Raw genomic sequence first — 54820 nt, forward strand, 5'->3', positions numbered from 1 at the left:
CATCGTCGACCATCTGCTGGCCGAAGGCTTCCCGTCAGACCGCATTAATATTGGTTACGCTGCCTATAGCCGTAACGGCCGCAATGCAGAGCTGGAATCTCTGTCTCCGCTCAAGGGTACCTATAACCCGGGCACCGGCACCACCGTGGGTACCTTCGAGTCGGGTACCACCGAATGGTATGACACCATTTATAACTACCTGGATCTGGAAAACCAGAAAGGCCGTAACGGTTTCAACGTCTATACCGACCAGGTGGCCAATGCGGATTACCTCTACAATCCGGAAAGCAAACTGTTCATGTCTCTGGACACCCCGCGTACGGTGAAAGCCAAGGGCGAATACGCAGCCAGCCTCGGTCTGGGCGCGCTGTTCACCTGGACTATCGACCAGGACAACGGCGTGCTGGTGAACGCCGCGCGTGAAGGTCTGGGCTATGAAATGGCCTCTGAAGTTATCGATATGGAGCCGTTCTATTTCGAAGGCATCAACGTCGAACCGACGGATGAAGCGGATGAAACGGATGAAAATGAGGAAGACGACGTTCAGCCTGAACCGGCGGTCAACCACGCGCCGAAAGCAGCCATCGAACTGATGGTGGTTGGCGGCTCCCGCGTGCGTCTTTCCGGCGAAAAATCCTCGGATGAAGATAGCGACGACCTGTCCTTCAGTTGGGGAGTGCCTGCGGCGATCGCCGTGGCGGATAAAACCGCCGCCGTCATCGAGTTCGACGTCCCGAAAGTGAGCGAAGATACCGAGTTCACCTTTACTCTGTTCGTGCGCGATACCTGGGGTGAGCCGTCAACGCAGCAGCGCTTTGTGCTCTCCGTCGTCGCCGCGACCCAGAGCGATGACAGCGAAGACGAGTCGGAAGACAAGAACGATGATGAGCCGGCGGACGACCAGGATAACAGCGATGATCAACCTCAACCGGCGGATGATGATGTAGTGCCGTCAGACGAAACCACGCCTTATCCGCTGTGGAATGCCAGCACCGTGTATGGCAGCAACTGGGGTACCTTTGAAACCGTCAGCTGGAAAGGCCATAACTACCAGGTGAAATGGTGGTCTCAGGGTGACCAGCCGGACCTGAACTGCGGTCAGTTCGCGGTATGGAGCGATCTTGGCGCGTACTAAGCGTTAATCGTCACTGACGAGTGATAGCCAGCCCCGGAGCCATCCGGGGCTTTTTATTGGCGCTCTTTTCGGTTTTCCCGGTGGCGCTAGCGGGCTACTGCAAGTCGATAGCCCGGGATGCGCCGGGATAAATACATCGGCGCGGCTTCTTCCCGGGTCGCGCTGCGCTAACCCGGGCTACGGGTTCACCGCCGTCTGCGGGCCAGTAGCCCGGACAGGCGCGACGCGCCGCCTCCGGGAAGACCAGCGGAACTAGCTTTCGCTGACCGTCTCCGGGCGCTGAAAGCGGCGCAGCTCGCGTAGCAGCCCGACCAGCGCCACGCCCACAATCACCAGCGCCCAGCCGCTGGCGCTCGCCGAAGCGGCCGGCGTCAGAATCGCGCCCAGCCCCCCCAACAGCGCCGCGCCTATCGCATCGCCGGTCACGTTCTGCGCGGTCCACAGCCCGTTGATGCGCCCGAGCATATTCTCCGGGGTTTGCGTCTGGATCAGCGTATATTGCAGCAGCGAGCTTATTGCGCTCAGCCAGCCAAACAGCGCCAGGCACAGCGCGCCCAGCTCCCACACCGGCATCAGGCTGAACAGCGCAATCGCCACAAACGAGCCGACGGTGGTCGCCAGCATCAGCACGCCGGGCTTCGCCGTCTGCGCCAGCTGTCCGCTGGTCAACGCGCCGAACGCCGCTCCCAAAGGGATCGCCGCGTACAGCAGGCCAATCTGCGACGCCGACATCTGCCAGCTTCCGGCCAGCGCCGGATAGAGCACGCGCACCGCGCTGGCCATCGTCAGCAGTCCGCCAAGCAGCGCAATGCCGCCGATAAGCGGGCTGTTAAACAGAAACTTCAATCCCGCGTTCAGCGATTTTAGCGGGTGTTCGCGCGGCTGCGGCGGCGGTGCCAGCCGCGGCAGACGCAGCAGAGTCAGCGTCGTTATAAAAGTACCTGCCGCCGCCAGCCCGTAGTTCCAGGCCACGCCGCCGGTTGCCAGCAGCAGACCGCCGATCATCGGTGAAATGACCGATCCCAGCCGCACCGTCAACATAGTGATCGCCCCGGCCTGCATCAGATTTTCCCTACCAACCAGCGCTGGGGTCGCCGCCAGCAGCGCGGTCACGCCGATTGAGGCAAACAGGCCGTCCCAGATGCCCAGCAGATAGATAGCGATGAGCGACGGTTCCGGCAGCATGGCGTTGAGGCACAGGCCGACGAAGCCGATGCCGCAGGTGCCGCGCGCCAGCAGGATCAGACGCTTACGCTCATAGCGGTCGGCAAGCACGCCGCCGATCATCAGACCGACAAACATCGAACCGCCGGTTAAGGTGACCGACAGCCCCACTTGCCAGGTCGAATGGGTCATCATCTGGATCTGTACCGGGATCGCCACGCCCAGCAGGCCAAGCGACAGAATTGAGATAAAGCGGGCGATAAAGACGGCGCGAAAGGCCGGGTGGGTTTTCAGCAAGCTGAGATTCAGCAGCCAGGATTGTCGGTTCATGACAGCGCCTTGTTATTATTTTCCATACCATTTTTATGGGTGCACATGCTAACATAACTGGATAGAATCGATAACGATAATTACTATCATTATCATGTCAGGGATGTAAGCCATGTCGTCTTCAACGACCGCGGCGCGCGCCTTTGCCGTGCCGGGTCTTTTAATCGTGTTAATCATTGCGGTTGCGCTCAGCCTGCTGATCGGCGCCAAACCCCTACCGTTTAGCGTCGTCATCGATGCTTTCGCCGGCACCTGCCAGAGCGCCGATTGCACCATCGTCCTTGATGCCCGACTGCCGCGAACCCTTGCCGGGCTGCTGGCCGGCGCCGCGCTGGGCCTGGCCGGAGCGCTGATGCAAACGCTGACCCGTAACCCGCTGGCGGATCCGGGGATCCTCGGCGTCAACGCCGGCGCCAGCTTCGCTATCGTGCTGGGTGCGGCGCTGTTTGGTATCTCCTCGCCGCAGGAGCAGCTGCTGATGGCCTTTTGCGGCGCGTTCGGCGCCTCGCTGCTGGTCGCCTTTACCGGCAGCCAGGGCGGCGGCCAGCTGAGCCCGGTTCGCCTGACCCTCGCGGGGGTCGCCCTGGCGGCGGTGCTGGAAGGCCTTTCCAGCGGTATCGCCCTGCTCAACCCCGACGTCTACGATCAGCTGCGCTTCTGGCAGGCGGGTTCGCTGGACGTGCGCACCCTGCAAACCCTTAAAATTGTCCTGATCCCGGTACTCATTGCCGGCCTGGTGACGCTATTGCTGAGCAGGGCCTTAAACAGCCTGAGCCTCGGTAACGATACGGCCACCGCGCTCGGCAGCCGGGTGGCACGTACCCAGCTTATCGGCCTGCTGGCGATTACCGTCCTGTGCGGCAGCGCCACAGCGGTGGTCGGGCCCATCGCCTTTATTGGCCTGATGATGCCGCATATGGCCCGCTGGCTGGTGGGCGCGGATCATCGCTGGTCGCTGCCGGTCACCCTGCTGGCCACCCCTGCCCTGCTGCTGTTTGCCGACGTGCTGGGCCGTCTGCTGGTCCCCGGTGAGCTGCGGGTTTCGGTAGTCAGCGCCTTTATCGGCGCGCCGGTGCTGATCTGGCTGGTCCGCCGCCAGCCGCGCGGAGGTGGAATGTGATGGCCCCGTCCCGCCGCCTGATTTTTAGCTGCCTGCTGCTGCTGATCGCCAGCGCCCTGGTCTCCCTGTGGGGGCTCGGCACCGGCCTGGTACCGTTAAGCGTTGAACAAGTTATCTCCGCGCTGCTCGGCGATGCGCCGCGCAATATCACCCTGGTGGTGACCGAGTGGCGCCTGCCCCGCGTGCTGATGGCGCTGCTGATCGGCGCCGCCCTCGGCGTCAGCGGCGCGATTTTCCAGTCGCTCACCCGCAACCCCTTGGGTAGTCCGGACGTGATGGGTTTTAACACCGGGGCGTGGAGCGGCGTGCTGGTCGCCATGGTCATGTTCGGCCAGAACCTGGCGGCCATCGCCGCGGCAGCCATGGCTGGCGGGATCCTCACCGCGCTGGTGGTCTGGATACTGGCGTGGCGCAACGGGATTGAAACCTTTCGCCTGATTATTATCGGCATCGGCGTCCGCGCCATGCTGGTAGCATTCAATACCTGGCTACTGCTGCGCGCTTCGCTGGAAACCGCCCTCTCCGCCGGGCTGTGGTATGCCGGCTCGCTTAACGGACTGACCTGGGGAAAAACCTGGCCCTCCGCGCCGCTGATTTTCTTGATGCTGGTTTGCGGGGCGCTGCTGGCGCGGCGCATGCGGCTGCTGGAGATGGGTGACGATACCGCCTGTGCGCTGGGCGTGCGGGTTGAGCGTTCGCGCCTGCTGATGATGCTGGTCGGGGTGGTACTGACCGCCGCCGCCACCGCGCTCGCCGGGCCGATTTCATTTATCGCCCTGGTGGCCCCGCATATCGCGCGCCGCCTCAGCGGTACCGCGCGCTGGGGGCTGACTCAGGCGGCGCTGTGCGGCGCCCTGCTGCTGGCCATCTCCGACTACGCCGCGCAGCGTCTGTTTATGCCCTATCAGTTACCGGTGGGCGTGGTGACCGTCAGCATTGGCGGCATCTACCTCATCGCGTTGTTAATTCAGGAGTCCCGCAAAAAATGACCGCTGTTACCTCCCGTTTGCGCGGCGATCGGCTGACCCTGGCGTACGGCAAAAAGACCATCGCCGAATCGCTGAACGTCACCATTCCCGATGGCCACTTTACCGCGATTATCGGTCCCAACGGCTGCGGTAAGTCGACCCTGCTGCGCACCCTGAGCCGCCTGATGACGCCTACCAGCGGCCATGTCTGGCTCGACGGCGAACAGATCCAGCATTACGCCAGTAAAGAGGTGGCAAAGCGCATCGGCCTGCTGGCGCAGAACGCCACCACGCCGGGGGATATAACGGTTCAGGAGCTGGTCGCCCGCGGCCGCTATCCGCACCAGCCGCTGTTTACCCGCTGGCGCAAAGAGGATGAAGAGGCGGTCACCAGGGCGATGAAGGCCACCGGCATTACCGACCTCGCGCAACAAAGCGTCGATACGCTCTCCGGCGGCCAGCGCCAGCGGGCGTGGATCGCCATGGTGCTGGCCCAGGAAACGGCGATTATGCTGCTGGATGAGCCCACCACCTGGCTGGATATCAGCCATCAAATCGATCTGCTGGAGCTGCTGAGCGAGCTGAATCGAGAAAAGGGCTATACGCTGGCGGCGGTGCTGCACGACCTGAATCAGGCCTGCCGCTACGCCACCCACTTGATTGCCCTGCGCGACGGTAAAATCGTCGCCGAGGGCGCGCCGAAGGAGATTGTCAACGCGGCGCTGATCGAGAAGATTTACGGCCTGCGCTGTACGATTATTGACGATCCGGTGGCGCATACACCGCTGGTAGTGCCGCTGGGTCGCAAGTAGAAATTCCCGGCTCGCGCTGCGCTTAGCCGGGCTACCCAATCTGGCACAAACGGTAGCCCGGGTAAGGCGTCAGCCGCAACCCGGGAGTTCATCGATCCCTAACCGAGTATCTCCCTGACCACCGGACCGATCGCTTCAAAAGCCTGCGGAGAGATAATATCCACGTGGGCGCAATCCTGGCTAAACACCTCCAGCTCGCCGATCCACGGCCCCCACACCACCTGCGGGTCCATCCCGGGTTGCCGGGTTTTCTCCGCCACGAACAGCGTCGCCTTACCGTCAAACTTCGCGCTGTGCGCGGTAGTCAGCAGGCGCACCGCATCGGCATAGTTGCCTTCAATCACGCTGAACAGCTCGCCGGAAGCCTGCCCCTGCTGGGCGGCCAGAAACGCCTCACGTTCGCGGGCAATTTCCGCCAGCACCTCAGGATCCAGACCGTTCGCCTCTTTCTCCGCCCAGTTCTGCGTCTCGGGCGGCCAGGTATCCAGCAGCCCGAGGAAGGCCACCGCTTCGCCGCGCTGGCGTAAACGGGCGGCAATTCCCTGCGCCAGGGTACCGCCGAGCGAATAGCCAAACAGATAGTACGGGCCGCGCGGCTGCTGCGAAAGCAGGGTTTGCAGATGATGTTCGCATACCGCATCCAGATCCGCCGCCGTCGCCATCGGCCCCTGCGGTCGCGGCGACTGAATGCCGACGATCGACCAGCGCGGGCTTAAATAACGCGCCAGCACGCTGAACTGCCAGGCAAAACCGGAAGCCGGATGGAAGCAAAACAGCGTCGGGCCGTCGCTCTCGCGCAGCGGCAGGATCGCGTCGAAGCCCAGCCGTTGCGCCTGCTCATCGCTCAGATCCGATGCCAGTAGCGCGCTCAGCTTGCCGACGGAAGAAGCGACCATTATCTGGCCAGGCGTCACCTGGCGTTCCAGTTCGCGGCTCAGCAGCGCCGCCAGGCGCATCGCCAGCAGCGAATGGCCGCCAAGGGCGAAGAAATCGGCGTCGATGTCGTTCACCTCACAGCCGAGCAGCTGGCTGAACGCTGCGGCAACGGCAGTTTCCACGCCCGGCTCCGGCGGACGTCCGCTGCGCTCACTGCTCAACGTGGGTAACGGCAGCGCTTTACGATCCAGCTTGCCGTTGGCGCTTAGCGGCAGCGCCGGCAGCTGAATCAGCACCACCGGCACCATATGCGGCGGTAGCTGTTCGCCAAGCTGCGCTTTGAGCGCGGCGGTGTCCAGCGGCAGACCGGAAGCAGAAACCAGATAGCCCACCAGCTGACGGGCATCGCCGCCGGTCGCCGCCGCCTGGTTGAAGACGCAGGCGTGAGCCACCGCCTGCGCAACGTCCGGCAGCGCAGATAGCGCGCGGTCAATTTCGCCCAGCTCAATTCGCTGGCCGCGTATTTTTAGCTGGTCGTCGCTGCGTCCGAGATACTCGACCGCGCCGTTATCCAGCCAGCGGGCAACATCGCCGGTGCGGTACATCCGCTCGCCCGGCGCGTAGGGGTCGGCAATAAAGCGGCTGGCGGTCAAATCGGGACGCCCCAGATAGCCCTGCGCCAGCTGAATGCCGGTCAGGTAGAGATCCCCCGCCACGCCCGGCGGTACCGGGCGCATGGCGGCATCAAGGATGCGCAAGCCGGTATTCCACACCGGCCAGCCAATCGGTACGCTGGCGCCGGTGACTGCCGCCAGTTCGGGCCCGCAGGCCGGATACCAGCTGACGTCCACAGCGGCTTCCGTCGGGCCGTACAGGTTATGCAGCGGCGCGCCGGTGAGTTGCTCCCATTCACGGCATAGCGCCGTCGGCAGCGCCTCTCCGCTACAGAATACCCGGCGCAGGGTTTGACAACAATCGACGTTTTCCGCCTCCAGCGAGGCAACGAACGCCGCGAGCATCGACGGCACAAAGTGGGTCGTTGTCACGCCGTAGCGGGCAAAAAACTGCTGCATCGCCAGCGGGTCGCGGTGGGCTTCCGGCTCGGCCATCACCAGCTGCGCGCCGGCGATAAACGGCCACCAGAACTCCCATACCGAGACATCAAAGCTGCACGGCGTTTTCTGCGCCACCACATCCTCAGCACAGAGCGGATAGTGGTCCTGCATCCACAGCAGGCGGTTGACGATGGCGGTCTGCCCGACCATCACCCCTTTCGGCCGCCCGGTGGAGCCGGAGGTAAAGATGATATACGCGGTATGCTCCGGCTGCGAGAGCACCAGCGGCGCGGACTCGCCCGCCGCCAGCGGCTGCTGGTAGCAGAGGCTTTCCAGGCCGGGAATATCGCTAAAGCGCGCCAGCTGATCCTCAGAGGTGATCAGCAGCGACGGACGGGCGTCTTCCAGCATCATCCGCAAGCGGTCGTCGGGATAGCCGGTATCCAGAGGCAGCCACGCGGCTCCGGCCTCAACAATGCCGTGCAGCGCCAGCGTCAGGAATACAGATCGCGGCAGCGCGACCGCCACGCTATCGCCCGGTTTGACGCCCCGTGCGCGCAGACGCTCGGCCAGCGCTACCACCTGCTGGCGCATCTCACGGTAGCTAAACTGCCAGCAGCCATCCGCCAGCGCCGGGGCATCCGGGGTTTTTGCCGCCTGCGCCGCCACCAGCGCGCTCAGGGTGGTGAGCGGCAGGTCGACAGCGGTCGCGTTCACCTGCGCCAGGCGTTGGTTTTCCGCCGCCGACAGCATATTCGCCTCGCCGCAGGGCAGAGTGGGATTATCGGCAAACTGAGTCAGCAAAGAAGATAGACGGGCGATATGCCCGCGCAGCGTCTGCTCATCATATCGCTGCTTGTTCGCCAGCACCTCCAGCGATAGACCGCCGGTTTCATCCGGGAAGAGCGCCAGCTCCAGGTCATTGACCGGGCCGGTGGCCAGGGTGTGGGTAATCGCCTGTACGCCGTCGATATCCAGCTGATAGTCGAAGACTTTAATATTGAGTACCGGGCCAAACAGCGGTTCATCGCCCGCCGCCCTGCCGCTGTCGCGGACAATCTGTTCGGCATCATAGCGCTGGTGGCGGCGCATTTTCTTGAGCTGTCCGGCAAGACGCATGGCCAGCTCCGCCAGCGTTTCCCGGGCGTCAATATTGACCGCCAGCGGCAGAACGTTGAGCACCGGGCCGGTAGCGGTTAATGCCGCAGAGCCCATGCGGCGCATGAAAATAAAGCCCGCGGCGTAATCCATTCGGCTGCACAGCCGTCCCAGCCACAGGGCGGTCAGCGCCAGCGCCAGATCCGCGCGCTGGCACTGCGGCGCGCCTGCCGCCAGCCGGCTAAATACGCCGGCGTCGACCTCCAGCTTCATGCGCCAGATATCGGTGCTGGTCGCCCTTCCCGCCAGCGGCGCGTCGGAAAGGGAGGCCGGAGCCGGCAGCGCCTGACGCTGCGCCTGCCAGAACTGTTTATCACGCTGCCAGGCGTCGCTGCCGTAGTAGCGCTGGTACTCTTCCACCACCTCGGCAAACGGCGTGAACGGCGAAGCTGGTGTCTCTTCGCCGCGCTGCCATGCGCGATAAATCGCGGCGATCTGGCGGGTAATGGCCGGGAAACTGAAGCCATCGACCAGCAAATGATGATAACGCTGATACCAGTACCAGCACTTATCCCCCACCCGCAGCAGTTGATGGCAGACCAGCGGATTACCGCCGTCCACGCGCAGGTTTTGCCCGAGGTCGGCCTGCATCAGCGCCAGCGCGGCAGCGTGCGGGTCGTGCGACGTGCGCAGATCCCGATAGTCCGGCTCGGCAAAATGACGATTTTCATCGACCCACTGCCAGGCTTCGCCGTTATCTTCACAAAAACGCATGCTGAGGGTGTCAGCCTGAGAGAGCCCGGTGACAATCGCCCGCCCGAGCAAGGTCGGGTCGATATCGCCGCGCAGCTCAACATAGTGGGCCACGCTCCAGGCGCCGGGCAGCGTCGAGAGGCGCTCCGCCATCCAGATCCCCGGCTGAGCCGCAACCAGCGGTAAACGTGTGGTCATTGTGGGCTCCTCAGGATGCATAGTGCGCGGGGGTAAGCGTTGACCAGTTCTCCGCCAGCCAGGCGTTGCACGCCTCTAACGACTGCGGCGGGCACTCTACCGTCCAGCCTTCCGGCAGGGCGCAGTGGTGCGGCCACAGGCTGAACTGCTGCTGGTCATTGCGCAGAATGTAATACTGCCCTTGCGGATTGTCGAAGGGGTTACTGAATTGCATATCAAATTCCTCGTAAATCGCGCTTTGCTACTCTTCACGGCCTAATGGCTGCCACAGCTGGATGAGCCCGGCCGTCAGCCCGCCGCGCCAGCAAAGCGCATCATGTCCGCCGTCAACCTGACGCCAGAAAATCGTCTGCTGTTCCAGATGCGTCAGCAGCGCCTGGTTCGCGCGAAAAATGATCGGCTCGCGAACGCCGGCCTCCAGCCAGATGCGCAGCCCCTGCGGCTGTATTTCGCCGCGGCTGAGCCGCTCAATCAGCAGGCCCGTCTGCGCGCCGCCGCGATGCGGCCACCAGTAGGAGCCAGACTGGCTGAGCACGCAGCCAAAGCGCCGGGGCCAGTAGAGCGCGGCGAACATCGCGGCCAGGCCGCCAAAGCTCTGGCCTGCCACCACGGTTCGGTCGGCGCTATCGCTGAAAGGTGCTATCCGGTGAACCATCGGCAGCAGCTCTTCCTGAACCGCCAGCCAGAACGTTTCATTGCAGGGAAGCTCTTCGGCGCGATGCTGGTTATCGATAACGTCAATCAGCAGATAAACCGCCTGCGGTAACCGCTTCTCGCGGGTTAATCCTGCTAGCGGCGCCCATACCGGCATGCTTTCTGCCCAGAACTGACCATCAAGCAAAATCGCCAGCGGGCGCGCTTGCGGCTGCGCATCGCCGGTGGCGTAAATCCATATCCGCCGACGGTTGCCGAGTCGCTGGCTCTGCCATTCAATGCAGACCGGCGGCTGATAAGGTTCATCACGCAGCGCCCAGCCGGGCTGTTCGGGGGCGTCCGGCAGCTCCAGCGCAGAGACCGCGTGGCCGCGCCCGCCCTTCCAGCTTTGCGGATTAAGCGGGTCGGCAATCGCCCGCGGCAGCAGCTTGCGCCAGCCTTCGCGCAGCAACGCGCGGTCCGGGCTGTCGCCGTTAAAAAGCTGAGGGGAAAAGTCGTCGTCCCGCGCGGAAGGAATAAAGCAGTAGCTGCCGCGCCAGGCGGCAGAGAGAGTGGTTTGCCAGCACCAGGCATCGGTACCGGGAATGCGCTGCAGCGTTTGCGGTACGGCGTTTTTATGATGGTCAGTCACGCCGGTAATATAAATCCATACCCGCCGGGTTGGCGAAGAGGCTTCGTTGCCCGCCGGATCGCGCCACCAAAAGGTCACCCGATACGCGTCGTCCACGACCTCAATTTGCGGACCGGAGATATGGCGCCACCAGTCGTCGCATCCTGTCTTATGCATTCCTTTCAACCCTATGTTTATCGTGACATTTATCAACAAACGCATTAATAAACGCAATATTTATTGATAATATTATTGATAACTATTTTCATTTGCAATAGCGTATTAGCGCGCTGTGGGAAGCGCGTCTTTTAAAAAATAAACATGTCAGAGAGAGCTTATGCAGCGCCGGGACTTTCGGGGAAACAATTTAGCCCGAAAGCCGGGTTCTGGTCAGCGACGGAGTGCCTGTGCTCTCTACCGGCAACATTGATACCGCCTCCCCTCCCGACGGGAAGGGGCCTTTGGGGAAGGCGGCGACAAAAAGCAGGATTTACAATGAATAACAGGATCAAATCCCTGGCCTTGCTGGTCAATCTGGGAATCTACGGGGCTGCTTTTCCGCTAAGCGCGGCGGAAACGGTCTCCGATAGCAAAACCGCAACCGCTGATGAAACCATGGTTGTCACCGCCGCCGAGCAGAACCTGCAGGCGCCTGGCGTATCAACCATCACCGCAGATGAAATTCGTAAACGTCCGCCTGCGCGCGACGTATCTGAAATTATCCGTACCATGCCGGGCGTAAACCTGACCGGCAACTCCACCAGCGGCCAGCGCGGCAACAATCGCCAGATTGATATTCGCGGCATGGGCCCGGAAAACACCCTGATCCTGATTGACGGCAAGCCCGTGACCAGCCGCAACTCCGTACGTCTGGGCTGGCGCGGCGAGCGCGATACCCGCGGCGATACCTCATGGGTACCGCCGGAGCTGATCGAACGTATTGAAGTCATTCGCGGCCCGGCGGCCGCGCGCTACGGCAACGGCGCGGCGGGCGGCGTGGTCAATATCATCACCAAGAAGAGCGACGGCGAATGGCACGGTTCATGGAATACCTACATGAACGCCCCGGAGCATAAAGACGAAGGTTCGACTAAACGCACCAACTTTAGCCTCAGCGGCCCGCTGGGGGGCGATTTCAGCTTCCGCCTGCTGGGCAACCTCGACAAAACCCAGGCCGATGCCTGGGATATCAACGACGGACATCAATCCGAGCGTACCGGCGCCTATGCCAATACCATGCCTGCCGGGCGTGAAGGGGTGAAAAATAAGAATATTAACGGCGTCGTGCGCTGGGATTTCGCGCCGATGCAGTCGCTGGAGTTTGAATCCGGTTACAGCCGTCAGGGCAACCTCTACGCGGGCGATACGCAGAACACCAATACTAACGATCTGGTGAAAGAGAACTACGGGAAAGAGACGAACCGCCTCTATCGCCAGACTTATTCCGTCACCTGGAACGGCGGCTGGGATAACGGCGTGACCACCAGCAACTGGGCCCAGTACGAACGTACCCGTAACTCGCGTAAAGGCGAAGGTCTGGCGGGCGGCACGGAAGGTATCTTCAACAGCAACCAGTTCAGCGATATCGACCTCGCCGACGTGATGCTGCACAGCGAAGTCAACATCCCTCTGGATCTGGTGTTTAACCAGAACCTGACGCTGGGCTCCGAGTGGAATCAGCAGCGGATGAAGGATTTGGCGTCAAATACCCAGACCTTTATGGGCGGCGATATCGACGGCTATGACAGCACCGGCCGTAGCCCATACTCGAAGGCCGAGATCTTCTCCCTGTTTGCCGAAGACAACGTGGAGCTGACCGACACCACCATGCTGACGCCGGCGCTGCGTTTCGATCATCACACGATCGTCGGCAACAACTGGAGCCCGTCGCTTAACTTGTCTCAGGGTCTGTGGGATGACTTCACGTTAAAAATGGGCATCGCCCGCGCCTATAAAGCGCCGAGCCTGTACCAAACCAACCCGAACTATATTCTCTATAGTAAAGGCCAGGGCTGCTATGCCAGCGGCAACGGTACCGGTTGCTACATGATGGGTAACGATGACCTGAAAGCCGAAACCAGCATCAACAAAGAGATTGGCCTTGAGTTTAAACGCGACGGCTGGCTGGCGGGTGTGACATGGTTCCGTAACGACTACCGCGATAAAATCGAAGCGGGCTACGCGCCGATTTCACAGACGACGAACGGTAAAGTGAAAACCGATATCTATCAGTGGGAAAACGTGCCTAAAGCGGTGGTTGAAGGTCTCGAAGGCACCCTGAACGTGCCGGTCAGCGAAACGGTGAACTGGACCAATAACATCACTTATATGCTGCAAAGTAAAAACAAGAAAACCGGCGATCGTCTGTCGATTATTCCGGAATATACCCTGAACTCCACTCTGAGCTGGCAGATTCAGGAGGATATTTCGGTGCAGTCGACCTTCACCTGGTACGGCAAGCAGCAGCCGAAGAAATATAACTACAAAGGTGAGCCGGCGGTGGGTTCTGAAACGGATGAAGTCAGCCCTTACAGCATCGTTGGCCTGAGCGCCACCTGGGATGTGACGAAAAACGTCAGCCTGACCGGCGGCGTGGATAACGTTTTCGACAAGCGCCACTGGCGCGCGGGTAATGCGCAAACCACCGGTAGCCTGACGGATGTTTCTTATATGGCTGGCGCTGGCGCCAATACCTATAACGAATCAGGCCGCACCTGGTATCTGGGCGTCAATACCCACTTCTGATTGTCCGGCCGTTCCCCCCGCCCTCTTCCCATAGAGGGCGGAGGGGAGAATCTGTTAACATCCCCCTATGCAAACCCAACGTTCTATCATTCAACTTGCCGATCGCTCGCTGCAGCGGGTCGATTTCGACCCATTGACCTTTCGGCCTGAAGATCTCCTCTGGCTGCCGCACCATGCCCGGCTAACCGGCTGCGCCCGCAAGCGGCAGAGCGAACATCTTGCCGGGCGTATCGCTGCGGTTTATGCGCTGCGGGAAGTCGGTGAGACAGAAGTCCCTGCCATTGGCGACCAACGCCAGCCCCTATGGCCGCACCCGTGGTACGGCAGCATAAGCCACTGTGAACGCAGCGCGCTGGCAGTCGTCTCTGTCCGGCCGATCGGCGTTGATATTGAGCGCATCTTGACTCCTGATCTGGCGGCTGAGCTGGAAAGCTGCATCATCAACAGCGCGGAAAAAAGTCTGCTGGACGCCAGCGGCCTGGGCCCCGAGCTGGCGCTCACGCTGGCATTTTCGGCGAAAGAGAGCGCGTTTAAGGCCAGCCATCCCGACGTACAGGCGGGCGTCGGTTTTAGCGATTTTACGCTGGCGTATATAAAGGAGGGAAATCTGCTTCTTCGGCTCTCCGCCGGGGAGTATCGGCTGCAATGGATTAAGGCCGGTGACTACGTCATTACGCTCTGCGCGGCGTAAAAGCAAAACCCGCGCGGCAGCCGCACGGGTTATCGGTTTAAGCCGGCGTAAAGTCAGCGCATTTTCTGCGCCAGCCCGGCGACGGAAGCGGCATCGAAACCGTGGTGTTTACGCAGCCAGCCGCGATCTGCCGCCGCCGCATACTCACCATCCGGGATCCCCAGGCGTTTGAGCGGAATTGCCGCCCCGGCCTCAGCCAGCACTTCCGCCACCAGGCTACCCAACCCGCCGTTGACGTTATGCTCCTCCACCGTTATCACCGCCTTGCACGGTTTCAGCGCAGCCAGCAGCGCGGCGGTATCGCAAGGGCGAATGGACGGCACGCTCACCACTTTAGCCTGAATCCCCGCGTCGGCCAGCATCTGCGCGGCATCGACGATCTCATGCACCGTCGATCCGGTAGCGACCAGAGCGATATCCTCGCCTTCCCGCAGCGTAACGACCGCTCCCGGCACGAAGCGATAGCTTTCATCATGCAGTTCCGGCAGCGCCTTGCCGTCAAGACGAATATAGACCGGCCCCTGATAGCCGATGGCGTAATCGATAATCTGCCGGCATTCACGCGGCGAAGACGGGGCGAAAATCTGGATATTGCCGAAGCCGCGCATCACCGCCAGGTCATCAATCGCATGATGGGTGCTGGCCAGCGGGCCGTAGCTGGCGCCGGCGTTAAGGCCAAATAGCTTAACGTTGGTGTTGTTATAGCAAACGTCGACTTTAATCTGCTCATTGGCGCGGGAAATCAGGAACGGCGCGGCGTTACAGGTGACCGCCACTTTCCCCCCCAGGGCCAGGCCCGCCGCCGTCCCGACCATGCTCTGCTCGGCGATGCCCACGTTCACCAGACGCCCGGGGAACTGTTTAATAAACGGCGCGATTTTGGCCGTTGACGTGGAGTCAGCCACCACCGGCACCAGATCGACACCGCTGTCGACTGCATCAATAAAGGCCTGAACCATCACGCTCGCCAGGTGTTCTGCATTACTCATCTTTCAGTTCCTCCAGTGCCAGTGTAATTTCTTCGCCTTTCGGTACCCGGTGGTGCCACTCCGGGCGCCCCTGGATAAAGGAAATACCGGCACCTTTCGTGGTGTTGGCGATAATAACGTTGGGTTTACCTTCCTGCTTCAGCCCTTCCAGGGTCGCCACCACCGACGCCATGTCGTTACCCTGGCATTCGGTAACCGTCATTCCGAAGGCCTTCCATTTATCGGCCAGCGGATCGGTATTCATAATTTCCCGCGTCGGCCCCGCCAGCTGGAGATTGTTTTTGTCATTAATAATGACGAGGTTATCAAGGCCGTAGTGCGCCGCAGCCAGCGCCGCTTCCCAGTTGCTGCCTTCCGCCAGTTCGCCATCGCCGGTAATTAAAAAGATGCGGCGGGTGCTGTTGCTTTTTTTCGCAGCCAGCGCCAGCCCCACCGCAACAGGCAAACCGTGGCCCAGCGCGCCGGTGTTGAGTTCAATCCCCGGCGTTTTCTGACGAACCGGGTGACCAGGAAGATGAGAATTCGCATGCTGATAGGTTTCCAGCCAGTCAACCGGGAAGAAGCCCGCTTCGGCCAGCACGCAGTAGTAGCAGCCCACCGCATGGCCTTTCGACTGGATGTAGATATCGCGCTGGTCATCATCCACGCGGTCCGGCGCGACGTTCATAATGCGAAAATAGAGCGCAGTGAGCAGTTCAACCTGCGACAGGTCGGCGCCGGTGTGCCCGCCAGCAGGGCTATTGGCATTCAATCTGACGATATGGCGACGTACGGCGCGGGCTTTACGCTCAAGTGCCTGGACATCATAGCTATAGGGATTCATTTAATACCTCTGAATTTATTTTCAACTTGGAATATTTATTCCGTCAGGGACTAAAAAAACCAGACATCCCCAGGCAACGCATCGTAGGGCTCACGCCGCTGCATCATACTCAGGAACATTCTGCCTCCTTACCACCGGGTATCACTTCACCCGGGCACTTTTCAGTTGACCTGAAATCGCCATGAATATATATTCAACAACGATTCTTTATTCAATTATGCAGCTACTGTTCTGTTTTTGTCCATAGCTGATTTTGAGGATTGGCGAAAGTTAGATATTCATCACACTTAAATGTCTTTTCTTTTCGCGTATGATAATGAGCTCTAAGATAATGGCTGCACGTAAATGATTTTCGGGGAAATATATGGCTAAGCAGGATGAACAACGGCTATTAGTTAAGATTGCCACGCTCTACTATCTCGAAGGACGCAAGCAGTCCGACATTGCTCAACTTCTCTCGCTTTCTCAGTCATTTATCTCCCGAGCGATCACCCGCTGCCAGAAAGAGGGCGTGGTGAAAATTAGCGTTGTTCAGCCATCAAATATTTTTCTTAACCTTGAAAAAGGTCTTGAGGATCGTTACGGAATTAAGCAAGCCATCGTGGTGGATACCGAAGAGGATGCCAGCGATCACACCATCAAGCGCGCTATCGGTTCCGCCGCTGCCCACTACCTCGAAACGCGATTACGGCCAAAGGATCTGATTGGCGTCTCTTCGTGGAGTTCCACCATCCGCGCGATGGTGGATGAGGTACACGCGCAAAACCTGAAAGCCAGCGGCGTCATCCAGCTGCTCGGCGGCGTAGGGCCGAACGGCAACGTGCAGGCCACTATTCTCACCCAGACCCTGGCGCAGCATCTGAACTGTGAAGCCTGGCTGCTCCCTTCCCAGAGCATTGAAGGATCCACCGAGGAGAAGAATCGTCTTGTTGCCAGTAAAGATGTCGCCGACGTTATTGCCCGCTTTGATGAAGTCGATATCGCAATTGTCGGGATCGGTATTCTTGAACCTTCGCAGCTGCTGAAAACATCCGGCAACTACTATCACGAAGATATGCTGCAGGTGCTGGCGGAACGCGGTGCCGTGGGTGACATTTGCCTGCACTATTACGATAAAAACGGCAGAGCAGTGTTACGCGATGATGAAGATCCTGTTATCGGTATGGCGCTGGAGAAGGTGAAGAAGTGCCCTAACGTGGTGGCCCTGGCCGGCGGCAGCGAGAAGGTCGCGGCTATCAAAGGTGCGCTTTCGGGCGGTTATATCGATGTTCTGATCACCGATTACCCAACGGCCAGACTGCTTATTGCCGGTTAATTTCCTCACTCAAACACTTTCCCACAGCCTTTACGCTTTGCCAGAAGCGTAAAGGTTACGCAAATAAGTCATTATATTTCAATAATATAAAACTCTAAAATCACCTCCTTTCCCAGCCATAGCTGAACGCTTCGCCGATCGGATAAGTGTGATTGCCAGCACAATTGATAACTTTTCCAGTAGCCCGACGGGAAGTTTCTGGCTAAGGTATCAAATAAATAATCACTATCGAATATATATTCAGTGATTAAAAAAGTGAAAACGAATTGTCACATCATGCCCTGCCAGGAAGCAATGCGAACAAGAGGAATGCTCACCTTTTGCCCTCCGCACCAGGACGAAGTGTGACTCAGGAGACTACCTAATGCAGGCAACACCTAAAGAGTTCATCATTGCACTGGACGAAGGCACCACGAATGCCAAAGCCGTCGTGCTCGATAGCCGCGGCCAGGTCGTGGTGAAATTCTCCCAGCCGCTGGCGATTCAAACACCGCGTGAGGGCTGGGTTGAGCAGTCGGGAGTAGTGCTGGTAGAGGCGTCACTGGACGTTATTGCGCAAGCGGTTGAACACGTTGGCGCGGAAAACATCGCTGCCTTAGCCATCAGCAATCAGCGCGAGACGGCGATCGGCTGGTATCGCCAGAGCGGTAAGCCGATCAACGCGGCTATCACCTGGCAATGTACCCGCAGCGCTGCGTTTTGCGATGAACTACGCCGCGACGGTACTGAGCAACAAATTAAGGCCGCTACCGGCCTGCCGATTGCCCCCCTGTTCTCTGCCTCAAAAATGCGCTGGCTGCTGGAATCCATTCCTGAGGGTCGCATGCTGGCAGAGCGGGGAGAAATCTGCCTCGGCACTATCGACAGCTGGCTGCTGTGGAACTTAACCCAGGGCGAAGCGTTTCATTGCGATTATTCCAATGCCGCGCGCACGCAGCTACTGAACCTGCAAACCGGCCAGTGGGACGACGAAATGCTGGCGCTGTTCCAGATCCCACGCGCCGCGCTGCCGGAGATTAAACCGTCCAGCGGATTATTTGGCTATACCCGCGGGCTGAATAATATTCCTGACGGTATTCCTGTGATGGCGATGGTCGGGGATTCCCACGCCGCGTTGTTTGGCCACGCACTGGGCGAACTCGGCTGTGTTAAAGCCACCTACGGTACGGGGTCATCGGTGATGGCGCCGGTAAAATCCGCACAGTGCGATATCGACGCGCTGGCCACCACCATCGCCTGGCACGACGGCGACAGCATCACCTACGGGCTCGAAGGTAATATTCCCCATACCGGCGACGCCGTGGCGTGGATGGCCGACAGCACCGGGTTAAGCGAGCTTTCGGATGCCGAACTGGCTCACGAGCTTAACACCCTTCCCGGCTCCGTGGACTCCACTCTTGGCGTCTATTTTGTACCAGCCTTAACCGGCCTCGGCGCACCGTGGTGGGACGACAGCGCCCGCGGCGTGATTTGCGGTCTGAGCCGCGGCGTCAAGCGCGCCCATCTGATTCGCGCCGCGCTGGAATCCATTACCTATCAAATCGCCGATGTCGTCGTCGCCATGCGCCAGCAGGATGACTTCCATTTAGCGGCGCTGATGGTCGACGGCGGCCCGACCAAAAACGACTGGTTAATGCAGTATCAGGCTGACCTGCTCGGCTGCCCGGTGATGCGCAGCGACGTTGCCGAACTGTCGGCGATTGGCGCAGCCCTCCTTGCGCGCAAGGCCCTGAATCCGGGAACGGTCACCGACCTGAAAGCCTTTTTAACCGAACATAGCGAATTTATTCCCGATATGGCCCGCCACCAGCGCCTGCAGAAGAGATGGCAGGAGTGGCGCCATGCGGTGAACAGAACATTATGGAAACCGGCAACGTCCGCCTGACGCCCACCAGGGAATCGCACGCGTGACGCACCTTACTCATCAACAAAAGGAGACCCCCGGCCCATAAACTCGATTTACAGGCCTTACGTTGTTTCACCGTACCCGACAATAACAACCAAGAGAGAAAATTGTCATGAAATTACGTTTAACGCTTTTAACTGCTGCTACCCTGACCGCCTTTTCTTTTGCCGCTCAGGCCGCAGAAAAAGGCACCATTATGATCATGGTTAACTCGCTGGATAACCCGTATTACGCCTCTGAAGCCAAGGGCGCCAGCGAGAAAGCCAAAGAGCTGGGATATCAAACTACCATTCTGTCCCATGGCGAAGATGTCAAAAAACAGAACGAGCTGATCGATACCGCCATCGGTAAAAAAGTTCAGGGCATTATTCTGGATAACGCCGACTCCACCGCCAGCGTCGCCGCCATTGAAAAAGCGAAGAAAGCGGGTATTCCGGTGGTTTTAATCAACCGTGAAATTCCTGTCGATGATATTGCGCTGGAGCAAATTACCCATAATAACTTCCAGGCCGGTTCTGAAGTCGCCAACGTATTTGTCGAGAAAATGGCGGAGAAAGGCAAATACGCCGAGCTGACCTGTAACCTGGCGGATAATAATTGCGTAACGCGTTCAAAATCTTTCCACCAGGTTATCGACCAGTACCCGGATATGGTCAGCGTCGCTAAGCAGGACGCAAAGGGCACGTTAATCGACGGCAAACGCATTATGGACAGCATCCTGCAGGCGCACCCCGACGTGAAAGGCGTGATTTGCGGCAACGGTCCTGTCGCGCTTGGCGCCATTGCCGCGCTGAAAGCCGCTAATCGCAACGACGTGGTGGTGGTCGGTATCGATGGCAGCAACGATGAGCGCGACGCGGTAAAAGCCGGCACCCTGCAGGCCACCGTGATGCTTCAGGCGCAGGCCATCGCCGCTCAGGGAGTGACCGACCTCGATAACTACCTGCAAAAAGGCGAAAAACCGGCCAGGCAGCGCGTGATGTTCCGCGGCATTCTGATCACCCAGGACAATGCAGACAAAGTTCAGGACTTCAATATCAAATCCTGATTCCAGGTTGTTGCGCCCCTTCCGGGGCGCACAGGAGAGTATTATGTATAAAAAAATCTCGCTGATGCTGGTCGTTGTTGCCCTCGGAGGCTGCCGAATTGTTTCTCAGCAGGAGCTGGCCGACCTGAAATCCCCGCCTAATCCGCATATGGCGGATATCGATCGGACATGGCAAGAGCAGGTCGTTCCTCAGGTTGTGGCCAGGGCTCGCCCCGTTGCCGAGTTAATGACTGCCCTGCGCACGGCGAAAGACATTGATAGCGCCTGCAATGCGTTAGGTTATCGCGCTCAGGATGAGAACCCGTGCGTGTTCTACGTCAAAGTGGAAGGCAATATCAGCAAAATTGATTCCGCTTCCCGCAGCGGAAAAATGACGATCCAGGATACCAGCGGCGGCAACGTGGTGGTGCAGATTGGCCCGACGCTGCGCGGCACGCTTTTACGCGACGGCTACCAGGGCGCCAGCTATCAGGACTTCAACGATCAGGTGCTGTTTGGTGAATATAGCCGGGCGATTAACGAACATGCGGTCAAAATGATCCAGACGGCACAGGTTAAAACCGGTGAAGCGGTGCAGGTATATGGCGTGTTCTCGGCCTGGGATATTCCGCAGACCGTTCCTGATATTACGCCGGCAAAAATTGTTCGTTTGGGAGGACAATAAAATGCAGCGGCAAGAACTCGTCAATTCCCAACCAGTCGAATCTGAAGTTATTATCGAAACCCGTGAATTATCGCGCGTTTATCCCGGCGTCGTTGCCTTAGATAACGTCAATTACCGGGTCTATCGAAATAAAGTAAACGTTCTGATCGGTGAAAATGGTGCGGGTAAATCCACCATGATGAAAATGCTTGCTGGCGTTGAAACACCCTCCTCCGGTCAAATTATTCTTGATGGCGTTCCGGTTACCCTGAGCTCGACTCACCAGGCCGAAAAGCAGGGAATCAGCATCATTTTCCAGGAATTAAATTTATTTCCGAATATGAACGTCATGGATAATATTTTCATGGCTAACGAGTTCTTTCAAAAAGGAAAGATCAACGAAAAATATCAATACGAGTTAGCCAAAAAATTACTCGAGAGGCTGGAGCTCAACGTCGACCCTTATACCCAGCTCGGCGAGCTCGGTATTGGCCATCAGCAGCTGGTCGAAATTGCGCGCGCGCTTTCAAAAGACACCCGGGTATTAATTATGGATGAGCCCACCTCTGCGCTCAGCCAGTCGGAAGTCAAAATCCTGTTTAACGTTATTGAACAGCTTAAACGTCGCGGCGTCACCATTATCTATATTTCCCACCGCCTCGAAGAACTGATGGAAATTGGCGACCACATCACCATTTTCCGCGACGGACGCTTTATCAGTGAACGCGAGGTCAGCGACGCCAGTATCCCGTGGATTATCGAACAGATGGTCGGCGATAAGAAAAAACATTTCGACTACCGGCCCGCGCCGAAAGGCGAAGCGGTCCTTGCCGTTGAAGGTTTAACGGCGCTGCACCCGAGCGGCGGCTATAAGCTCAACGACGTGACCTTCACCTTAAGTAAGGGAGAGGTGATCGGCATCTATGGCCTGCTCGGCGCCGGACGCACGGAGCTGTTTAAAGGCCTGGTCGGATTAATGCCTTGCCAAAGCGGTAACGTCCATCTCAACGGCGAAAATATCGAAAAGTCCCCGTTCCAGGCGCGGCTGAAAAAAGGGCTGGCGCTGGTTCCCGAAGACCGCCAGGGAGAAGGCGTGGTGCAGATGATGTCGATTCAATCGAATATGACCCTCTCTGATTTCAGCCTTCAGGGCTTTCGTCGGGCGTGGAAATGGCTGAATCCGCAGAAAGAAATCACCTGCGTCAAAGAGATGATCCGCGAACTGGCGATCAAGGTCAGCGACCCCGATCTGCCCATCACCTCGCTCAGCGGCGGCAATCAACAAAAAGTGGTGCTCGGCAAGGCGTTGATGACCAGGCCCGAAGTGGTGTTTCTCGATGAGCCCACTCGCGGTATCGACGTCGGCGCGAAAACTGACGTGTATCACCTGATCGGCAAAATGGCCCAACAGGGTCTGGCGGTGATGTTCTCTTCATCGGAGCTGGATGAAGTTATGGCGCTGGCAGATCGCATTCTGGTGATGGCCGATGGCCGGATTACCGCCGATTTACCGCGCCATGCGGTTACCCGCGAAAAATTGATCGCGGCTTCAACACCTCAAGATTAATCAGGCTGGAACCCATCATGAACCAGAAATATATGATTTATATGTACCTGCTGAAGGCCAGAACGTTTATCGCTCTGCTGCTGGTTATCGCATTCTTCAGCGTGATGGTACCGAATTTCCTGACCACATCTAACCTGCTGATTATGACCCAGCACGTGGCCATCACCGGCCTGCTGGCCATCGGCATGACGCTGGTTATCCTGACCGGCGGTATCGACCTTTCCGTCGGCGCCGTCGCCGGGATCTGCGGTATGGTTGCCGGGGCGCTCTTAACCAACGGTCTGCCCTTATGGAACGGCAGCGTTATCTTTTTCAACGTGCCGGAGGTGATCCTCTGCGTGGCGCTCTTCGGCGTGCTGGTTGGCTTTGTTAACGGCGCGGTAATCACCCGCTTCGGCGTGGCGCCCTTTATCTGCACCCTGGGCATGATGTATGTCGCCAGAGGCTCGGCGCTGCTGTTCAACGACGGCAGCACCTATCCGAACCTCAACGGCATGGAAGCGCTGGGCAATACCGGCTTCTCCACTCTCGGCTCCGGGACGCTGATGGGCATCTATCTGCCTATCTGGCTGATGATCGGCTTCCTGCTGCTGGGCTACTGGCTGACCACCAAAACCCCGCTGGGCCGCTATATCTATGCAATCGGCGGTAATGAATCCGCCGCTCGCCTGGCCGGCGTGCCTATCGTCAAAGCAAAAATCTTCGTTTACGCCTTCTCCGGCCTGTGCTCCGCATTCGTTGGCCTCATCGTCGCGTCACAGCTGCAAACCGCGCACCCGATGACCGGCAATATGTTCGAAATGGACGCCATCGGCGCTACCGTGCTCGGCGGAACCGCGCTGGCAGGCGGTCGCGGCCGGGTTACCGGGTCAATCATCGGCGCATTCGTCATCGTCTTCCTCGCCGACGGCATGGTGATGATGGGGGTCAGCGATTTCTGGCAAATGGTCATTAAAGGCGTCGTTATCGTCACCGCCGTCGTCGTCGACCAGTTCCAGCAGAAACTGCAGAACAAAGTCATCCTGATGCGCCGCCATGAGGAGAAGCTGGCTGCGGCAGGAGCCACCAGTTAATCACCTATTTATTACCCCGCCGGACGCACTGCCGTCCGGCTTCAATTAGGGATGAAAAACATGCAAAGAAATTTCCAGAACAAAACGGTTGTTATCACCGGCGCCTGCCGCGGAATTGGTGCAGGTATCGCCGAGCGCTTTGCGCGCGATGGTGCGAATCTGGTGATGGTCTCTAACGCCGAGCGCGTCCATGAAACGGCGGAAACCTTACGCCAGCGCTATCAGGCCGATATCCTATCGTTACAGGTTGATGTGACCGACGAAGCGCAGGTGCAGTCGCTGTACGAGCAGGCTGCAGCGCGTTTTGGCACCATCGATGTCTCTATCCAGAACGCAGGCGTGATCACCATCGACTATTACGATCGCATGCCGAAAGCCGACTTTGAAAAAGTGCTCGCCGTTAACACCACCGGCGTCTGGCTGTGCTGCCGCGAAGCCGCCAAATACATGGTTAAGCAGAACCACGGCAGCCTGATCAATACCTCTTCCGGCCAGGGTCGACAGGGTTTTATCTACACCCCGCACTATGCCGCCAGCAAAATGGGCGTCATCGGCATCACCCAAAGCCTGGCGCACGAGCTGGCGCCGTGGAATATCACCGTTAACGCCTTCTGTCCGGGCATTATTGAAAGCGAAATGTGGGATTACAACGACCGCGTCTGGGGCGAGATCCTCAGCACCGAGCAGAAGCGCTACGGTAAGGGCGAGCTAATGGCGGAGTGGGTCGAAGGCATTCCAATGAAGCGCGCCGGCAAACCGGAAGACGTTGCCGGGCTGGTGGCGTTTCTCGCCTCCGACGACGCGCGCTACCTCACCGGGCAGACCATCAATATCGATGGCGGCTTGATTATGTCGTAATGCCGCCAGCCTGGCATATTTCAGGTCAGGCTATACAAATCATCTCCCGGAGGCGGTGCTGCGCACCTGTCCGGGCTACCCGAAGGCACAAGCCCCGTAGCCCGGACAGGCGCAACGCGCCGCCTCCGGGAACGCCAACACCGGGCATGCTAAAGAATATTTTTTAGAGAGAAATAACTATGATCGCAAAAGATTTTGCCCAACAGCTATTTAATCTGCAGGACCGCGTAGCCTTTGTCACCGGCGCGGGCAGCGGTATCGGCCAGATGATTGCTTACGGACTCGCCAGCGCGGGGGCCCGGGTCGTTTGCTTCGATCTACGTGAAGACGGCGGTCTTGCTGAAACCGTCAAAAATATTGAGGCGATCGGCGGCGGAGCCTGTTTTTACACCGGCGATGTTCGTCAGCTTAGCGACCTACGCGCCGGCGTCGCGCTGGCGAAAAGCCGCTTTGGCCGCCTTGATGTCGCCGTAAACGCCGCCGGGATTGCTAATGCCAATCCGGCGCTGGAAATGGAAACCGAGCAGTGGCAGCGGGTTATCGATATTAACCTTACCGGCGTGTGGAACTCCTGTAAGGCGGAAGCCGAACTGATGCAGGAATCCGGCGGCGGCTCGATTATTAATATCGCTTCCATGTCCGGCATTATTGTTAACCGCGGCCTCGATCAGGCGCACTACAACTGCTCGAAAGCGGGCGTGATCCACCTGTCGAAAAGCCTCGCGATGGAGTGGATCGGCAAAGGGATCCGCGTTAACTCCATCAGCCCAGGCTACACCGCCACGCCGATGAACACCCGCCCTGAGATGGTTCATCAGACCCGCGAGTTCGAAAGCCAGACGCCGATCCAGCGCATGGCGAAGGTTGAAGAGATGGCCGGTCCGGCGCTGTTCCTTGCCAGCGACGCGGCATCATTCTGTACCGGGGTTGATCTGGTTGTCGATGGCGGCTTTGTCTGCTGGTAAGACGGTATAACAATGCGGGGAGCCTTCTCCGCATTTCCCTCCCTGACGATGATCACAGCACACAGGCAATCATTATGTATCGCCACTATCAGGCCCTGATTTTTGATATGGATGGCACGCTTTTTGACACCGAACCTTTGCACCGCAAAGCGTGGCTAAGCGTATTCGCTGCCGACAATATCGCCATTTCTGAAGAGGAGCTGATTCCGTTCAATGGTTCAGCGCCCTGGCAGGTGGCCAGCCAGCTTGTGGCTTTAAAAGGATTACGAGCCGATCCGTTCTCCCTGGCCGAGCGTAAAAAACAGGCGATCGAGAACTTGCTGCAGACGGTCGATATTCAGCTTTTACCGGCCATGAAGATTTTACAGCAGTGGCAGGGCAAAATTCCCCTGGCGCTGGGAACCGGAATGTTACTAGGGAAATCATTTGATATTACCGGGAAGAGATTGGATCAAGCGGGAACCCGCGGGATTGCTGGAATGATAAGTTTAGGCATTTGATACCAACTCAAGGGTAGATAGCTGGTTTTGGATTAAATTTGATACTGATACTTTATTAGTGTTAAGTCACTTCAGATAGCGTTCAAACTGACTGCTAATGCTATTTAGACATTAGTGCGGTTCGCTGCTAGATGGTTTCTTTAGCCCTCCATCAAAAGAACATCAGCGTTCTTATCATTTCGGTGTTTCTTTTCGGCTGATAATGGCATAACCATTTGTTGTAGAATGATTTTCTAAAGAAGCTATTTGAAGGTACTCATTCCTAAAAGAAACAATCTCTTTTGCTTTGCTAACAGTTAAACCTGCCAGACGTCCCTATCCGGCCTTTTTGTCACTCTTTGATAGGGGTGGTGTAGTTATGATCCCACCGGTTTCAGCATCGCCCCCTTTTACTTGGTTGTAAAGCCTAAGAACCCGCTCTCTTTCGCTTTCTGATAACTGCAGGAAATCACTGACGGTCGTTGTCCCGTTTAGAGCAGATATGATGCCGGAAATCCCATGCGCAATGATAACGTTAGATAGAGTCTCTCTTTGCGACTCACTCAGTAAGTCCAGAACCGTTCCAACGCCGCTCGAATATATGTTCGGATTGTCACTTTTATCTTGAACATGGTTGTCATTAGGCTGTTTTCCCTCTATCTCGCCAGTCAGAAGCCAAGATGGAGAACAATCTAAAACATGGGCTAGGATACTAAGCCGGTCTAGAGTTGGATAAGTTTTACCTATCAAATAGTTACGTATGACCGTATCTGACATATCACACATTTCCCCCATTTTTACATTAGATGTGATCCCTTTGGCGTCCATCGCTTGTTTCAAACGCTCTCCAAAACGGTTTATTCCATATCCAATTAAAAACCGATCTAAGTTTTTTCGCACAAGATTGCGTTTTTCTTCGTAACTGTTTGACATTTAGGTTAAATCCCCTGTTTCAGCTCTGCCCTTAACCTCCAACAAAAAACCGAATATAAATTTGACATCGGTTTTTTGTTGGAATAAATTTAAATGAATCCGATAACCGTTTTTGATTATCGAATTAGATAAACCAGAGAGGATCACATGATGCAGCTGTTGAAGCAAGATCTGACCAAAGTATTCATCGAGCCAGGACAGGACTGGTCCAGTAAGGCGATCATCGCAGCACTGGACAAAAAAGGTGTTGATTTACAGGATATTGAGAAAGAACTCGGTCTGAAAAGCGGTGCTGTTCGAAATGCTTTCTATCGTAAATGCGTCCGTTATCAGGAAGTGATCGCACAAAAAATCGGAGTTACGCCAGAGGTTATCTGGCCTAGCCGTTATGTTTCTGACAAAGAACTGAACGACTGACGGAGGAAATGGAATGTCTCTCTGGTTAACTGCGCGGGAGTGCGTGAATTTACCTGGTCTTCCAGGCCGCGAACATAATATCCGTATCAAACTGAACAAGTTTGCTGAGGGTAACTCCAGCCTTGTCCGTAAACGTACCGGCAGCAAGGCGTTTGAATTCCATATTGACTGCCTCCCAGAAGTGGCGCAGCAGGCGCTCCGTGCTCGCCAGATTAAAGAACTGATGAACGGTTCACCGAAAGAGCTGCCTGTCGCCCCTGTTACCGCATCGACTGCGCCACGCGTCAAAGGTGCCGAGGAAAGCAAAATCGCGGTGTACCGCAAATGCCCGGCGCTGATGGAGCAGAAGCTGAACGGTCTGACAGCAGCACAGCGCCAGACTGCTGACGCGCGTATGGCGCTGGTCGTTGAAGTGCTGCGCCTCGGTGAACTGCCGGGATACAGCCGGGCAAAAGCTATTCGCGAGATTGTGCGTCAGGCTCAGAGTGGTGAACTACCTGAGCGGCTGGCTGCTGCCGTCTCAATGGCGAACGCCAAAAAAGGTGCGTCACGGTCGCTGAGTGAAATATCACTCAAGCGCTGGGTGGCGGATTTTAATAAGACCCGCTCCGCAGCTGAACGTCTTCTTTTGCTTGCACCGGGCAAACGTCAGGTTGTTAAGCCGGAAGAAATCAGATGGTTGCCAGAGTTCCTGAGCTTTTATCGTCGGCCTGACGGGCGCGGTATTCAGGAGGCATACGATGATTTTGCTGCTGAATGGGCTGAGCGTTATCAGGATGATGCCCTGATGGCCGCAGCAATCCCTTCTTACGATCAGGTGTGTTATGCCATGAATAAATTACCGGTAGTGGTTAAACAGAAAGGCCGTATCACCGGCAGTGAGTTCCGCCAGTATGAGGGCTTTGTCCGCCGTGACTGGGAGTCACTTCCGGTTAATTACGTCTGGATTGGTGACGGCCACGGTATGAAGATGAAAGTCGCCCATCCTGACCACGGCAACCCGTTCTCGCCGGAGGTGACGTTTATCCTGGATGGTAGCTGCCGTTATATTGTCGGCTGGAGTCTGGCGCTGTCTGAAAGTGTGATAGCCGTTGCCGATGCCCTGCGCCACGGCATTAAAAACCATGGCAAGCCCTTCCTGTACTACTCCGATAACGGTGGTGGTGAGACCAATAATACCTTTGATGCGGAGCTGACCGGTATTCTGCCCCGCCTCGGTATCGATCACCGGCTGGGAATCCCTGAAAACCCGCAGGGGCGAGGTATTATCGAACGTCTCAACCGTTCTCTGGCCATGCGTATTTCGCGCCAGTTCGCCACCTACTACGGCACTGGCGCAGACCGCAGCACCGTTCGCCGCATGACAAAAGCGCTGCAGTCGGCGACGAATGCAGCGAATAAAGGGAAAGAGCTGACGGCAAAACAGCAGCAGACCCTGCGCGATCTGCCCTCATGGGAATCACTCATTGAGCACATTGAGGCCGGTGTGGAGTGGTACAACAACCGCCCGCATGAGTCTCTGCCGCTTCGTGGTGATGGTGAGCACTTCACTCCGGCGCAGTTCCGCCGCTATAAGCTGGAGAAAGAAGGGACAGAAATCGAGTGGCTGTCGGAGCTGGAGCTGCGCGAGATGTTCATGCCGCAGATAGAGCGTACCGTCAACCGCTGTGAGGTCCGTTTATTCAATAACCTGTATTACTCCGCTGAGCTGAATAACGAGCACGGTAATAAAGTGCTGGTTAATTACGATATTCACGACGCAACAAAGGTTGTAATTCGTCGTCTGGATGGTTCCTTTATTTGTGAGGCTGTCTGGGATGGTAATAAACAGCAGGCATTCCCGGTCACTGCTGAATATCACCAACGCCAGCAACGCATCAAAGGGATGCGCCAGCGTGGCGAGGAGAAAGTCCGTCTGGCCGAGGCTGAGAACGTCCACACCCTGCCAGCTCCGGCAGAGCAGGAATGGCTGCATGGCAACGTCTATCGCCCCACTCGCGGTGCGACACCGGTTGCGCTGGCGGAAGTGGAGGATGCGGAATACAGCGAGGATGAATATCTGAATAACTCGCTGGATATTCTGGAATCAAATAAGCGTAAAAACGCGATTTAAAACCATTTAAATACCCTTCAAATAATGGAGTTAATTATGTCTGAGGTGAATATTCCCGATATTCGCGAGGTTCTGCGCAACCTTGTCGATGGTAACCGCTTTACTTTTGCTCAGGTTGCCCGTGAAACCGGCTTATCAACCGGTGTGGTCAGTGGCTTCATGAACAACAAATATGCCGGTGATAACGACCGCGTCGAGAAAGCCCTGCAGCGCTGGGTCAATAAACAGCATTCTGCTGCAGAACTGCCGGAGCCGCCGCGCTTTATTGAGACCCCAACCGTTAAACAAATATGGACAGCCTTCCGCTATGCGCACCTGACGGAGTGCATCGGCGTGGTTTGCGGTAACCCCGGTGTCGGCAAGTCAGAAGCCGCCCGCGAATATCGCCGCAGTAACGATAACGTCTGGATGATAACCATCACCCCTTCATGTGCAAGTGTACTGGAGTGCCTGACCGAGCTGGCCTATGAGCTGGGGATGAATGATGCACCTCGCCGTAAGGGACCGCTGGCCCGCGCACTGCGCCGCCGTCTCGATGGCACTCAGGGTCTTGTCATCATTGATGAAGCTGACCATCTGGGTGCTGAAACGCTCGAAGAGCTGCGTCTGCTGCAGGAGGCCACCCGCGTCGGACTGGTGCTGATGGGTAACCACCGCGTATACAGCAACATGACCGGCGGTAATCGTACCGTTGAGTTCGCCCGTCTGTTCTCCCGTATTGCCAAGCGTGTCGCTATTAATAAAACCAAAAAGGCCGATGTGGCCGCGATTGCCGACGCCTGGCATATCACCGGTGAAAAAGAGCGTGATTTGCTCCAGCAGATCGCACAGAAGCCCGGCGCACTGCGTATCCTTAGCCACTCCCTGCGGCTGGCGGCGATGACGGCTCACGGCGCGGGTGAAGCTGTCAGCGAAAGCTACATTCGCAAGGCACTGCGTGATCTGGATCTGGATGTTGATGTTTCAACGTTACTGAGGGGTTAACACCATGATTACTGAACGTATTGCTGAACATGTTGGTATGGCCACCGCTGCGCAGGCATGGCTGCAGGCGCGCGGTAGTCGTGTTACGGAGATGCGGGTGTGGATGCGTCGCCCGTGTCTGGAAATCACCTGTCCGCCGACTGAACTGGTGAACAGGGCTAATCATCTGATTGAACGCTGCCCCACCGGGACCCGTTCTGTGTGGATGGCCACCCTTGAAGGCTGTCATGTTATCTGGAGGTAAGTATGGAAAAGCGCCGTATGTGGACTAAGCAGGAAATTCAGTTCGTTCGTGAAAATGCCGGAAAGCTGACGTCACAGCAGATTGCCGACAGGCTAAACCGCACCCGTCAGGCTATTCAGTCTCAGGCTAACCGCTGGGGCTTGTCGGTTCTTGTTCAACCAGCAGATGCGCATGATGCTTATCTTTGCCGCGAGCTTTATAAAGAGGGACTGACCATTCCGGTTATTGCCGAAAAGATGGAATTAAGTCGTCGGGTTGTTTCGAATATTGTTTTTTCAGAATGCTATTAATTCAGTGAGGCTTTGATGAATACTTTAAATACCATCCCGGAAGGTTACCGGATTAACGCTCAGGGTCATTTAGTTCCTGAATCACAGATTAAACCGCTGGATAAGCTGCGTGATGAAATGGTGCTCGGCATCGTTGAGGCAGCTCGTCTGCAGCGTCAGTCGCTGGTCGAGTTCAAGCTCGGCTCTATGGCGAAAATCGGTGATTTTATCGACCTTTCAGCAGCGGAGTACGGCGTGGAGTATGGCGGTGCCAAAGGCAATGTCACGCTGGCCAGCTTTGATGGCCGTTATAAGTTGGTTCGGGCTGTGGGCGAACATCGTATCTTTGATGAGCGCATTCAGGCAGCGAAAAAGCTGATTGATGACTGCATTCATGAATGGTCTGCCGGGGCTAATGAAAAGATTATGGCAATGGTCGATCATGCCTTCCGTGTCAATAAACAGGGCCGGATTGATATCAATCAGGTTCTGGGTCTCCGCTCACTGAATATTGACGATGCCAAATGGAATGAAGCGATGGATGCCGTCGCGGACGCGATTCAGGTGACGGGAACCAGTCAGTACCTGCGTTTATATGAGCGTCAGGATGATGGAACTTATAAGCAAATATCGCTGGATTTAGCCAAGCTCTGAATATTCGTTAATTAATTTTATTTAATTTCCGGCGTCAGCGCCGTGGGGTTGCTCACGCCGAAAATCAGTAGGGACATATTATGAATCCGAAAACAAAAGGTATTTTTGAGGCCGCATTCGCAAAATGGGGCTTCGACTCTCAGGTGCTTGTACTGGCGGAGGAAGCCAGCGAATTATCAGCTTCCTGCGTCCGTTTTATTAATCACAAGACTGGTAGCGACAAAGTGGCAGAAGAAGCGGCGGACGTCGAGATCATGATTGAGCAACTGCGACACAACGGGATGGGAACCATGATAGATCATGAAAAAAATCGCAAGATGAATCGGCTGGCGCAGATTGTTGGCATGGAATCTCAGTCAGTCAGTCCCTTTGGTCCTTCCGTTCTGGGGCTGCTGGAGGAAGCCAGTGAACAACTGGGGCTGGCTGAGACCCTGTATCGCGATACCCAAACCAGCAACCGCTATGCCGCCGCCCGCGCCCGTATGGCCGTCAGTCTACTGATGCAGGCGGCTCAGAAGATGATCCGCGAACAACAGTATGCCGAACGTATGCAGGCGGAGGTGAAAAATGTCTGAAGCAAATAAGTATCCAGTTATCTCTCTGGAAGATGCATATATTGATAACGGGCTCCTGGTCCGTATAAGAGAAATTGTCGAGATGGCGATAGAAAACAAAATCTCGGTAAAGGAAATGCTGAATATTATTCAGCGTGAAGTGGATTTAATTGACGACCAGGTATCACTACATAACAGAAAAGCCCGCGATAAGATCGTACGTCGCGAGCTTGGTCTTAATGACTCCGTCATCCTTACAGGCAGGGAGTATGCTGCTGTTTTCAGTTTATGGAAGAAAAGCCCGGAGGATTAGTCCTTCAGCGTGGCTTTAAGGTTATCCAGATGCCAGTCGATATCGATTGCGTGATGTTCGCGGATCTCGTCGGCTCTGGGTGCCTGGTTGCGGGCCAGTTGCAGGATATCGATGACTTCGTCCCGGCTGAGAATACCTTTTTTGTTCAGAGCAATAAGTATATTCCCCGCCATAGTGAAGGCTGCGATATCAAATGGAACTTCTTTGTTATTGGCTGGCATTTTCATTTCCTTATTAATTTAAACAACGGTGGCGGTGTTGCAGCACCGCCATTCTTCGGAGGTACGAGCATGAGCCGCACATCCATGATTAAGGTAATCCATATCGCGAGGCGTGATCTACACCTTGACGATGACACTTACCGCTCCCTGCTGGGGGCGGTAGTTCCCGGCAAGTCGAGCTGTCGCGAGATGACCATCATCGAGCTGCAGAATGTTATTCAGGCGCTGGAGGCTAAGGGGTTCAAAAGCAAACCTCAGCGCCGCTCTAAGCGCCGCATGTCTGCCCCGTCAGATGTGAGCCTGAAAATCCGCGCAATATGGAAAACGATGTTTAAAGAGGGTTTTATCCGGGACGGTAGCGATGTTGCGCTCGACCGTTTTGTCCAGCGCCAGACACGTATCCGTAATGGCGGCGCTGGTGTCTCCAGCCTGGAATGGTTGCGCGGTGATGCCGAAGCGAATTTCCTTGAGAGCCTGAAGCAATGGCACATTCGGGCGATGAGAGAGGCTATGTTAGCACACCGCCTCCGGCTCCCTGAAAATCCGGTCACCGGCGAAGAAAGCCGGGACTATGACACAATCTGCAGCGCTTACGCTGACGCAGCCAGAAGGTGGAAAAAATGAGTATGAATGACGATCTCTTTGGTGATGTGCAGGACGACAGCATTCTGGATCACATCGACGGTGAGATGGAAAGCTCCCGCTTTCCGTCGTTATTGGCCGAACTGAACGCTTTATTGCGTAAGGAGCTTGAGCGCTTTGGCTATGACCCGCGCCACTCCATTGAACTGGTCGCAGCCATCAGCAGTAAAATCGGTGGGATGCAGATTTATTTTCCTCGCGGTCAGGTGCTGGAACAACTCATCAGGGATATGCGCATCTGGCGAGATTTCAAGGGGAATAACATTCCAGAACTGGTCGAACGCTACCAGGTCACCTACAAAACAGTGTATAAAGCTATCAGGCGTATGCGCAGGCTGGAACTAAGTAAACGTCAGTATTCGCTGGACATGGAGTGATAAAAATGATTGGTGGTATTTTTATAAATTTAGTGATTATTGTATGTTGCTTCTGGGTGTTTTTTGATGCAGCAAACAATCATATTGGAATGCATACTGTTAAAGATGGAGTTAACAAAGGCTACAGAAGCGGTTTGTCTCCTATCGTTTGGGGTGCTAGTTCTTTATTTATTTTTCCATTCTTTATCTATTTATACAGGAGAAAAACACTGCTTTCTATTGCTAAGGAATACCCTGTACAAACGGATAAAAGCACTGGCTTTATAATTGTTTTTTTGATTGTATCTGCGGTGATGATTTACTCATTCAAAGATTTTCTATTTATCTAGTCCAATCAAACTTAAAGGAAGCCGGTTAATCCGGCTTTTTTTATGCCTGCCACAAAATGAGAAGGAACCCACATTTACCTTCTTCCTTGTAAAAGGTGCAGGCATGACAACATCATTTACCCCCGCATTTTCTCACGCGCTCGCTTTCGTTCTCGCCCGCGAAGGTGGTTATGTTAATGACCCGACCGACAAAGGCGGCGAAACCAAATACGGCATTTCCGACAGGCGCGATGGTCTTGCCGATGGCAAAACCGACGTGGATGGTGACGGTAAACCAGATACTCGAATTAAGGACCTGACCGAAGAACAGGCCGGACAGATTTATTTCCGCGATTACTGGTATCCGGCTTATTGCACTGACTGGCCAGACGGTATCTCACTCTTTGTCTTTGATTCCTCCGTGCAACATGGCGCTAAAAAAGCGATCCAGCTCCTGCAGGATGCAGTGGGCGTCACCGCTGATGGCATTGTCGGCCCCAAAACCACCAAAGCAGTAATCGGCGCTGATGCCGAATGGCTGCTGACCCGCTGTTTTCTGCGCCGTTCCCGCTATTACGCCGAGATCATCAAAGCCAATTCTTCGCAGGGTAAATACCTCAATGGCTGGTTTAACCGTCTTGATGAGCTGGCGAACGCCTGTCAGGAGGTCGTCGGTGGTCAGGTCTCGGTTCCCCGGAGCTGAGCATGGGTAAGGGCTGGGATTCATCGTTACGCGCGGGGCGGCGGGACCGCCTCCGTCAGGAGGTACTTCACATGGTAGCCGGTGGCCCTCCGCCCGTTCCACAGGACTACACAGGCTGTGACGGTACTCATGCCAGCTACTACCGCAAAGGCTGGGACTCCGTCGATACAAGAGACATCGTCTGGCAGTGCCAGCGATACAAGGAAAAACATCATGTTTAAATCGTTGAATACCGACTGGCTGAAGCTGGCATTGCTCCGGGTATTTCAGTCCGGCTGGACGGTGGTGATCCTGGTGGGATTGTCGCTGCTGTTCTGCAGCTTCACTGGCCGTCAGGCGTTTATTGTCTGGTGGCTCACTTTCGCCGGTGTGCTGTTAATTGGGGCGAGCGTATGGCTCGGCAATCTGCCTTACCGTCTGCTGCAGCCGGGTAATTCTGCTCGCCGGTGGTCAGGTATGTTGTCCTGGATAATCTGGGGAGCTGGTTTCCTGTTGCTGGCCGTCGCTCCCGCGAATGCAAAAGACCCGTGGTTCCTGCTGTTTAATCCGCTGGCTGGACTGACTGCCTTCCTTCTCTGGTTATGGGCTTCACATAAGGAGCCCCTCAAATGGATCCGATAACCCTTTCCACAGTGGCCTCCGTTCTGCTCAAAGCCGGGCCTTCTCTGGTCCGAACTGTCGGAGGCTGGTTCGGCAGCGATACCGCAAGAGCCGCCGACTCGGTGGCCAGTATTGTCGAGACCGTCAACGGTGCCATCAATCCCGCCGACCAGCAGCGTGTTCTGGAGCTGAAGCTGGCGCAGTTGCCCCCCGAACAGCTGGTACAGCTGGAAACCCTCAAGGTACAGCTGCAGCAGTTCCAGCTGGAGCGGGACAAGGCACTGATGGCCGACCAGCAGGCCGCGCAACATGAACAGCAGGAAACCATCCGCAACGGCGATAACGCGACGGACGAATATGTCCGCCAGACCCGCCCGCTGATGGCCCGCTTATCCCTCTACAGCAGTATCGCTTACGTGATGATCATGTCGCTGGGCCAGCAGGCTGGCGCAGTAGCCGGTGCCTTTGGCCACGCGTTTTCCATGCCCGAACCGGACTGGGATATCGCGCTCATGCTGGCGACCCCGGCGCTGGGCTATCTGGGTTTCAGGACGCTGGACGGTTTCGCCCGGTACAGCAAATCCAGCAAACACAAGGTCATGGTGGGTAAATGACTAAAGCATTTGATCGCGCCAGCGACCTTGAAATGGAAGAACGGGAACGGCTCTTAAACCAGCATTTAAAGCGCGTTAAAGAGCTGCCGGATGAGTACGGGTTCTGTAACGACTGCGGCGCAGCGATTCCGGCGAAGCGACTCCGGGCGCTGCCGTACGCAGTGACCTGCTTCACCTGTCAGACCATCAGAGAACATAAGGAGAAGCATGGGCTGGGAAATAATTAAGGGTAACTGGGCGATCATCTGGGCGCTGTTTATGTCCGCCGTGAACGTTATCCAGCTCCTGCTGGCCAAAACCTACGTCAAACGTGAGGAGCTGGAATTGTTGCGTACCCGTCTGCAGGGCATCGAAAACACCATTGCAGGACTTCCCAGCCAGAAAGACCTGCATCAGCTGCAGCTGGAAATGAGCAACCTGCGGGGCGATTTGCGCGAACTGGGCCCGGCGATTCGCCAGGTAAAACACGTCAGCGATCTGCTTCTGGAAAACGAGCTGAAGGAAAAATAAGAGGTGACTATGCGTGACATTCTCGACCAGGACCAGCGCCTGGTTATTCTGCGATCCCTTGTCGAATGCGGCGACAGTGCCAACGAGTCGATTCTGCAGACCTGCCTGCAGACGTATGGCCATCGCGTTTCCCGCGATACGGTGCGCACGCATCTGGCGTGGCTGCGTGAGCAGGGTCTGGTCAGTCTGGCGGATGTTTCCGGCTGTTATGTGGCTGAAATCACCGGTCGCGGTGATGACGTCGCCAGCGGTCTGGCTACGGTTCCGGGGGTGAAAAAGCCCCGCGCGAGGGGGTAATCATGGCGAAGAAAAAACCGTTGCCTGCTGCAGCGCGTAGTGCCATCAGACGGCTCGCTGCCGCGTTTGTCTGCGCTGAACTTGAGCTGCAGGTTGTGGCGAAGTTCGTCGAAGAAAAAACGGGCAAGCCCTATGACCGCAACGCTTCTGACAGTTATCTCAATTCGTTTCTGGATTCCGATCCAGAAGTTCGCCGTGTGTGGGAACTGATGCAGAAAGATATTGTATCCACCCGCAAAGACTTTGCCGACCGGCTGGGGAGAGACCGTGACTGCTGAACAACGCCCGACTCGTGGTCGCCCCTCAAAAATCGACCTGCTACCGGATGGTGTACGCGATCAGCTGCATCAGATGCTGCGTGAGAAACGTCATACCCAGGAAGAAATCCGCGAAGCGATTAATGAGCTTATCGACAGCCACAACCTGCCGGAGGATATGAAGCTCAGTCGCACGGGCCTGAACCGCTACGCCAGCCGTATGGAGGAGTTCGGAGCAAAGATTCGCGCCTCCCGCGAAATGGCGGAAATCTGGGCCGCGAAGCTGGGTTCTGCGCCAACGTCTGACGTCGGCAAATTGTTGATGGAATTCGTGAAAACGCTGGCGTTTGAAACGTCCATGTCAATGGCCGAAAGCGGTAAGACTGTCGAACCGAAAGCCCTCGGCCAGCTGGCGCTGGTTGCTCAGCGTCTGGAAGCGGCCGCGATGGCCAGCCACAAGCGCGAGAAAGAAATCCGCCAGGCCTTCGCCGAAGAGGCCGCCGCGCAGGCGGAGAAAATCACCAAAAGCGCCGGGCTGTCTGCGGAAACCGCCGCTGATATCCGTCGCCAGATTCTGGGGATCGTATGATGGCCGGACCATTGTCAGCGCAGGAACAGTTACGTAATCAGTCCGCCAGCGCCATTCTGGCGGGCGAGTTCGACGCGGATCAGGTGCTGCTGCCGTATCAGCGCCGCTGGATTGCGGACACGTCCCAGCTCAAGATTGCCGAGAAATCCCGTCGTACCGGCCTGACGTGGGCGGAAGCCGCCGAGGCGGCGCTCAGTGGGTCAATGTCACCTGAAGCCGGGGGAACCGACACCTTCTATGTCGGCACCACCAAAGACATGGCGCGTGAGTTTATTGACGCCTGCGCCATGTGGGCGAAGGCATATAATCTCGCGGCCTCCGCGATTGGCGAGGAAGCGCTGGAGGATGACGACAAGGACATACTGGTTTACGTCATCAACTTTGCCAGCGGCTTCAAAATCAAGGCGCTGTCGTCAAACCCTTCAAACCTGCGCGGTATGCAGGGTAACGTCATCATCGACGAAGCGGCATTCCAGAAAGACCTCGCTGCCGTGCTGAAAGCGGCGCTGGCGCTGACCATGTGGGGCTCTAAGGTCCGTTTGATCTCCACCCATAACGGCATTGAAAACCTGTTCAATACCATCATCACTGACAGCCGTGCGGGCAAGAAACGGTACTCCGTTCACCGTATTGATATCGAACTGGCCATCAGCGAGGGGCTGTATCGCCGTATCTGTCAGGTGACGAAAAAGCCGTGGTCACCGGATGCCGAGACGGAGTGGCTGGCGAACCTGCTGAGCGATACCGCCACCGAAGAAGACGCCCGCGAGGAATACTACTGCGAGCCGAAGAACGGCGGCGGCACCTATCTGGCCCGCTCCATCCGTGAACGTGCAGCGAGGGGAGCCGGTCCCGTTCTGCGCTTTACCGGCACGGCAGAATTCAATGCCATGCCGGAAATCATCCGGGCGCTGGATATGCAGGAATGGCTGGATCAGGAGGTGCTGCCCGTGCTAAACACGCTGCCGCAAAACCTTCGCCACTGCCTCGGCGAGGACTTTGCGCGGTCGGGCCACCTGACCGTTTTTGCGCCGATGACCGTCAACGATGACACCACCCGCACCGTGCCGTTCCTGGTCGAGCTGGCCAATGTGCCCTACAAGCAGCAGGAGCAGGCGCTGTTCTTTATCTGCGATCGGTTGCCCCGCCGCGACGGTATCAAGCTCGATGGCCGGGGGAACGGTAACTATCTGGCCGAACAGGCGGCGGAGAAGTACGGCGCTGAGGTGGAGGTGGTGATGCCCTCCGTCGCCCACTACCGCGAGAACATGCCGCGCTTCAAGGCCGCGTTCGAAGACGATGAACTGGTACTGCCGAAGCATGAGGACGTTATCAGTGACCTCGGGCAGATTGTCGTTCAGCGCGGGGTGCCGGGTATTGATGACCGGGAGAACACTGGCAGCGATGGCCACAAGCGTCACGGCGACAGCGCGTATGCGATCTTCCTCGCCTTTCTCGCCAGCAAAGAAGACTGCCAGCGCTACGAACTGCACCGTCTCAACAAACCCCAACAGCAGCGCAACAGCGACAGTCACCGTCAGTTGCGCATTACCCGTGGTCTTAAAAATCAGCGAGGACTGCTCTGATGCTGAAGAAACTCACCGGCGCAATCCGACGCCTGCTTAACCCGGCAACCGATGAAACCGTTGCCGTTAATGAAACCGACATGACCCGACCCGAAGCGCGGGCCAGAAGCGCCAGCGTCAGGCCCCCCTCTGCGGGTATCAGCGTGGCGAGCACCTTATCCCCGGCGAGATTAGCCGGGGTCCTGCGCAATGTGACCGAGGGAAACGCACGGGACTACTTCATCCTCGCCGAAGAGATGGAAGAACGTGACCTGCACTATGCCAGCGTATTACGTACCCGCAAGTTGACCGTAGCCGGTATACCTCCGGCAGTGGAAGCGGCGAGCGACGATGAGCATGACGTGCTGCTGGCTGATGCTGTTCGCGATCTGGTCGAACAGCCGCAAATCCCGGAATTGTTATTTGATCTGCTCGATGGCCTCGGTAAAGGCGTCGGGGTCTGTGAAATCCTCTGGAGTACCCGTGATGGCTGGATGCCTCGCGATTATGAGTGGGTTGATCCGCGTTTTCTGAAACCCGACAGCGATACGTTGCGTGAGTTTCGTTTGCTGACCGACGAACAACCGGTAGACGGTATTCCCCTGACGCCAGGTAAATATGTGATGCATTACCCGCGACTGAAGTCTGGACTGCCGCTGCGTAACGGTCTGGCCCGTCTGGTGGCGGTGATGTACATGCTCAAGTCGTTTACCGTGCGTGACTGGTGGGCTTTTGCTGAGAAATTTGGTATTCCCATCGTCGTCGGAAAATACGGGAATAATGCCAGCCCTGAGCAGATTAAGACCCTCATCGATGCTATCGCCTCCATCGCCTCTGATGCCGGGTGTGCCATCCCCCAGAGTATGCAGCTTGAGATGCAGGAGACGGCCAGCCGTAACGGCGGTGGTGCTCTCTTTAAAGAAATGGCGGAGTGGTGCGACGCCCAGACCAGTAAGGCCGTACTGGGGCAGACTATGACCACCGATGACGGCAGTTCGCGGTCTCAGGCCGACGTACATGACCGGGTGCGCATGGATATTGCCCGCTGGGATGCCCGTCAGCTGGAAAACACCCTCAATGAGTTTCTGGTCCGTCCGTTTATTCAGTTCAACTACGGCCCGCAGGAAAAGTATCCACGTGTGAAGCTGGCTATCAGCGAGCCGGAGGACCTCAAAGCCTTTGTCGATGCGCTTATCCCCCTGGTTGATCGTGGTTTGCGGGTGCAGGAATCAGAGGTCCGGGACAAGTTTGGTCTGGGTGAGCCGGAGACCGGCGCGGTGGTACTCTCGCCGTCCAACAGCTTCTCTGCCTTCAGCCCGGCACCGGCGCTCAACCGTGAGCAACTGGCGCTTAACCGCTCGCAGGACGATGCGATTGATGCGATGGTCAGCGAGGCGCTGAAGGACTGGGAGCAGACCGGCGATACATTTACCAGTCCGGTGCTGCAGCTGGCGAAAGACGCGGGGAGCTTTGAGGAGTTTCTGGCACGTCTGCCGGACCTGCAGAAGACGCTGGAACCTGCCGCGTTCGTCGAGCAGCTGGCGATGCTGAGCTTTAAGGCGCGGACACTGGGAGATGCGAACGATGGCTAAAGCTCCCGATATTATCCCCAAAGAGGCACTCGCCTGGCTGAACTCGAAAAAGCTGACGCCGGGCTTCGATTATCGCGATGTCTGGAAGCAGGAGCACAGCATCGGTTTCACCGTGGCGAAGATGACGCAGCTCGACCTGCTCTCTGACGTCAAAGCGCTGGTCGAAGACGCGATGGCCAGCGGTCAGTCTTTCGCTGAGTTCAGGGAGGTACTGAAGCCTCTGCTTGTGAAGCGTGGATGGTGGGGTCAGCAGATGATGGATGACCCGCTGACAGGTGAGACAAAGCCAGTGCAGCTCGGTAGCGATCGTCGTCTGCGTACCATCTACGATACCAATATGCGCACCGCCCGCAGCGCCGGGCAGTGGGACCGCATTGAGCGCACTAAACGCGCAATGCCCTATCTGCTCTATACGCTGGGCCCGTCCCGCGAGCACCGCGCCGAGCATCTGAAATGGGCGGATCTCTGCCTGCCCGTTGACGACCCGTTCTGGCAGACACACATCGGCCCCAACGGCTGGGGCTGTAAATGCGGGGTTCGCCAGGTCAGCAAATACGAGTACGATCAGTTACAGAAAAATGGCGTACCCCGCAACGTGCAGCAGCTCGACGACAGCGGCCAGCCAACCGGCCACGTTATCCGCCAGACCGTCCCGGTCCGCACCGAAGCGCCGCCCGTCAAACGGGTGAAGTGGGTCAACAAGCGCACCGGCGAAGAGGAGATAGTACCGGAGGGGATTGATCCGGGCTGGGACTACAATCCGGGTATGCGCCGACAGGCCGAACTGGAGCGCCAGCTGGCCGCGAAGCAAAGCGCCTTCGACAGTGATAGCTAAACGAGGCGGTAATCCGCCTCAAACGCGCTCAGAGACTTTACCGGCATTTGTGATACGATGATTCTCTGAAAATTTCTTAAACGCGCCACGGCGTTTTTGAACGGGGTTTGAACGCGGTTCCCCGCTGCGTTTCCCGCAACTCTTCCTTTATATACAGGGAAAGCGGTTAATCCACTTTCTTCTCCCCCATCGCCGACACTGTCCGTCAGTTACCTTTAACGACGGACAGCACCATGCCAAAGCCTGTAACACAACTCGAATTTCTGGCCCTGTGCTTCGAGCTTCCCGACCTGTCGGATGCCAGCACGCCTCTGCCGGAATGGTTGCCGATGATCCCTGCGGGCACATTCACTGGCCGGGATGGCCGTACGTGGGTAAACGACAATCCGCAGGCCATCATTGCCACGTCCTTTCGTTACCCGACATTGCCGTTTGATGCCGAACATTCCACCGAGCTGCTGGGCCCGAAAGGTGAAGAAGCTCCGGCTTATGCCTGGATTGATGCCATGCGCGTCAACGCCGACGGCAGCATTGACGGTCATATCGAGTGGACGCCTGACGGCGAAGCGCTCGTTCGCGGTAAGAAGTATCGCTATTACAGCCCGGCTTTCCGTCATTTCCCTACCGGTCAGGTCTCGCATCTGTCCAGCGCTGGCCTGACCAACAAACCCAACCTGTATTTACCCGCTCTTAACTCGGAGAACACCATGCCTTTACCTGTGCAGATTGCCACGGCACTGGGGCTGGCTGAGACCGCGTCGGTTGACGATGCCGTATCAGCGATCCAGACCATTAAGAACAGCGAACAGACCGCGCTGAACCGTGCTCAGAACCCGGACCTGTCGAAGTTTATTCCGCTGGAGACTCACAATCTGGCGCTGAACCGCGCTCAGGAGGCTGAGAACCGCCTGAAAGCGCTCGACGAGCAGACGGCCACTGCGCTGGTTGACGATGCCGTGACCGCCGGGAAAGTCGCGCCCGCTAACCGCGATATGTATCTGGCCCTTTGCCGCAGTGAAGAAGGCCGTCAGCAGTTTGCAGAGTTCGTGAAAACTGCGCAGCCGCTGGTCAATCAGGACTCGTCAAAAGGTAAAGAGAACAAGGGGCAGCAGACCACGTTGACCGAAACCGAACTGGCGATGTGTCGCAGTATGGACATCACCGAAGAAGCGTTTCTCGCCGCTAAATCAAAACAGGAGCAATAACAATGCCAGCACCGTCAGCAGAGATTCTGCACGCACTTTCAACATCGCTGAGCGCCGCATTTACCCAGGGTCTCGCGGGCATCAAACCGCAATACCTGCGCATTGCCACCGAAGTGCCGAGCAGCGCCGCCTCCAATACATATGGCTGGCTCTCGGACCTGCCCGAAATCAAAGAATGGATTGGTGATCGCCAGCTGGCGCTGCTTTCCCAGCAGGGTTACACCATCCCGAACAAGACATGGGAAAACTCCATCCGCGTTAAGCGGGAAAATATCGAAGATGACCAGTTGGGCCAGTACCGCATTACTGCGCAGGCGTTCGGGCGTCAGGTCTCCGAGTTCCCGGACAAACTGAGCTTCCCGCTGCTGGTTGCCGGGTTCACCTCGTTGTGCTTTGACGGTCAGAACTTCTTTGATACCGACCACCCGATGGCGGGCGGCACCTACAGCAATATCGTAGGTGATGGTACTGAGACGGGTGAGCCGTGGTTCCTGATTGACGAGAGTCAGGTACTGAAACCGATCCTCTATCAAAAGCGCCGCCCGTTCGACTTCCATGCGCTGGACGATCTTGATAGCGAGCACACGTTTAAAAACAACGAGTTTCTCTTTGGTGTGGACGGTCGCTGTAACGTCGGCTTTGGTTTCTGGCAGACAGCATGCGGGTCACGTGCACCACTGACTGTGGCCAATTATGAGAAGGCAACAGATGTATTGCTGGGTATGAAGCGCGATTCTGGCGAACCGCTGGGGATCAATCCAACCACGCTGGTAGTTGGACGTAAAAACCGCGCGGCAGCAAAACGTATTATCGACGCAATGCTGGTCGATGGTGGCGATTCCAACATCTATTACAAGGATGTCGATATCGTTAACAGCCCCTTTATTAGCACCCCGGCGTAATCGTCAGTCTCCATTTTTAATACCGTTACAGCGGGTTTTAACCCCGCTGTAACCCACCTTTAATGAGGATGGAACAGTGAGTGGAACGAAAGAAAAAACAGCGGGTAAGCAAAACACTAAAGGTCGCGCTGGCAAGGTTTCAGCGCAGGAAGTGGCACAGGCTGATGCATCTGACCTGCCGGGAGCTGAACGGTCAGTCACATTGCCAGGGCATTACGTTGCGGTGGGTGCGTCCCCCGTCAGCGTAACCACCGGAACTGCTGATTTGACACTAACGCCTGAAGGTCTGGCCGCGGGTGGTGGAAGTGAGAACCTTATCACCGTCCCCCCTGCAACCGACGATGTTGTGGTGCTGGAGGTTCGCGCCAGACATGAGCGCGGGTTCTGGCGCTGTGGCCGCTTCTGGCCGCGTGAGCCGGTGCATGTTTTTGTCAGCGACGATCCCGATGGTGATAACGAGGCAAACGCGCTGGAGGGTGATGTGGTCGTGGAAAGCTTCATCAGCCATGAAACCGCAGAGCGCCTGAAAGCCGAGCCTCATCTGGTGGTGACGGTCCTGCAGACGGTAGCGGGGAAAGGCTGATGGGTATTTACGTTACCCGCGATGACCTGCTGGCCACAGATGGTTCGCTGGTCTGGAACATGGCCATCGACAAGGCAACGAACCAGCTCGACGAGACGAAGATAGCCACGGCCATCGAGGACGCGGACGCGGAGATCAACTCGTTTCTGTCAAAGCGCTATCAGCTGCCGCTGAACATCACCACCGTTCCGCGCCCGCTGCACCGGGTAGCTGTGTCCATCGCCATTTACTGGCTGTCCGAGCGCGACAATCAGATCACCGACCTGATTCAGAAGCGCTACGACAGCGCCATCCAGACCCTCAAGGAGATGGCGAACGGCACGCGCGACCTCGGCCTGCCGACCGACACTCCGGCCCCGGAGACCGATAACGGCAGGATGATTGTTGTCTCCGATAACAAACGTCTGTTCACCCGCAACAACCTCAAAGGGGTGCTGTGATGGGGATATCGGTTGAGGTTATCGGCGCTGAGAAGCTGCAGCAGATGCGCATGGCCATCGAGAAGCTCTCCGACAGTTCGCTGCAGCAGGAGCTGCTGGAGAGTATCGGGGCTGTTGTGGAATCACAGACCCGCCGCCGCATCAGCGACGAGAAAACCTCACCGGCTGGCGAGCGCTGGGAGGAATGGTCCGAAGGTTACCGCAAGACCCGCAGCGGGAATCAGAGCCTGCTGCAGGGGAATGGCGATCTGCTCGACAGCATCCAGTACATCGTCGAGCGTGGCCGCGTTCGTGTGGGTTCGCCGCTCAGCTACAGCGGTGTTCATCAGGACGGCTTTGCAGGCAGCGTCCCGGTCAGCGCTCATAAGCGTCTCATTCATCAGGCGTTTGGCCGGGCGCTGAAACATCCGGTCTGGCAGACCGTGGGCTCCCATACCCGCCAGATGAATATTCCGCAGCGCGAGTACCTCGGGCTGTCCACCGCAAACAGTGATGAGCTGATGCATGTCATCGGCGATTTCTGGAGTGAGGTATTACCGTGAGCAATGAACGTCCGTCCCTGCTGACCACCGGCTCCACGGTCTCCGCCGCTGAGAACATAGTGGCGTGGCTGAAGCCGGAGCTGTTGAACGAACCTCAGCAAAACAAGCCTGACCGCGTCAGCGTGATTGAACGCCATATCGGCCAGTTCAGCACCCCGGCTGAGGTCAAAACCTACCTGACGGATCGTGATGGTTGCATCCGTCTGGCCGCACTCCGCGTGCGCAATATACGCGCTCAGGCTGGCGGCACCGTCGGCGATATCACCTGGGCGGCGTATATCATGGCCACCGATGCATGGGGCTATCCGCGCGATACCCGCTGCGAGGTGCTGGTCGGAAAGCTGGTTCGCCGTATTGTCCAGCGCGGAGCCGCTAACGGCATGAAGGCCGAGCGCCCGGCCACTTCCGTCAGTGCCGATAACATCTATTCCGGCGGGCTTAACGAGCTGGGCCTGACCATGTGGGCCGTGACGTGGGAACAGGAGTTCCGTCTGGATGATGAAATCGACCTTGCCACCCTCCCGGACTTCCTGCGACTGGGGGCCACGCTGCAGGTCGGCGATGGTACCACCCCGATTGAAGACGTTATTAACGTAAGAGAGCCGTAACGATGAAGAAACATATCAAGCCCGCCCGCGCGGGGCTGCAGGTGCGAAAAGCTGATGGCCAGCGCCTCAGTCCTGAAGGGGAAACACTCCTCATGAGTGCATGGTGGCATCGCCGCGAAGCTGAAGGTGATGTTGTTATCACCGATATCCAGGCTGAATCCGTAACCGAACCGGCGGAAGTCCGCCAGACCCGAACCGTAAAGGAGAAGTGATATGTCGTCACTGGGTAATATTCCTGCTGATATCCGCGTTCCGCTGGTGTACATCGATATTGATAATTCTCAGGCGCTCGACAGCGCCCCGGCGCAGTCGCGCAAAATTATCGTCATCGGCCAGCAGAGTGCGACCGGCACCGCTGCCGCTCTGACGCAAAACCGCATCACCAGCGACGGCACCGCAGACCAGCTTTACGGCAAAGGCTCCATGCTGGCCGGGATGCTCAAAACCCTGCGTAAGGCGAACAGCTATACCGAAGTGTGGGCGATGGGCCTGGCTGATATTGATGCCGGTGCTGCCTCAAAAGCAGAGCTGACCATCACCGGCCCGGCCACTGCTGCGGGCACGCTGGCCCTGCTGGTTAACGGTATATCGGTGCAGGTCGGCGTCAGCGCTGACGATACCGCCGACACTATCGCGACCGCCATTATCGCCGCCGTTAACAAACTGCCCGACACGCAGGTTACTGCTGCGCTGAAAGCGGATTCGACCGACGTCGTCACCCTGACCACCAACTGGAAAGGCGCGACCGGCAATGCGATGGACGTCCGTCTCAACTACTATACCGGCGAGCAGAACCCTGCAGGCGTTGCGGTGTCCATCACCGCCTTCAACGGCGGCACCGGCACCCCGGATATTGCGGCGGTTGTCGCGGCGCTGGGCGATGACTGGTACACCGATATTGTGTTCCCGTTCAACGATACGCAGAGCCTGAACACAATCCGGGATGAACTGCTCGAACGCTGGGGGCCACTCAAGATGATTGAGGCGCAGCTCTGGACGGCCTTCCGGGGCACCCATGCCGAAAGCGGCACCTTCGGCGAAACCCGCAACGACTGGCTGATTTCCTGCATCGGGACCAACATAGCACCACAACCGCACTGGCTGTGGGCGGCATCCTACGGCGGCATCGCGTCCTACTATCTGGCCAACGATCCGGCCCGTCCGCTGCAGACGCTGGTGCTGCCTGGCATCCTGCCGCCGATCAAAACGGTGCGCTGGGATATGCCGGAGCGCAACCTGCTGCTGCATGACGGCATCGCCACCCATTACGTTGACGCCAGCGACAACGTCTGCATCGAGCGCGAAATCACCATGTACCGCGTCAACCAGTATGGCGACGCCGATACGTCGTACCTCGACGTGCAGTCACCGGCGACGCTGGGGCGCATCCGCTATGTCATCAAAAACCGGTTCACCAACCGCTACCCGCGTCACAAGCTGGCCGGGGATGATGTGCTCGACCTGCTTGATCCAGGCCAGCCGGTGATGACGCCGAAGATTGCCCGCGCCGAGCTGCTGGATATCGCACTGACTGAGCTGATTCCTGCTGGTCTGGTTGAGGACTTCGACGACTACAAAGACACACTGGATGTGTATCTCGACGGCGACGATAAAAACCGCCTGAACTTCATCTGCCACCCGAACCTTGTCAACCAGCTGCGTGTGCTGGCCGGTCTCGTCCAGTTCAAACTTTAAGGAGCCTTTATGAGCATTCTGGGTATGGCGGCCATTCGCATTAATGGCCGCGAAATTAAAACCGAGGGTAAATCTACCCTCAATCCGGGCGGTAAGGCCCGCACGCAGCATATGGGAGCCGGAAAGGTCTGGGGAAACTCCGGCAAAATGGTGGGTCCCTCGATCCAGATGACCATCGCGGCCGCGCAGGATATGGACGTTATCGAAATCAGTAACTGGGAAGGCGTGACGGTGATGTTTGAGGGCGATAACGGCCTGACCTACATGATGACCGGGGCAGCGACAGATAACCCGGCCACACTGGACGAAGACGCGGGCACTATCAGTGCCAACTTTATCGGCGAAAAACTGGTGAAGGTATAAAGCATGGCACAGATGACACTGACGTTAATTCACGGCTACATCACCGGTAAAGGTACTGACGATGAGATGCGGCATCGTACCGTTACCTTTCGCGAGCTGACCTCAAAAGACGTTATCGATGCTCAGCTGGAGGCCGAGCGCGTGGTTATCGGGGAGAACGGCAAGGCCGTGGCGTACTGCTCTGAGGTGCTGATGGGACTGGGTATGCTGCGGAGACAGATTGCCTCTGTGGGTGAGATTCCGGGGCCATTGTCCCTCAAGCAAATCTACGCCTTTCACCCAGAGGACCTGGAGTTACTCAGCAGTAAAGCAGCTGTTCTCGATGACCTGCTTTCGGAGACCGCGTCACGGGGGCGACCTGGTGCCGCTGGCGACGGCGCTGAGTAACCTTATCGTCAATCTTTCCCAACGTTTTGATATGTCCTACCTGCAGCAGTTGCCTCTCCGGCAGCTGCTGCGCCTGACAGAGCAGCTGAGGAAGCAACATGGCAAACCGCCTCACCACTGAAATACTCATCAATCTGGCAGGTAACCTGACCGCCAAAGCCCGCCAGTACGGTGCCAACATGTCCGAGTTCGCCCGCACAAATCAGCGGGCAATGTCGGTTGTCAAAGCCACGACGGCGGCGGCTGGTCGTGGTCTGGATGCGCTGGGCAATCGATATACCACCATGATTGCCGGTTTTGCCGGTGGTGCCATGTTGAGAGACTTTGCCGCGACAGATCGCCGCATCACACGTATGGGACTGGCAGCAGAGAAGACCAAAAAAGAAATGTCCGAGATGTTTGGCGGTATGCAGGATGCTGCGATCAAGTTTCGTGTCGATGACAGTGAAGTGGTCAGCGCGATTGAGAAAGTCGGGACGGTGACTGGTGATATTGATTACGGCTATAAGAACCGAAACATCATAGCACCGTCTATCGCTGCGTCAGGTGCTGATGGTGAAAGTATCGGGGGACTCTTCTCTCAGTTCACAAAGTTTAACCTGAGCAACGAGAAAGACACCCTGCAGGCAATGGATACCCTGAATCAGCTCGGTAAAGAAGGTGCGTTTGAACTGAAGGATATCGCCGAACGCGGCGTAAAAGCGTTCTCAATGTATGCCGCCGCAGGGGGAACAGGTGTACGGGGCGTGAAGGACGTCGGCGTGGCGCTGGAGAGCGCGGTCGATGCTACCGGTGATACGACCACTGCCTCTACTGCAGTCGAGAACCTGATTCGGGATCTGCAGCTTCCGAAGGTTGTGAAGGAGTTGCGCCGGAATGGCATAAATGTTTTCGGTAAAGACGGAAAAATGCGATCACTGCCAACACTGATGGGAGAGATTGCAAAAAAATCAGGGAATAAAGGCGCAGAAACTCAGAGCGCACGCTTACTGGGGGCCGGATTTAATCAGGATAGCATCCTGTTGCTTAGCAGCGTGACGTCCGGTAAAGGTGCGGAGAACCTCAAACGCTATAACGGCGTAGTGGCCGATGGTCAGGGCATTATGAAAGATGCCGAGTATGCATCTAAAGATTTCACATCAGCCGTCACTGCACTAACCACCACCTGGAAAAAATTTGCAAACAGCAATCTCGCAAAACCAGTCCAGGAGCTGGCTGATGCAATTAATTCCGTTGACCAGGAAACCGTCCAGCACTGGCTGGAGATTGGTAAAAATATCGCCATCGCAGTCGGGGGGGTTATTGCAGCCCGCAAAGCGTTTCAGTTTGGTAAAGGTGTCTGGGACGTACTTAATCCAAATAAAGGTAAGGGTATACCTAATGGTATCGCTGATGTGTTTGGTTCAGGTGTAATGCCAGTTTATGTGACCAACTGGCCAGCAGGTGGGCTGGGTGGAACAGGAGAAGATAAGGTTAACGATCTTCTTGATACTACCGCCGACCTTCCAGGTTGGCCTGGAATGCTTGCCCGGGGTGGGTTAATTGCCAGTAAGTTGATGGGGTTAACTGATATGGACCCTTTTTCGGACGAAGGACGCGAAGAACTCCTTAAAAGGGTTCAGCAGAACAATGAGCGTTCAACGATGTGGGAGGACATCAAAAACTTTTTCACGTCTTCCTCGCCGTCACCTGCGGGTTACCAAGACCCGTCGCCGTGGGCGTCTATGCAGCCACAAAACCAGCCTGGCTATCCGTTCCTGCAGCAACCTGAGCTGAAGGGCAGCATCGAGGTTTCTGTTAAAGATGATCGGGTTCAGGTTACCAGCGTTAAAGTCAATGCCCCCGGTGTCACTATGAGTGCGTCCAGCGGTGTTCGTAATATGGAGCAGCAGTAATGGCCACTCAATGGGAAGACCTCCGCGATGCCTCATTCCGGGGTGTCCCGTTCTTTTTTCGCGACGTCGAGGGTGCTGGCGGGCGCCGCGCAATCCCTCACGCCTACCCCAAAAAAGAGGTTGGCTGGACGGAAGACCACGGTGCGGTGCTGACTCAACAACAGATTAACGCGATCCTGCTCGGCAGTGACTACATCGACCAGATGAACCGCCTGCTGGCCGCGCTCAATACCGCTGGTCCCGGTGAGCTGGTGCATCCGTGGTTCGGCGTTCAGAAGGTTCAGGTGGGCCGCGTTACACACCGTCTATCCACCGAAGAAGGCGGCATTGTCTACATTTCCTTTGCGGTGTACGAGGCTGGCGAGCAGTTGTTCCCTTCCGGCACTGAAGACACCAGCGCCACCACGCTCAGTGCGGCGGACAAGGTCAAGGAAGCGCTGGCCAGCGGTGATTATTTCGCGGCGCTTGATGGTGTCGGCAGCATGGTGGACACCCTGCTGGAGGATATGGAGGGCTTTGTCACCAGCCTGCCGACCTTGCCGGATGCGCTCAGCGAGTGGATGGACCGCCTCAACCGGTTTAAGGACCTCGCCGGTATTGTAGCTGCCGCCCCGGGTGAAATGATCCGCGATATCACCGGTCTCATCAGCGATATGAAAGACCTGGTCTCTGAGCCCCCGTTCGCCCTGCGGGTCTATGACCAGTTGCGCGACAAATGGGAAGGCGACCGGGCTGCGCAGTCTGCGACCAAATCCCTTGTCGATAACATCAGCGTGAACACCGATACCGGATTTGCCAGCAGCGTCACGCCAGCATCGACGCCGGAGACCACGGCAGCGATGGAGACCAATATCGACGACTTCCGCCGCCTGGTCATTATCTCCACGCTGGTCGCTCAGGCTGAAGCAGTGGCCACCGCGACCTTCGAGACCGGCCAGGATGCACAGAACACCGGCGACCAGCTGGCGGAGCGTCTCGGCGAGACCGCAGCGGAAGCCGTCGAAAGCGGCCTGCGTGAGCTGTGGCGTTCTCTTCGCGAATTGCGGTTCGCGGTGGTGAATGATGTGCGTATTCGCAGCATCCAGCTGCCGGAGCTGCGCCGCATCACCCCGGTCCGGACAGTACCTGTGATGCTGCTGGCCTACCGCGAGACCGGCGACGCGGAGAACCGGGACGAGCTGGTAACCCGCAACCGGCTGCGTTATCCCTCCTTTATTACGCCTTCACAGACAATTGAGATCATCAGCAATGACTGAAGAGTTAACCCTGAACGTTGACGGCAAGGTCTGGGGCGGCTGGACGGACATGACCATTAACCGCTCGCTGGAGTCTGTGGCGGGCGAGTTCGACCTGACCGTTACCGCCCGCTGGTCATCTGCCGCGCCGCGCTCCATCAAACCCGGCCAGTCCTGCACGGTTTCCATCGGCAGCGACCGCGTCATGACCGGCTACATCGACGATTTTATTCCCAGTTATGATGCGGAGAATGTCTCCCTGCGCGTCATGGGGCGCGACAAGACCGGTGACCTTGTGGACAGTTCGGTGGTCGATAAGTCCGGTCAGTGGAAGGGTCAGAAGCTGGAGCAGCTTGCGGCCACCATTTGCAAGCCCTACGGCATCGAGGTGGTTAACGAGACCGACACCGGCTACGCCTTTGGCAGCATCACTCTCGAACAAGGTGAAACCGGCTTTGAACTGCTCGACCGTCTGGCCAAACAGCGCGGCGTTCTGGTGACTTCAGACGCTTACGGTCGGCTGGTTATCACCCGCGCATCCACCCAACGGGCCGGAGTGGCACTCACCCTCGGCGATAATATTCTGGCTGCACGTGGCCGCTTCAGCTGGCGCGAACGTGCCAGCCAGTACATCGTCAAGGGCTCCGCCAGCGCGGGCGGTTCAACATGGGACGACCAGCCGGTGAAGATGATCGGCGGACGTCAGACGGTAGTCAGCGACCCGGAGATCACCCGCTATCGTCCGAAGATTCTGGTCAATGAAGACAGTCTGACGGTCGGCGGTGCCAGCGCCCGTGGTGAGTGGCATAAGGCGTATGTGCTGGGCGAATCCAACACCACTGAAATCACCGTGGCAGGCTGGCGGGAGAATGGCGTCAGCGGGCCGCTGTGGCAGACCAACCGACTGGTGAAGGTAACCGACGCCATTCAACAGCTCGATGTTACCTGGCTGATTAAAGCTGTCTCCTTTATGGAAGGTGACAGTGGTCGTCTGACGGTACTGACCCTGGCCCCGCCTGAGTCGCTGGACATGCCGTCCCAGAAGGCTAAAGCGAAAGGGAAAAAAGCGAAGTCGAAAACGACCGTGGGGGCAACATGGGACTGAAAGACGCTAATATCGGGCGCTCACTTGCAGAACTTGGCCGCCGTCTGCGCCTGATGGTGGACCGGGCGCTGGTTCGCATTGTGACGGACAGCCTCGGGCGGCAGAATCTGCAGGTGCAGTCGCTGGCCGATGAGACCAATGACGACGTCGAGCGTTTCCAGAACTATGGCTTTTCCAGCGTCCCGCCTGCTGGCTCCGAGGCCATTGTCGTCGCTGTGGGCGGACGTCGCGGCGGTCTGGTGGCCATCGCCGTCGAGGATAAAGGGAGTCGTCCCCGTGGCGGTGAAGAAGGTGATGTTATTCTTTATCATCAGGAAGGCCATATTATTCGTCTGAAAAAGAATGGCGTGATTGAAATAACAGGGAAGACGGTAAATGTGGTTGCCGAAGAGAGCTGTGACATTATCGGTAAACAGATAAATATCACCGGACCCACTTCTTTCAGTGAAGATATTCAGGTTCAGGGAAAAAGTTTCCTTGACCATATTTATAAGGATGGTGACGGTGAAAACACGACTAAACCCTTATGACCATCAGAATAAACTGGCACCTGCCCGCTGGCGGCGATATCGAGATTGAACACAATGGCCTTTCGTTTGACGAGGGCCTTGTTTCTTTGGTGTATATCTGCCTGTTTACTGATGCGCGGGCAGATACCAGCGACGAAATACCCGACGGCACCGATGACCGTCGCGGCTGGTGCGGTAATTCCTTCAGCGATTTTGAATGGGGCTCAAAGCTCTGGCTGATTGACCGTGAAAAGCTGACCGAAGAGGTCAGGCTCCGCGCGGAGAATTACGCCCGTCTGGCCATGCAGCCGTTATTACGTTACGGCTATGCGCGAAATGCGCAGGTTATTGCCACTATTCCCCGCATTAACTGGCTGGCATTAACCGTTATTCTCACCCGCCCGGATAAAACCGAGTTAACCGTCGAAATAAAGAAACGCTGGGAGGCGGTAGAAAATGGCTACATTTAATGTCCCGACACTCCGCCAGCTTATTCGTGCCGGTATTCAGGATTTAGAGATTGAACTCGACCAGGAATTACCAATTGTCGGCGTTGAACGCGCGTTAAATACCGCTTTCAGCGGCGCTTTACGCGACGTCTACGATTATCAGACGTGGATTAAAAACCAGATAATCCCGTCAGAGCAGTCCGCCGACGAAACCATTATTGATACCGCCCGCTATGAGGGCGTTATTCGTAAGGCTGCATCCTATGCCAGCGGACCGGTCGCCTTCACCGGCACCCGACCGCTGCCGCTCGATACGGAGATGCAGACGCAGGACGGCGTACGCTACCACGTCACCGCCACCAGTGACCCGTCAGCGGGCAAAATCACCGTCACCGTGCAGGCTGACGAAACGGGCCTCAGCGGCAACCTGTCGGCGGGCGACGTTCTGACCCTCATTTCCCCGGTGGCCGGAGTGAACAGTGATGGTGTGGTAGCGGATGCGGGTATATCCGGCGGTGCGGACGTCGAGTCTGTGGCCGAGCTGCTGACCCGTCTGCTGTACCGCAAACGTAACCCGCCTACCGGCGGCGCACTGCATGATTACGTTATCTGGGCCACCGAACTGCCGGGTATCAGCCGGGCATGGGCCTTTGACTGCTGGCACGGGCTGGGTACGGTGGGCCTTGCGTGGGTCTACGACCAGCGCACGGACATTATCCCGACCGGCACCGACCGCGAGGCGATGCAGGCGTACCTTTTCCGCCATCAGGACCCGGCAACCGGGACTTACGTCGGCAAGCCCGGTGGTATCGAGGTCTGGCCCATCCCGCTGACGCTCAAGCCGGTGCCGCTGACCATTCGCGTCATCCCCGACACTGCCGCCATCCGCTCTGCGGTCACCCTGAGCCTGCAGGCGCTGTTTCGTTCGGTCTCGCCGGGCGACACGCTGCTGCTATCTGCCATCCGTACGGCCATCGGCTCATCGACAGGGGTCACGGATTACGAGCTGGACCTCACCACCAATCAGGCCAGTGAGAACTACGAGCTGCTGACGCTGGGGGCTGTCACATGGCGCATCGTGTAGAGGACTGGCAGGACGTCCTGCAGCAACTGATGCCACGCGGTAAAGCGTGGCCACGCGACCAGACGGCGGCGTTGACGTCACTGCTCAGGGGCTTCAGTTCCCGCCTGCAGCTAGCGGAGGCGAACGCGGATTTGCTGGTCACCGAGATGCGCCCGGAGGCCACTGACCTGCTGCTGGCCGACTGGGAGGATTATCTCGGTCTACCAGACTGTAACGCCATCCCGTACGGCTTCGACCGCCGTCGTGATGCCGTGGTGGAGAAGTACCACCGCAAGGGCGGGCTGGCCACCTGGCAGATTGAGCAGGCCGTGAAGGATGCGCTGGGCTTCACCATTCAGGTGACCGAAATCCT

The 54820-nt window shown here is 57.2% G+C and carries 62 protein-coding genes (1 of these 62 cut by a window edge); 55 read left to right on the top strand and 7 right to left on the bottom strand.

Annotation, left to right across the window (positions count from 1 at the left end; translation table 11 throughout):
- A partial coding sequence (locus HMPREF3178_RS16840) for a glycosyl hydrolase family 18 protein (RefSeq protein WP_267283655.1) occupies positions 1-1135 on the top strand: 1135 nt, incomplete at its 5' end.
- A 252-nt stretch (positions 1136-1387) separates the two neighbouring features.
- Here HMPREF3178_RS16840 and entS read toward each other — a convergent pair.
- Complete coding sequence (gene entS / locus HMPREF3178_RS16845; RefSeq protein WP_004100070.1) at positions 1388-2629, bottom strand: enterobactin transporter EntS; 1242 nt, start codon at positions 2627-2629, stop codon at positions 1388-1390.
- A 112-nt stretch (positions 2630-2741) separates the two neighbouring features.
- Between entS and fepD the strand changes: the two genes are divergently transcribed.
- From fepD to fepC, 3 genes are read left to right on the top strand one after another with little or no spacing between them, the layout of a single operon-like run.
- Positions 2742-3749, top strand: a complete 1008-nt coding sequence (fepD, locus tag HMPREF3178_RS16850; protein WP_017146382.1) for a Fe(3+)-siderophore ABC transporter permease — start codon at positions 2742-2744, stop codon at positions 3747-3749.
- Entirely contained in the window at positions 3746-4738 is a 993-nt protein-coding gene (gene fepG, locus HMPREF3178_RS16855) for an iron-enterobactin ABC transporter permease (RefSeq protein ID WP_017146383.1), read from the top strand. Before fepD ends, fepG begins: the two co-directional genes overlap by 4 nt.
- On the top strand, positions 4735-5529 hold the full coding sequence (gene fepC, locus HMPREF3178_RS16860; RefSeq protein WP_004111265.1) for an iron-enterobactin ABC transporter ATP-binding protein: 795 nt from the start codon (positions 4735-4737) through the stop codon (positions 5527-5529). Before fepG ends, fepC begins: the two co-directional genes overlap by 4 nt.
- 98 nt (positions 5530-5627) lie before the next feature.
- Here the strand turns inward: fepC and entF are convergent, their stop codons facing one another.
- The 3 genes from entF to fes are packed head-to-tail and all read right to left on the bottom strand — an operon-like array spanning position 5628 to position 10950.
- Positions 5628-9509: an enterobactin non-ribosomal peptide synthetase EntF gene (gene entF / locus HMPREF3178_RS16865; protein ID WP_017146384.1), complete on the bottom strand. Its 3882-nt coding sequence runs from the start codon at positions 9507-9509 to the stop codon at positions 5628-5630.
- Positions 9510-9519: 10 nt separating this feature from the next.
- On the bottom strand, positions 9520-9723 hold the full coding sequence (locus HMPREF3178_RS16870) for an MbtH family protein (RefSeq protein WP_017146385.1): 204 nt from the start codon (positions 9721-9723) through the stop codon (positions 9520-9522).
- Between the two features lie 27 nt (positions 9724-9750).
- Entirely contained in the window at positions 9751-10950 is a 1200-nt protein-coding gene (gene fes / locus HMPREF3178_RS16875; protein ID WP_004111260.1) for an enterochelin esterase, read from the bottom strand.
- 318 nt (positions 10951-11268) lie between these two features.
- On the opposite strand from fes, the gene HMPREF3178_RS16880 reads away from it, so the two are divergent.
- Together HMPREF3178_RS16880 and entD are read left to right on the top strand one after the other, a co-directional pair.
- A complete protein-coding gene (locus tag HMPREF3178_RS16880) occupies positions 11269-13518 on the top strand; it encodes a TonB-dependent siderophore receptor (RefSeq protein ID WP_004100062.1) in 2250 nt (749 codons plus the stop codon).
- Positions 13519-13585: 67 nt separating this feature from the next.
- The gene (gene entD / locus HMPREF3178_RS16885) at positions 13586-14209 is read left to right on the top strand and encodes an enterobactin synthase subunit EntD (protein WP_017146386.1); all 624 of its coding nucleotides are present in this window, start codon (positions 13586-13588) and stop codon (positions 14207-14209) included.
- A gap of 53 nt (positions 14210-14262) precedes the next feature.
- On the opposite strand, the gene HMPREF3178_RS16890 is transcribed toward entD, so the two are convergent.
- Together HMPREF3178_RS16890 and HMPREF3178_RS16895 are read right to left on the bottom strand one after the other, a co-directional pair.
- The gene (locus HMPREF3178_RS16890; RefSeq protein ID WP_004100059.1) at positions 14263-15198 is read right to left on the bottom strand and encodes a transketolase family protein; all 936 of its coding nucleotides are present in this window, start codon (positions 15196-15198) and stop codon (positions 14263-14265) included.
- Entirely contained in the window at positions 15191-16021 is an 831-nt protein-coding gene (locus HMPREF3178_RS16895) for a transketolase (RefSeq protein WP_017146387.1), read from the bottom strand. Before HMPREF3178_RS16895 ends, HMPREF3178_RS16890 begins: the two co-directional genes overlap by 8 nt.
- A 364-nt stretch (positions 16022-16385) precedes the next feature.
- Between HMPREF3178_RS16895 and HMPREF3178_RS16900 the strand changes: the two genes are divergently transcribed.
- The 9 genes from HMPREF3178_RS16900 to HMPREF3178_RS16940 all read left to right on the top strand — a co-directional run bounded on the left by HMPREF3178_RS16900 (position 16386) and on the right by HMPREF3178_RS16940 (position 25896).
- The gene (locus HMPREF3178_RS16900; RefSeq protein WP_004100053.1) at positions 16386-17336 is read left to right on the top strand and encodes a sugar-binding transcriptional regulator; all 951 of its coding nucleotides are present in this window, start codon (positions 16386-16388) and stop codon (positions 17334-17336) included.
- Positions 17337-17700: 364 nt separating this feature from the next.
- A complete protein-coding gene (locus tag HMPREF3178_RS16905; RefSeq protein ID WP_017146388.1) occupies positions 17701-19221 on the top strand; it encodes an FGGY family carbohydrate kinase in 1521 nt (506 codons plus the stop codon).
- A 133-nt stretch (positions 19222-19354) separates the two neighbouring features.
- Complete coding sequence (locus HMPREF3178_RS16910) at positions 19355-20290, top strand: D-ribose ABC transporter substrate-binding protein (RefSeq protein WP_004100051.1); 936 nt, start codon at positions 19355-19357, stop codon at positions 20288-20290.
- Between the two features lie 43 nt (positions 20291-20333).
- Positions 20334-20954, top strand: coding sequence for a DUF2291 family protein (locus tag HMPREF3178_RS16915; RefSeq protein ID WP_017146389.1), 621 nt, complete (start codon positions 20334-20336; stop codon positions 20952-20954).
- A 1-nt stretch (position 20955) separates the two neighbouring features.
- Positions 20956-22500, top strand: a complete 1545-nt coding sequence (locus HMPREF3178_RS16920) for a sugar ABC transporter ATP-binding protein (RefSeq protein WP_004100049.1) — start codon at positions 20956-20958, stop codon at positions 22498-22500.
- Between the two features lie 17 nt (positions 22501-22517).
- Entirely contained in the window at positions 22518-23573 is a 1056-nt protein-coding gene (locus HMPREF3178_RS16925; protein WP_004100048.1) for an ABC transporter permease, read from the top strand.
- A 60-nt stretch (positions 23574-23633) separates the two neighbouring features.
- Positions 23634-24431, top strand: coding sequence for an SDR family oxidoreductase (locus HMPREF3178_RS16930; RefSeq protein WP_004100047.1), 798 nt, complete (start codon positions 23634-23636; stop codon positions 24429-24431).
- A 179-nt stretch (positions 24432-24610) separates the two neighbouring features.
- Positions 24611-25396 (top strand): SDR family oxidoreductase, encoded by a 786-nt coding sequence (locus HMPREF3178_RS16935; RefSeq protein WP_004111223.1) that lies wholly within the window; start codon positions 24611-24613, stop codon positions 25394-25396.
- Between the two features lie 74 nt (positions 25397-25470).
- Positions 25471-25896 carry an HAD family hydrolase gene (locus tag HMPREF3178_RS16940; protein WP_228705138.1) on the top strand — a complete coding sequence of 142 codons (426 nt, stop codon included), beginning with the start codon at positions 25471-25473 and terminating at the stop codon, positions 25894-25896.
- Positions 25897-26211: 315 nt separating this feature from the next.
- Here the strand turns inward: HMPREF3178_RS16940 and HMPREF3178_RS16945 are convergent, their stop codons facing one another.
- The gene (locus HMPREF3178_RS16945; protein WP_064355301.1) at positions 26212-26808 is read right to left on the bottom strand and encodes a helix-turn-helix domain-containing protein; all 597 of its coding nucleotides are present in this window, start codon (positions 26806-26808) and stop codon (positions 26212-26214) included.
- 147 nt (positions 26809-26955) lie between these two features.
- Between HMPREF3178_RS16945 and HMPREF3178_RS16950 the strand changes: the two genes are divergently transcribed.
- From HMPREF3178_RS16950 to HMPREF3178_RS17150, 40 genes are all read left to right on the top strand, one after another.
- Positions 26956-27225, top strand: a complete 270-nt coding sequence (locus HMPREF3178_RS16950) for a helix-turn-helix domain-containing protein (protein WP_004114533.1) — start codon at positions 26956-26958, stop codon at positions 27223-27225.
- Positions 27226-27238: 13 nt separating this feature from the next.
- The gene (locus HMPREF3178_RS16955) at positions 27239-29338 is read left to right on the top strand and encodes a Mu transposase C-terminal domain-containing protein (RefSeq protein WP_004114535.1); all 2100 of its coding nucleotides are present in this window, start codon (positions 27239-27241) and stop codon (positions 29336-29338) included.
- 36 nt (positions 29339-29374) lie between these two features.
- Positions 29375-30322 carry an AAA family ATPase gene (locus tag HMPREF3178_RS16960; protein ID WP_004114537.1) on the top strand — a complete coding sequence of 316 codons (948 nt, stop codon included), beginning with the start codon at positions 29375-29377 and terminating at the stop codon, positions 30320-30322.
- Between the two features lie 4 nt (positions 30323-30326).
- On the top strand, positions 30327-30566 hold the full coding sequence (locus tag HMPREF3178_RS16965; protein ID WP_004114539.1) for a hypothetical protein: 240 nt from the start codon (positions 30327-30329) through the stop codon (positions 30564-30566).
- Between the two features lie 2 nt (positions 30567-30568).
- Positions 30569-30856 carry a helix-turn-helix domain-containing protein gene (locus HMPREF3178_RS16970; protein WP_004114541.1) on the top strand — a complete coding sequence of 96 codons (288 nt, stop codon included), beginning with the start codon at positions 30569-30571 and terminating at the stop codon, positions 30854-30856.
- A gap of 15 nt (positions 30857-30871) precedes the next feature.
- Positions 30872-31489, top strand: coding sequence for a DUF3164 family protein (locus HMPREF3178_RS16975; RefSeq protein ID WP_064355300.1), 618 nt, complete (start codon positions 30872-30874; stop codon positions 31487-31489).
- Positions 31490-31569: 80 nt separating this feature from the next.
- Entirely contained in the window at positions 31570-32064 is a 495-nt protein-coding gene (locus HMPREF3178_RS16980; RefSeq protein WP_064355299.1) for a nucleoside triphosphate pyrophosphohydrolase family protein, read from the top strand.
- Positions 32057-32356, top strand: coding sequence for a hypothetical protein (locus HMPREF3178_RS16985; RefSeq protein ID WP_049083279.1), 300 nt, complete (start codon positions 32057-32059; stop codon positions 32354-32356). The genes HMPREF3178_RS16980 and HMPREF3178_RS16985 overlap by 8 nt, the downstream gene beginning before the upstream one ends.
- Before the next feature lie 290 nt (positions 32357-32646).
- Positions 32647-33201, top strand: coding sequence for a gp16 family protein (locus HMPREF3178_RS16995; RefSeq protein WP_004114550.1), 555 nt, complete (start codon positions 32647-32649; stop codon positions 33199-33201).
- Positions 33198-33596, top strand: a complete 399-nt coding sequence (locus tag HMPREF3178_RS17000; RefSeq protein WP_004114552.1) for a Mor transcription activator family protein — start codon at positions 33198-33200, stop codon at positions 33594-33596. The genes HMPREF3178_RS16995 and HMPREF3178_RS17000 overlap by 4 nt, the downstream gene beginning before the upstream one ends.
- A 5-nt stretch (positions 33597-33601) precedes the next feature.
- Positions 33602-33925, top strand: coding sequence for a hypothetical protein (locus HMPREF3178_RS17005; RefSeq protein WP_004114554.1), 324 nt, complete (start codon positions 33602-33604; stop codon positions 33923-33925).
- 103 nt (positions 33926-34028) lie between these two features.
- A complete protein-coding gene (locus tag HMPREF3178_RS17010; RefSeq protein WP_064355297.1) occupies positions 34029-34607 on the top strand; it encodes a glycoside hydrolase family 108 protein in 579 nt (192 codons plus the stop codon).
- A gap of 2 nt (positions 34608-34609) precedes the next feature.
- Complete coding sequence (locus HMPREF3178_RS31765) at positions 34610-34828, top strand: hypothetical protein (protein WP_004114558.1); 219 nt, start codon at positions 34610-34612, stop codon at positions 34826-34828.
- Positions 34821-35228: a hypothetical protein gene (locus tag HMPREF3178_RS17020; RefSeq protein WP_064355296.1), complete on the top strand. Its 408-nt coding sequence runs from the start codon at positions 34821-34823 to the stop codon at positions 35226-35228. Before HMPREF3178_RS31765 ends, HMPREF3178_RS17020 begins: the two co-directional genes overlap by 8 nt.
- On the top strand, positions 35216-35821 hold the full coding sequence (locus tag HMPREF3178_RS17025; protein ID WP_064355295.1) for a hypothetical protein: 606 nt from the start codon (positions 35216-35218) through the stop codon (positions 35819-35821). Before HMPREF3178_RS17020 ends, HMPREF3178_RS17025 begins: the two co-directional genes overlap by 13 nt.
- Positions 35818-36048 carry a TraR/DksA family transcriptional regulator gene (locus HMPREF3178_RS17030; RefSeq protein WP_064355294.1) on the top strand — a complete coding sequence of 77 codons (231 nt, stop codon included), beginning with the start codon at positions 35818-35820 and terminating at the stop codon, positions 36046-36048. The genes HMPREF3178_RS17025 and HMPREF3178_RS17030 overlap by 4 nt, the downstream gene beginning before the upstream one ends.
- Positions 36029-36331 carry a DUF2730 domain-containing protein gene (locus tag HMPREF3178_RS17035; RefSeq protein WP_004114566.1) on the top strand — a complete coding sequence of 101 codons (303 nt, stop codon included), beginning with the start codon at positions 36029-36031 and terminating at the stop codon, positions 36329-36331. The genes HMPREF3178_RS17030 and HMPREF3178_RS17035 overlap by 20 nt, the downstream gene beginning before the upstream one ends.
- Positions 36332-36340: 9 nt before the next feature.
- Positions 36341-36628 (top strand): VpaChn25_0724 family phage protein, encoded by a 288-nt coding sequence (locus HMPREF3178_RS17040; protein ID WP_004114568.1) that lies wholly within the window; start codon positions 36341-36343, stop codon positions 36626-36628.
- Positions 36629-36630: 2 nt separating this feature from the next.
- A complete protein-coding gene (locus HMPREF3178_RS17045) occupies positions 36631-36906 on the top strand; it encodes a hypothetical protein (RefSeq protein ID WP_004114569.1) in 276 nt (91 codons plus the stop codon).
- Positions 36896-37474, top strand: coding sequence for a DUF3486 family protein (locus HMPREF3178_RS17050; protein WP_064355293.1), 579 nt, complete (start codon positions 36896-36898; stop codon positions 37472-37474). The genes HMPREF3178_RS17045 and HMPREF3178_RS17050 overlap by 11 nt, the downstream gene beginning before the upstream one ends.
- Entirely contained in the window at positions 37471-39060 is a 1590-nt protein-coding gene (locus HMPREF3178_RS17055; protein ID WP_064355292.1) for a terminase large subunit domain-containing protein, read from the top strand. Before HMPREF3178_RS17050 ends, HMPREF3178_RS17055 begins: the two co-directional genes overlap by 4 nt.
- Positions 39060-40631: a DUF935 domain-containing protein gene (locus HMPREF3178_RS17060; RefSeq protein WP_064355291.1), complete on the top strand. Its 1572-nt coding sequence runs from the start codon at positions 39060-39062 to the stop codon at positions 40629-40631. Before HMPREF3178_RS17055 ends, HMPREF3178_RS17060 begins: the two co-directional genes overlap by 1 nt.
- Complete coding sequence (locus HMPREF3178_RS17065) at positions 40624-41466, top strand: phage head morphogenesis protein (RefSeq protein ID WP_064355290.1); 843 nt, start codon at positions 40624-40626, stop codon at positions 41464-41466. Before HMPREF3178_RS17060 ends, HMPREF3178_RS17065 begins: the two co-directional genes overlap by 8 nt.
- Before the next feature lie 233 nt (positions 41467-41699).
- Positions 41700-42671 carry a phage protease gene (locus HMPREF3178_RS17070; protein WP_004114579.1) on the top strand — a complete coding sequence of 324 codons (972 nt, stop codon included), beginning with the start codon at positions 41700-41702 and terminating at the stop codon, positions 42669-42671.
- 2 nt (positions 42672-42673) lie between these two features.
- A complete protein-coding gene (locus tag HMPREF3178_RS17075; RefSeq protein ID WP_004114580.1) occupies positions 42674-43573 on the top strand; it encodes a Mu-like prophage major head subunit gpT family protein in 900 nt (299 codons plus the stop codon).
- A 76-nt stretch (positions 43574-43649) separates the two neighbouring features.
- Complete coding sequence (locus tag HMPREF3178_RS17080; RefSeq protein WP_064355289.1) at positions 43650-44156, top strand: hypothetical protein; 507 nt, start codon at positions 43650-43652, stop codon at positions 44154-44156.
- Positions 44156-44596: a gp436 family protein gene (locus HMPREF3178_RS17085; RefSeq protein WP_004114585.1), complete on the top strand. Its 441-nt coding sequence runs from the start codon at positions 44156-44158 to the stop codon at positions 44594-44596. The genes HMPREF3178_RS17080 and HMPREF3178_RS17085 overlap by 1 nt, the downstream gene beginning before the upstream one ends.
- Complete coding sequence (locus HMPREF3178_RS17090) at positions 44596-45138, top strand: phage virion morphogenesis protein (protein WP_049082009.1); 543 nt, start codon at positions 44596-44598, stop codon at positions 45136-45138. Before HMPREF3178_RS17085 ends, HMPREF3178_RS17090 begins: the two co-directional genes overlap by 1 nt.
- Positions 45135-45746 (top strand): hypothetical protein, encoded by a 612-nt coding sequence (locus HMPREF3178_RS17095; RefSeq protein ID WP_004114588.1) that lies wholly within the window; start codon positions 45135-45137, stop codon positions 45744-45746. The genes HMPREF3178_RS17090 and HMPREF3178_RS17095 overlap by 4 nt, the downstream gene beginning before the upstream one ends.
- Positions 45747-45748: 2 nt before the next feature.
- Complete coding sequence (locus HMPREF3178_RS17100; RefSeq protein WP_004114589.1) at positions 45749-45958, top strand: DUF2635 domain-containing protein; 210 nt, start codon at positions 45749-45751, stop codon at positions 45956-45958.
- 1 nt (position 45959) lies between these two features.
- Positions 45960-47441 (top strand): phage tail sheath subtilisin-like domain-containing protein, encoded by a 1482-nt coding sequence (locus tag HMPREF3178_RS17105; RefSeq protein WP_064401000.1) that lies wholly within the window; start codon positions 45960-45962, stop codon positions 47439-47441.
- A gap of 9 nt (positions 47442-47450) precedes the next feature.
- Positions 47451-47804: a phage tail tube protein gene (locus tag HMPREF3178_RS17110; protein WP_004114591.1), complete on the top strand. Its 354-nt coding sequence runs from the start codon at positions 47451-47453 to the stop codon at positions 47802-47804.
- A 3-nt stretch (positions 47805-47807) separates the two neighbouring features.
- A complete protein-coding gene (locus tag HMPREF3178_RS17115) occupies positions 47808-48191 on the top strand; it encodes a phage tail assembly protein (protein WP_064355287.1) in 384 nt (127 codons plus the stop codon).
- A 98-nt stretch (positions 48192-48289) separates the two neighbouring features.
- On the top strand, positions 48290-50086 hold the full coding sequence (locus HMPREF3178_RS17120; RefSeq protein WP_004114593.1) for a phage tail tape measure protein: 1797 nt from the start codon (positions 48290-48292) through the stop codon (positions 50084-50086).
- A complete protein-coding gene (locus HMPREF3178_RS17125) occupies positions 50086-51342 on the top strand; it encodes a DNA circularization protein (protein WP_064355286.1) in 1257 nt (418 codons plus the stop codon). The genes HMPREF3178_RS17120 and HMPREF3178_RS17125 overlap by 1 nt, the downstream gene beginning before the upstream one ends.
- Complete coding sequence (locus HMPREF3178_RS17130) at positions 51335-52426, top strand: phage baseplate assembly protein (protein WP_070585310.1); 1092 nt, start codon at positions 51335-51337, stop codon at positions 52424-52426. The genes HMPREF3178_RS17125 and HMPREF3178_RS17130 overlap by 8 nt, the downstream gene beginning before the upstream one ends.
- On the top strand, positions 52417-52956 hold the full coding sequence (locus tag HMPREF3178_RS17135) for a phage baseplate assembly protein V (protein ID WP_064401004.1): 540 nt from the start codon (positions 52417-52419) through the stop codon (positions 52954-52956). The genes HMPREF3178_RS17130 and HMPREF3178_RS17135 overlap by 10 nt, the downstream gene beginning before the upstream one ends.
- The gene (locus tag HMPREF3178_RS17140) at positions 52953-53405 is read left to right on the top strand and encodes a phage GP46 family protein (RefSeq protein WP_064355283.1); all 453 of its coding nucleotides are present in this window, start codon (positions 52953-52955) and stop codon (positions 53403-53405) included. The genes HMPREF3178_RS17135 and HMPREF3178_RS17140 overlap by 4 nt, the downstream gene beginning before the upstream one ends.
- Complete coding sequence (locus tag HMPREF3178_RS17145; protein WP_064355282.1) at positions 53392-54468, top strand: baseplate J/gp47 family protein; 1077 nt, start codon at positions 53392-53394, stop codon at positions 54466-54468. The genes HMPREF3178_RS17140 and HMPREF3178_RS17145 overlap by 14 nt, the downstream gene beginning before the upstream one ends.
- Positions 54453-54820, top strand: partial view of a YmfQ family protein gene (locus tag HMPREF3178_RS17150; RefSeq protein ID WP_064355281.1) — the 5' portion only. It continues 217 nt past the right edge of the window; only the first 368 of its 585 coding nucleotides appear in the window; its start codon is at positions 54453-54455; its stop codon lies off the right edge, out of view. The genes HMPREF3178_RS17145 and HMPREF3178_RS17150 overlap by 16 nt, the downstream gene beginning before the upstream one ends.

Source organism: Klebsiella sp. HMSC09D12, assembly GCF_001808475.1.
Classification (GTDB): domain Bacteria; phylum Pseudomonadota; class Gammaproteobacteria; order Enterobacterales; family Enterobacteriaceae; genus Klebsiella; species Klebsiella oxytoca.

Excerpts from the sequence above, each read along its gene's own strand:
- entS (WP_004100070.1), bottom strand. The coding sequence starts at position 2,629 with ATGAACCGACAATCCTGGCTGCTGAATCTCAGCTTGCTGAAAACCCAC.
- fepD (WP_017146382.1), top strand. The coding sequence starts at position 2,742 with ATGTCGTCTTCAACGACCGCGGCGCGCGCCTTTGCCGTGCCGGGTCTT.
- fepC (WP_004111265.1), top strand. The coding sequence starts at position 4,735 with ATGACCGCTGTTACCTCCCGTTTGCGCGGCGATCGGCTGACCCTGGCG.
- entF (WP_017146384.1), bottom strand. The coding sequence starts at position 9,509 with ATGACCACACGTTTACCGCTGGTTGCGGCTCAGCCGGGGATCTGGATG.
- HMPREF3178_RS16870 (WP_017146385.1), bottom strand. The coding sequence starts at position 9,723 with ATGCAATTCAGTAACCCCTTCGACAATCCGCAAGGGCAGTATTACATT.
- fes (WP_004111260.1), bottom strand. The coding sequence starts at position 10,950 with ATGCATAAGACAGGATGCGACGACTGGTGGCGCCATATCTCCGGTCCG.
- HMPREF3178_RS16880 (WP_004100062.1), top strand. The coding sequence starts at position 11,269 with ATGAATAACAGGATCAAATCCCTGGCCTTGCTGGTCAATCTGGGAATC.
- entD (WP_017146386.1), top strand. The coding sequence starts at position 13,586 with ATGCAAACCCAACGTTCTATCATTCAACTTGCCGATCGCTCGCTGCAG.
- HMPREF3178_RS16890 (WP_004100059.1), bottom strand. The coding sequence starts at position 15,198 with ATGAGTAATGCAGAACACCTGGCGAGCGTGATGGTTCAGGCCTTTATT.
- HMPREF3178_RS16895 (WP_017146387.1), bottom strand. The coding sequence starts at position 16,021 with ATGAATCCCTATAGCTATGATGTCCAGGCACTTGAGCGTAAAGCCCGC.
- HMPREF3178_RS16900 (WP_004100053.1), top strand. The coding sequence starts at position 16,386 with ATGGCTAAGCAGGATGAACAACGGCTATTAGTTAAGATTGCCACGCTC.
- HMPREF3178_RS16905 (WP_017146388.1), top strand. The coding sequence starts at position 17,701 with ATGCAGGCAACACCTAAAGAGTTCATCATTGCACTGGACGAAGGCACC.
- HMPREF3178_RS16910 (WP_004100051.1), top strand. The coding sequence starts at position 19,355 with ATGAAATTACGTTTAACGCTTTTAACTGCTGCTACCCTGACCGCCTTT.
- HMPREF3178_RS16915 (WP_017146389.1), top strand. The coding sequence starts at position 20,334 with ATGTATAAAAAAATCTCGCTGATGCTGGTCGTTGTTGCCCTCGGAGGC.
- HMPREF3178_RS16920 (WP_004100049.1), top strand. The coding sequence starts at position 20,956 with ATGCAGCGGCAAGAACTCGTCAATTCCCAACCAGTCGAATCTGAAGTT.
- HMPREF3178_RS16925 (WP_004100048.1), top strand. The coding sequence starts at position 22,518 with ATGAACCAGAAATATATGATTTATATGTACCTGCTGAAGGCCAGAACG.
- HMPREF3178_RS16930 (WP_004100047.1), top strand. The coding sequence starts at position 23,634 with ATGCAAAGAAATTTCCAGAACAAAACGGTTGTTATCACCGGCGCCTGC.
- HMPREF3178_RS16935 (WP_004111223.1), top strand. The coding sequence starts at position 24,611 with ATGATCGCAAAAGATTTTGCCCAACAGCTATTTAATCTGCAGGACCGC.
- HMPREF3178_RS16940 (WP_228705138.1), top strand. The coding sequence starts at position 25,471 with ATGTATCGCCACTATCAGGCCCTGATTTTTGATATGGATGGCACGCTT.
- HMPREF3178_RS16945 (WP_064355301.1), bottom strand. The coding sequence starts at position 26,808 with ATGTCAAACAGTTACGAAGAAAAACGCAATCTTGTGCGAAAAAACTTA.
- HMPREF3178_RS16950 (WP_004114533.1), top strand. The coding sequence starts at position 26,956 with ATGATGCAGCTGTTGAAGCAAGATCTGACCAAAGTATTCATCGAGCCA.
- HMPREF3178_RS16955 (WP_004114535.1), top strand. The coding sequence starts at position 27,239 with ATGTCTCTCTGGTTAACTGCGCGGGAGTGCGTGAATTTACCTGGTCTT.
- HMPREF3178_RS16960 (WP_004114537.1), top strand. The coding sequence starts at position 29,375 with ATGTCTGAGGTGAATATTCCCGATATTCGCGAGGTTCTGCGCAACCTT.
- HMPREF3178_RS16965 (WP_004114539.1), top strand. The coding sequence starts at position 30,327 with ATGATTACTGAACGTATTGCTGAACATGTTGGTATGGCCACCGCTGCG.
- HMPREF3178_RS16970 (WP_004114541.1), top strand. The coding sequence starts at position 30,569 with ATGGAAAAGCGCCGTATGTGGACTAAGCAGGAAATTCAGTTCGTTCGT.
- HMPREF3178_RS16975 (WP_064355300.1), top strand. The coding sequence starts at position 30,872 with ATGAATACTTTAAATACCATCCCGGAAGGTTACCGGATTAACGCTCAG.
- HMPREF3178_RS16980 (WP_064355299.1), top strand. The coding sequence starts at position 31,570 with ATGAATCCGAAAACAAAAGGTATTTTTGAGGCCGCATTCGCAAAATGG.
- HMPREF3178_RS16985 (WP_049083279.1), top strand. The coding sequence starts at position 32,057 with ATGTCTGAAGCAAATAAGTATCCAGTTATCTCTCTGGAAGATGCATAT.
- HMPREF3178_RS16995 (WP_004114550.1), top strand. The coding sequence starts at position 32,647 with ATGAGCCGCACATCCATGATTAAGGTAATCCATATCGCGAGGCGTGAT.
- HMPREF3178_RS17000 (WP_004114552.1), top strand. The coding sequence starts at position 33,198 with ATGAGTATGAATGACGATCTCTTTGGTGATGTGCAGGACGACAGCATT.
- HMPREF3178_RS17005 (WP_004114554.1), top strand. The coding sequence starts at position 33,602 with ATGATTGGTGGTATTTTTATAAATTTAGTGATTATTGTATGTTGCTTC.
- HMPREF3178_RS17010 (WP_064355297.1), top strand. The coding sequence starts at position 34,029 with ATGACAACATCATTTACCCCCGCATTTTCTCACGCGCTCGCTTTCGTT.
- HMPREF3178_RS31765 (WP_004114558.1), top strand. The coding sequence starts at position 34,610 with ATGGGTAAGGGCTGGGATTCATCGTTACGCGCGGGGCGGCGGGACCGC.
- HMPREF3178_RS17020 (WP_064355296.1), top strand. The coding sequence starts at position 34,821 with ATGTTTAAATCGTTGAATACCGACTGGCTGAAGCTGGCATTGCTCCGG.
- HMPREF3178_RS17025 (WP_064355295.1), top strand. The coding sequence starts at position 35,216 with ATGGATCCGATAACCCTTTCCACAGTGGCCTCCGTTCTGCTCAAAGCC.
- HMPREF3178_RS17030 (WP_064355294.1), top strand. The coding sequence starts at position 35,818 with ATGACTAAAGCATTTGATCGCGCCAGCGACCTTGAAATGGAAGAACGG.
- HMPREF3178_RS17035 (WP_004114566.1), top strand. The coding sequence starts at position 36,029 with ATGGGCTGGGAAATAATTAAGGGTAACTGGGCGATCATCTGGGCGCTG.
- HMPREF3178_RS17040 (WP_004114568.1), top strand. The coding sequence starts at position 36,341 with ATGCGTGACATTCTCGACCAGGACCAGCGCCTGGTTATTCTGCGATCC.
- HMPREF3178_RS17045 (WP_004114569.1), top strand. The coding sequence starts at position 36,631 with ATGGCGAAGAAAAAACCGTTGCCTGCTGCAGCGCGTAGTGCCATCAGA.
- HMPREF3178_RS17055 (WP_064355292.1), top strand. The coding sequence starts at position 37,471 with ATGATGGCCGGACCATTGTCAGCGCAGGAACAGTTACGTAATCAGTCC.
- HMPREF3178_RS17060 (WP_064355291.1), top strand. The coding sequence starts at position 39,060 with ATGCTGAAGAAACTCACCGGCGCAATCCGACGCCTGCTTAACCCGGCA.
- HMPREF3178_RS17065 (WP_064355290.1), top strand. The coding sequence starts at position 40,624 with ATGGCTAAAGCTCCCGATATTATCCCCAAAGAGGCACTCGCCTGGCTG.
- HMPREF3178_RS17070 (WP_004114579.1), top strand. The coding sequence starts at position 41,700 with ATGCCAAAGCCTGTAACACAACTCGAATTTCTGGCCCTGTGCTTCGAG.
- HMPREF3178_RS17075 (WP_004114580.1), top strand. The coding sequence starts at position 42,674 with ATGCCAGCACCGTCAGCAGAGATTCTGCACGCACTTTCAACATCGCTG.
- HMPREF3178_RS17085 (WP_004114585.1), top strand. The coding sequence starts at position 44,156 with ATGGGTATTTACGTTACCCGCGATGACCTGCTGGCCACAGATGGTTCG.
- HMPREF3178_RS17090 (WP_049082009.1), top strand. The coding sequence starts at position 44,596 with ATGGGGATATCGGTTGAGGTTATCGGCGCTGAGAAGCTGCAGCAGATG.
- HMPREF3178_RS17100 (WP_004114589.1), top strand. The coding sequence starts at position 45,749 with ATGAAGAAACATATCAAGCCCGCCCGCGCGGGGCTGCAGGTGCGAAAA.
- HMPREF3178_RS17105 (WP_064401000.1), top strand. The coding sequence starts at position 45,960 with ATGTCGTCACTGGGTAATATTCCTGCTGATATCCGCGTTCCGCTGGTG.
- HMPREF3178_RS17110 (WP_004114591.1), top strand. The coding sequence starts at position 47,451 with ATGAGCATTCTGGGTATGGCGGCCATTCGCATTAATGGCCGCGAAATT.
- HMPREF3178_RS17115 (WP_064355287.1), top strand. The coding sequence starts at position 47,808 with ATGGCACAGATGACACTGACGTTAATTCACGGCTACATCACCGGTAAA.
- HMPREF3178_RS17120 (WP_004114593.1), top strand. The coding sequence starts at position 48,290 with ATGGCAAACCGCCTCACCACTGAAATACTCATCAATCTGGCAGGTAAC.
- HMPREF3178_RS17125 (WP_064355286.1), top strand. The coding sequence starts at position 50,086 with ATGGCCACTCAATGGGAAGACCTCCGCGATGCCTCATTCCGGGGTGTC.
- HMPREF3178_RS17130 (WP_070585310.1), top strand. The coding sequence starts at position 51,335 with ATGACTGAAGAGTTAACCCTGAACGTTGACGGCAAGGTCTGGGGCGGC.
- HMPREF3178_RS17135 (WP_064401004.1), top strand. The coding sequence starts at position 52,417 with ATGGGACTGAAAGACGCTAATATCGGGCGCTCACTTGCAGAACTTGGC.
- HMPREF3178_RS17140 (WP_064355283.1), top strand. The coding sequence starts at position 52,953 with ATGACCATCAGAATAAACTGGCACCTGCCCGCTGGCGGCGATATCGAG.
- HMPREF3178_RS17145 (WP_064355282.1), top strand. The coding sequence starts at position 53,392 with ATGGCTACATTTAATGTCCCGACACTCCGCCAGCTTATTCGTGCCGGT.